Consider the following 54,385-nt stretch of genomic DNA (forward strand, 5'->3'; position numbering starts at 1 on the left):
CATGTGGAAGCCGCCCACCCGGATCACCGGGGCTTCGAGGGACAGGAACGCCCGTTCGCTGACGCGGGCCGCAATTTCGCCGCCGATGCCGCCGAATGTCGGTGCCTCATGGGCCACGATGAGCCGGCCCGTCTTCTTGACGGAGTCCGTGACGGTGTCGAAATCGATCGGCGAGATGGATCGCAGGTCGATCACCTCTACGCTGCGGCCGTCCTCGGCGGCGGCGCTGGCAGCGGCCAGGGCAACCGGCACCAGCGGGCCGTAAGCCACCACGGTGGCGTCTGTGCCTTCGCGCAGGACATGGGCCTTGAACGGGTCACCCGAGGGGCCGGGCGATTCGGTATCGACCCCGCCTTTGAGCCAATAGCGCCGCTTCGGTTCGAAGACGATCACGGGGTCCTGGCAGTCGACGGCCTGCTGGATCATCCAGTAGGCGTCGTGCGGGTTGGACGGGGTGATGATGCGCAGTCCGGCGGTGTGGGCGAACAGCGCTTCCGGGGACTCCGAGTGGTGTTCGATGGAACCTATGCCGCCGCCGTACGGGATACGGATGACAACGGGCACCGTGAGGTTGCCGTTGCTGCGCGAGTGCATCTTGGCCAGCTGGGTGGTGATCTGGTTGAAGCCCGGGAAAACGAAGCCGTCGAACTGGATTTCGCAGACCGGCAGGTAGCCGCTGAGGGCAAGTCCGATCGCTGTGCCGATGATCCCGGACTCTGCCAGCGGAGTGTCCACCACGCGGTCGGGGCCGAATTCGCCGATCAGTCCGTCGGTGACCCGGTAGACACCGCCGAGCGGACCGATGTCCTCCCCCATGAGCAGCGTACGGGGGTTGTTGTTCAGCGTTGCGCGGAGGCCTTCATTGATGGCCTTGGCGATGGTCATGGTGGTCATCGGTTGGCTGCCCCGTCTGTCTTTGCCTCGGCGGCGTTTGCCTCTACTGTCTCTGATTCGTCAGCAAATCCTGCACTGTATTCCTCAAACCAGGCCAGTTCTTCGGCCACCAGCGGGTGGGCCTCGGCATAGGTATTGGCGAACGCCGTGCGGATGTCCGGGGTTTCGAGGTCGTGGGTGGTCTTGCGGACATACGCGGCGAGCTCATCGCCGTCGGCCTTGACCTTGGCGAAGAAGGCGTCGTCAGCCAGTCCCTCGGCCCGGAGGTACTTCTCGAGACGTTCGAGGGGGTCCTTCGCCCGCCACTGCGCCTCTTCTTCGGAGCCGCGGTATTTCGTGGGATCGTCGGCGGTGGTGTGGGCACCCACCCGGTACGTGAAGGCCTCGATCAGCACCGGGCTCTTTCCTTCACGGGCGCGTTCCAGGGCCCACTCCGTCACGGCGTGGACCGCTATGACGTCGTTGCCGTCCACGCGGATGCCCGGGAAGCCGTAGCCCTTGGCGCGGTCGGCCAGCGGGACGCGGGTTTGCACGGTGCTGGGCACTGAGATGGCCCAGTGGTTGTTCTGGCAGAAGAAGACCACCGGCGCGTTGTATGACGAGGCGAACACCATGGACTCGTGAACGTCGCCTTCGGAGCTGGCGCCGTCGCCGAAGTAAACCATGACGGCGGCCTTCGCCTCCTGCGGCTGGCCCGGGGTGGCGTTGGCGGCCGCAAGCTTCTGGTCCCGCTGGATGCCCATGGCGTAGCCGACGGCATGCGGGGTCTGCGCCGCCAGGACCAGGGTATACAAATGGAAGTTGGTGTCCTTCGGATTCCAGCCACCGTTGGAGACACCGCGGAACTGGCGCAGCAACTCGGCCAGGTCAACGTTGCGCGTCAGGGCGACACCGTGCTCGCGGTAGGTGGGGAAAATGTAGTCCTGCGGCTGGCTGGCCCGTCCCGAACCGATCTGGGCCGCCTCTTGGCCGGTCAGGGGAACCCACAGGGCCAGCTGGCCCTGCCTCTGGAGCGCGGTCGCCTCCTGGTCAAACCGCCGGATGGCGGCCATGTCCGCGTAGAAGCCCCGCAGCTTTTCGGCGTCGAGCCGCCGGGCGTAGGGCGAGAAAACCGGGTCCTCGCCCAGGGCGCCGTCCGGCCCCAGAAGCTGGACCATCCGGGCGGGAGGTTCACCCAGTGCGGCCTCGGCTTCCGCCTCGAGCTGATCGTCTACCCCGGTTCCGTCGAACTCGGTAGCGGGCAGATGTGTGGCGCCCATACCGTCTCCTTGCTTGCCGCTCATCAATAGCGTCGCAATCTCGCTGGGATATATGCCGAATCGGGAATACATTCCTGATCCGGCATATATTTTGGCTTACTGTCCCTTACTTTATCCGCAGTAGGCGGAGGCCGGGGGTTATGTTAAGCGCTAGGAACGCCGTGGCGGCTTTGTATAGTCCGCACAGAGCTCGAGGAAACGGGTGTTCGCTTCCGCCTCGCCGATGCTCACCCGGACGCCCTCATTGCCGAATGCCCTCACGGACAGGGCGCGTTCTCCCGCCAACGCTGCGAATTCCGCACTGTTTTCGCCCAGATCGAGCCACACGAAGTTGCCTTGGGCGACCGGAACGAACCAGCCGAGGTCGCGCAGTCCGGCCGTGACGCGGTCGCGCTCATCCACCAGGCTTTGTACCCTTTCTACAACCTGGCTGAAGTTCTGCAGGGAAGTGACAGCTGCCCGCTCGGCGATCTGGGATACGGCGAAAGGCGTGGCAGCTACTCGTAGATGCTGCGTGAGGTCCGGGTTGGAGACGCTGTAGCCAACGCGAAGGCCGGCCAGCCCGTGGGCCTTCGAGAACGTGCGCAGAACCACCACGTTCGGATATTTCCGGTACATCTCGATCCCGTCCACGGCGTGCGGGGCGCGCACGAACTCCTGGTAGGCCTCATCAATGACGATGACGACATCCGAGGGGACGGACCGGATGAACCGTTCGGTTTCTTCGGATTCCAGGATGGGTCCGGTGGGATTGTTGGGCGTGCACAGCAGGATGACTTTGGTCCGCGCGGTTACGGCCGCTGCCATGGCATCAAGATCGTGGCGGCCGTCGGCTGTAAGCGGGATCCTGACACTCTCGGCTCCGGTGAGCCCTACGCAGATGGGGTAGGCCTCAAAAGAACGCCAGGCGTAGATGACTTCGTCGGCCTTGCCGTCGTCATTCTGTCCGGCGAAGGTCACAAGCAGTTGGTTCAGTGCCCCCAGGCTGCCCGCACCGGTGACGATGTCTTCGGCCGGAACCTGCAGGAAATCGGAGAGCGCCCCCCGGAGCTTGCTGCTCAGGGGATCGGGGTAGCGGTTGAAGTCCGTCTGGTCCGCGATGGCCTGCAACACTGCAGGGATGGGCGGAAGCGGGTTCTCGTTGGATGACAGCTTGTAACTGGCAAGGCCCTCGACTGCAGCGGGAGGCTTGCCGGCAGCATAGCGCGGAAGCCTGTCCACGACCGGGCGGGGCCTGATTCCCCCGGCGGGGTTCTCTGGTGAAGTCATGCCAACTAGCCTACTTCTCCGCTCCTGCCGCTTTCCTTTCCCGTGTGAAAGCATGGGGCCATGTTTTCTTTCATCGTGCGGGTTCTCATCAACGGACTTGCTCTCTGGATTGCCAGCTGGATCCTGCCCGGCCTGGACATCTCCACTACCGCGACGACGGAAGCCGTTGCCCAGGGCGGCGTTACGCAGGGAACCGATCCGCTGGGCATAGTTCTTGCCTACCTGTTCATTGGCCTGATCTTCGGCCTGGTCAATGCCCTGGTGCGGCCAATCGTTAGCCTGCTGTCCCTGCCAATCACCATCCTGACGCTTGGGCTGTTCACCATCGTCATCAATGCGGCGATGCTGTACCTGACCTCGTGGCTGAGCAGCTACACCCCCGTCCACTTCACCATCGATTCCTTCTTCTGGACCGCGCTGCTTGCAGCCATCATCATCACGGTGGTTTCCCTTGTGGCCGGCAAGATTACCGGCGTCCGCCGGTAGGGCGGCTAGCGTGCAACCCAACGGGCCGCACCCGACGACGGCGAGCCCGGCTGACGGGCGGTCGTAACCTGCGGCTCACGGTGCACGGCGAAACGAGTGGCTGTCCCTGCACCGCCGGCACCCAGAACGCCCGCCAGGACTGCCGTATTCGCGACCAGTGAGGGGTCTACACTCGCCGACACGGCCCTGGCCCCCTCCTCGTAATTTTCCAGGTTGTGGCCGGGTCCGAGCCCGGGGTCTTTGCCGTCGGGCGTGACCACCCTGTCCGTTAAGGTGACGGTGACCCTGTCCCGGGTGTCCGCGTTCGGAATTCCGTCGCTGCCGGGGACCCAGTCCTGGCGGTGTTCGAGGTGGAGGGACGTGATTCCGGCTGCCGGGGTAATCCCGCCCACCGGTGAACCTGCTGTCAGTACATATTTCAAGTCGAATTCGGCGAGGAACGCCTTGTCGCTGCTGAGGTTCATCGCATGAGCGCCGCCCTGGCTGTAGCCCACGGCCACTACCTGGTCACCCTTGGAGGCCCCGGCCTGGTGCAAGGCCGAAGTTACAGCGGCATTGAGCTGCTCCGAGCCGTATCCCAATGCCTCGACAATTCCTGCCTTATCCAGCGGGTTCACTCCGCCGGGCGGATCCGTGGGCTGCGTGCCGGGGACAATGACGATGAATGCCTTGCGCCCGCCGTTCTCGACCTGAACCACTTCTATTGTTCCGTGCCCGGCCGCATCCAGCTCCCGGAGCCGGGCGAGCAGGCCCGCCGGGGAGGTGTCTACGTCGACGTCGCGCGTCAGTTCCTCCACCGCGGTGACCGGCCGGGGTTTCAACTGCGGGAGATAGTTCTCCGCCAACCGGCGAAGGACGGGACCCGCTGCTGACATGTACCGCCCTGCGGCCAGCTCTGCGGCCATGGCCCGGGCGAGGTCCTCCTTCGCAATCGTGGTCAGCAGCCCGATTGACACCGGCAGCGCGAGGGCCTCCGCTGCATCACGGCTGGGGTAATTTGCCTGGGTAAGATCCACGAACAACAAGGGCAGGAACGACCACCCGTCCTGCGGAAGCCGGAACCCCGCGGCCGAAAGGGCCTCCGCCCTTTCGTAGTCGCCGTGGCTTGCGCGGACCTGGTCGCTGAGGTGCTGGAGGTCTTCCCTGACGGCACGTACTGATTGGCCACCTTCACCCACCGCGATAAGTGCTGCTGTTCCGCTGGGGCGCGGATCGTACTGGTAGGGACAAAGCTCTTCCCAGATCCGCCACACTCCGATCTCGACGGCGGCAAGTTCGTCAGCCATGCCGTTCAGCTCGGCCACACCCGCCATGAGTTCCTCCAACTGGAAGCGGATTCCGCCCACACCGCCGCGGATCCGCATATTCCCGTCAGTTGCCAGTTCCAGCGGCCCCAGCTCGCCGCCGCCTCCGGACGGTGTGGCCTCGGCCATCAGTAGCCTCCGCCCGGCGTCCGCTGTGATGAGACGGGGACCTGCTGTGAATGGCGGAGCACCGCCTCGGAGGCCGCCATGAGCCGCTCCCGCGCGCGGCCCAGGGCAGCCGCCTGCAGGGAGACGGCAGTACGGTAGGCCTGCCCGGCAGGCGACTGCCACTCCGACAGCTCAACCCCGCGGAACCTGAGCATCGAGGCATCGAGGCGGTAGGCGAACTCTGCAACCCGCCAGGCCAACTGCTGCACCTCGAAGCTCCGCGAAGCGCACGCGTTGGCATCTGCCACAGTGAAACTGCCGCTCATTCGACTCTCCTGACTGTATTTGTCTGGGCCTGTTTGGTGATGACGACGCTACGTAGCGGGACTGCCTCTCCGGAACCGCCGCCGTCGGCTATGTGGACAACGAAAGGCCCCCCGGGAGCCTCCGGCCTGGTGAGGAAAAGTCACACGGACCCCGCGCTTAAGGGGCGGCGCGACTTCGTGAAAGAATCAGGGCATGCCTGAAACTGCCGCCACAGCTGACACCCGTACGCCTTCCGGACGCCTGGCGCTTGCCGCGTCGCCGGACAAGATTGCCCTCGGCCCGCTGGACGGCCGCTACCAGTCCGCCGTCGCTCCCCTGGTGGATTACCTGTCCGAAGCTGCCCTGAACCGTGACCGTGTGGCCGTGGAAGTTGAATGGCTCATCCACCTGACCAGCAACAGCGTGCTTCCGGGCGCCGGCCCGCTGACGCAGGATCAGCAGGACCAGCTCCGTGCGATTGTCACGGAATTCGACGCCGCATCGGTCACCGAGCTGGCCGACATCGAGGCCGTGACGGTGCACGACGTCAAAGCTGTGGAGTACTACATCGGCCGCAGGCTCCCGGCCATCGGCATTGAGCGGCTGACCGCCATGGTGCACTTCGGCTGCACCTCGGAAGACATCAACAACCTTTCCTACGCCCTGGGCGTCAAGGGTGCTGTGGAGGATGTGTGGCTGCCCGCCGCCCGCGCCCTGGTCGCCCAGATCAGCAAGATGGCCGACGACAACCGCAGTGTGCCCATGCTCTCCCGCACGCATGGCCAGCCCGCCACCCCCACCACGCTGGGCAAGGAACTGGCCGTCATCGCCCACCGCCTGACCCGCCAGCTGGACCGCATTGGCGCGACTGAATACCTGGGCAAGATCAACGGGGCCACCGGCACGTACGCCGCCCATGTGGCCTCTGTCCCGGGCGCTGACTGGCAGCAGGTCGCGAGGTCTTTCGTCGAAGGCCTGGGCCTGACCTGGAACCCGCTGACCACCCAGATCGAAAGCCACGACTGGCAGGCAGAGCTATACGCCGACGTCGCCCGATTCAACCGGATCCTGCACAACGTGTGCACGGACATCTGGAGCTACATCTCCATCGGCTACTTCGCGCAGATCCCGGTGGCGGGCGCCACGGGTTCCTCCACCATGCCGCACAAGGTCAACCCGATCCGCTTCGAGAACGCCGAGGCCAACCTGGAAATCTCCTCCGGCCTGCTGGACGTCCTCGGTTCCACGCTGGTGACCTCCCGCTGGCAGCGCGACCTCACCGACTCCTCCAGCCAGCGCAACATCGGCGTGGCGTTCGGCCACTCCCTCCTGGCCATCTCCAACGTGGCCAAAGGCCTGGAGCGCCTGGACGTGGCCGAGGACGTCCTGGCGGCCGACCTTGACACCAACTGGGAGGTTCTGGGCGAGGCCATCCAGATGGTGATGCGCGCCGAGGCGATTGCCGGCGTCGAAGGGATGGAAAACCCCTACGAGCGGCTCAAGGACCTGACGCGCGGACAGCGCGTTGATGCGGCCCGGATGCAGGAGTTCGTGCAAAGCCTCGGCCTCTCCGCGGAGGCCGAAGCCCGGCTGCTGGCCCTGACTCCGGGCAAGTACACGGGCATCGCGGACCAGCTGGTGGACCACCTCAAGTGAGGCTCCTGCTCATCCGCCATGGCCAGACCCCCGGCAACGTCCTGGGCCAGCTGGACACCGCGCACCCGGGGCCGGGACTGACGGAACTCGGCGAACACCAGGCGGAGGCACTGTCCCGCGCCCTGGCGAATGAGCGGATCCACACGCTTTACGCCTCCACCCTGGTCCGGACCCAGATCACCGCTGCGCCGCTTGCCCGGCTGCACGGGCTGGACACCGAGGTCATTCAAGGCATCCACGAGATCGAAGCCGGAGCGCTTGAAAAGCTGACAGACCACGAATCGCACAAACGATACTTGGGCACCATCTTTTCCTGGGCCGACGGCGACCTGGACCGGCGGATGCCTGCGGGCCCCAGTGGACGGGACTTCTTCGGCCGTTATGACGCCGCGATCGCCGCGGTGGCGGAACGGGCAAACGGAATCGGGGACTCCGGGGCGGTTGCCGTGGTCAGCCACGGTGCTGCGATCCGGGTGTGGGCAGGGCTGCGGGCAGTCAATATCGAACCGGACTTTGCCTCAAAGCACGTTCTGAACAACACCGGCATTGTGGCGCTGGAAGGCGATCCCGACGACGGCTGGAAGCTCATCCACTGGGACGACAGCCCGGTGGGCGGGCTGACCTTGGCCGACCCCACCGCCGGAGATCCCACGGGCAGGCCGGCCTAGCAGTAGCTGCCCGAGCGTGCGGCAACGCGCCGGCGAAGCGGATGTGGCCGCTGCAGCAGCATGGCGGCCTCAGCCGTGGCCTCCAGCGCCGTCGGGCGGTCGGCCGCGTGCATGGCCGTCATCGATGTCAGCAGCGATTCCCATGGCGCGCCGAGATGCCGGGGCACGGCAGCGCTCCGCTGAGTCCTTGCGATGAGGGACTCGATGGCAGTCCCGGGAAAAGCTTTGACTCCCGTAAGGCATTCGAGCAGCACCAGGCCCAGGGCATAGATGTCATCCGCCGGCCGGACCATCCCGCCGCCGGCCTGCTCCGGGCTCATGTACTGCACCGTGCCGGACGACGTCCCCGCCTCGGGCTTGGTCCCCGCGGGCGCGGCTATGCCGAAGTCGACAATCCGGACGGGACATTTGCGCAGATGGCTGAGCAGCAGGTTTCCAGGCTTGATGTCGCGGTGCACAATCCCGCGAGCATGGAGATGCCGCAACCCGGACAGGAGCCCCACCGCCCACGGCGCGACTTCATCTCCGGGGGTGGGACCCGAGCGAATCCTCTCCGCCAGGCTGCTTCCGTACACCAGTTCCTGTACGAGGAAGGCGCGGCCCGCCCACTGAGAGTCCCGTGCTGCAGTTCCCTGATCAATGAACCTCACGAGTGCCGGGTGCCGCACCCCCGCCATCAGAGCGGCTTCAGCAGCTAGCCGCTCCCGGTGCCGGTCATCCGCGAGTGCAGCCACTTTGATGGCGACGGGACGGCCATCCCGCCGGTCGGCACCACGGAACACCTCGGCAGTGGCGCCGATGCCGATACGCTCATTGAGGAGGTAGCGCGCGACCGAATGTTCATCCCATATTTCCCGGAACTGAGGCGCGTCCCTCCCCGTCACGATTGGCTGACATCGGCCAGCAGGCCGGCGGCGGGCACCACGTTGACCCAGGAGTCCAGCTGGAATCCGCAAAAGCACCGCCACACGTCGGGCAAGTCAACCAAGGCTTCGCCAGCATCGTAGGAATACGCGGCCATGGTCCGCGCGGCGGGCGTGGACCACTCCATGGCAACGCCGCAGTGTTCGGGCGGATAGCCCGCTGTGCCGGTCCCGTCGGAGAGAGGGCCGTACTCCAGCCGGGAACCGTAGGGCGCCACCGCCAGCCAGGTCCGCTGGTCCTGCCCGTCAATCCCGGTAACAGCCACCAAGTGAACGCAACTCCTTATGCCGACCATCGAAAGAATCCGAATAGTAAGCATACATATAACTAGACAATATAACTAGTCTGTCTAGCTACTTAGGGGAGGAGGCAGCTACTTAGGGGAGAGGGGTGCCGTTCGGCGGGGAATCGGGATGTGGCTCGATTGCCTCGCGCATGCGCTGGAGAAACGTGACGACGACGCCGGCTTCTTCGACCGTCAACTCCTCCGCGACCGCCATCATCCGGCGGTGCATGTCCCCCAGGGTTGCGCGCACTTCAGTATCGGATTCCACCGTGGGGACAACGATGAGCGATCGCCTATCCGTAGGGTGGGGCTCACGCCGAACGTGGCCGCTACCCACCAGACGGTCAATCAGCGAGGTAGTGGAGGCGCTGGTGATACCCAGGAACATACTGAGGTCCTTGGGAACGACGGACCGGTTCGCCGCCTTCGCACGCAACAGGTAGCGGAGTGCCAGGATGTCGGTCTCCCCCATGCCCATCGAGTCCCTGGCGGACCGCCGGGTTGCGACCTCGGCATGGCGGTATTCACGCAGGGCCTGCAGGACGGCGGCGCTATGGTCGAACTGTCCGTCGGCGCCGTACCAATAGCCGGACCCGGCACTGCTGTTCAAAGCCATTGAATTATCCTAGTCGATCTGATAGCTAGTCTGTCTTCCTACCTGATGCCACCTGCCGCTGGCCTGTTCTCCGGACGCTTACGCGCAGGAAACACCGCGGAAACGGCCCCCTCATAGGCTTGTTTTGCATAACCCTTCGGCGAATCGAGGCAGTGATGCAGACCAACCCCCGTCTCAACATCAGGCAAGTCACGTGGGCCAACCCTGTGGGCGCCGACCTCCGTGCAGCCCAGCAGGCGGAACTGGATGCCCGCTTCGGCACGAAAGACCATGAACCCGGACCACCGCCGTCGGAAGCGGACACCGCCGTTTTCCTGGTGGCTTACGAGAAGAGCTCGGGCCAGCCGGTGGGCTGCGGCGGCCTGCGGATGCTGGACTCGACAACGGCGGAGATCAAGCGACTGTACGTCCTCCCTTACACCCGCGGCTCGGGCGTCGCGAGCTCAATCCTCGCCGCGCTGGAGGCGCACGCCTACGGCATGGGCGTCACATCGATAACCGCGGAGGCAGGTTCGGCCCAGCCGGACGGCAGGAACTTCTACCAAAGCTGCGGCTTCGGCGAAGTGCCAAACTTCGGACCCTACATCGGGGTGGAGCACTCGTACTGCTACGCCAAGAAGATCGATTCGCACAGCGCTGCGCACACGGCAATGGCCTGAGGCGGCCGCCTGGAGTCCGGAAGTCGGGCCGCGACGGCAATCAGGACGGACGACGGCGGCAGGCACCTGCCGCCGTCGTCCGTCACAGTGCGGTGGCCGGGCCGCCGTGGGCTAATCTCGCACTATGGAATCGGCAGACATCACTTTCCGGACCCGCAAATGGGTGCGGCCTGAAGACCTCAACGCGAACGGCACCCTGTTCGGCGGAAGCCTGCTGAAGTGGATTGACGAGGAAGCGGCCATCTACGCCATCCTGCAGCTAGGCAATGGCCGGGCCGTCACCAAATACATTTCCGAAATCAATTTCGTCAGCTCGGCGGTGCAGGGCGACCTGATTGAGATGGGGCTGACTGCCACCCGGTTCGGCCGGACATCCCTGACCATGCGTGCCGAGGTGCGGAACATGATCACGCGGCAGAGCATCCTCACCATTGAGGAAATCGTGTTCGTGAACCTCAACCTGCACGGCAAGCCCGAACCCCATGGCTACACCGAGATCACGTACGACCGCGACCGCATCCCCACGCACCACCTGACGGAGACCCTGGAACAGGACTGAGAGCGCACTTCCGGGACTCCGGAAGTTCATCGCGCGTTAAAGCCGTGGGCCCACACCGTTAGGGCGCCCAGACCAGACTCGAACGCCGAGGCCAAGTAGTTTATCGAATCGATAGCTATAAAAGGCCCTAATCGGCATGAGCCGCTATAGGCTTGCCGGACCATGCTCCGGTTCCAGTTCAGAAATGAGTCTCAATCGTGCACAAGCTCAAAACTATGGTCGCCGCAGTCGTCGCCGTTACCCTCCTGGCCGGCTGCGGTGCCGGCTCCGCAACGCCCGAAACATCGGGAACTCCTTCCACCGGCGGGGCCTCCGGCGACACGCTGGTTGTGTACACCAACTCCAACGGTGAGGGCCGCGGCGAGTGGGTGACGAAGAAGGCAGCGGAAGCCGGCTTCAAGATTGAGATCGTGGGCGCCGGAGGTGCCGACGCAACCAACAAGCTCATCGCCGAGAAGAACAACCCGATTGCGGACGTCGCCTTCGGCCTCAACAACATGTACTTCGCGCAGGTCAAGGCAGCCGATGCCATCGAGGCGTATGAACCGGCCTGGGCCGGCGAAGTGGACGCCTCGCTCGCAGACAGCGGCGACGACAAGGCTTACTGGCCGCTGGTCAAGCAGGCCATCCTGCTCGGCTACAACTCGGACAAGATCACCCCGGAGCAGGCGCCAAAGGACTGGACGGACCTCTGGTCCAAGGACGAGTTCAAGACGCGCTATGAGCGGGTCACCGGGCTCGGGACAGCCACGGCGCAGCTGGTGTTCGCCGGCATCCTCTCCCGCTATAAGGACGAGTCCGGCGATCTGGGCATCTCCGACGAGGGCTGGCAGCAGGTGGAGCAGTATTTCAAGAACGGCAGCCCGGCCGTAGCGAAAACCGACCTCTTTGCCCGCATCGCGTCGGGGGAAGTGGACATGGGGCAGATGCCGTCGTCGATCGTGGCTGAACGCGAGAAGTCCTTCAAGGTGAACGTAGAAACGGTGGTTCCGTCAGTCGGCGTGCCCCTCGCGGTGGAACAGATCGCCCTCGTGAAGGGCACGGACAAGAAGGAACAGGCCCAAAAGTTCATCGATTGGTTCGGCAGTGCCGACGTCCAAGGTGAGTTTGCACTGCAGTTCAACTCCATGCCGGTGAACAAGAGCGCCGCCGCCAAGGCCAAACCGGAGGTGGTGGAGTTCTTCAACGGCCTCAAGCAGCAGGACATCGACTGGAACTTCGTCCAGGAAAACATGGGCTCGTGGGTGGAGAAGATCGAGCTCGAGTACATGACGTAGCCCTGCCCCTGCCCCAACAGTCCCACCAGACAGGTTTCCCATGATCCGCTTGGACAACATCGAAGTTTCCTTTGGCGATTTCATTGCCATCCCGCATCTGGACCTCCACGTCCAACCGGGTGAATTCTTCACGCTGCTGGGCCCGTCAGGGTGCGGCAAAACGACGGCGCTCCGGACGCTGGCCGGCTTCATCGAGCCGTCCGCGGGAACCGTCCATGTGGACGGCAAGAACGTCACGCGCCTTCCCAGCGATAAGCGCCAAGTGGGGATGGTCTTCCAGAACTACGCTTTGTTCCCCAGCATGAGCGTCCGGGAAAACATCGCCTTCGGCCTGCGCGTCCGGAAGGAGAAGTCCGCCGAGAGTGACCGCCTGGTGCGCGATATCGCGCGCCGGGTGGAACTCAGCGATGAACAGCTGGACAAGAACGTGGCGGAGCTTTCGGGCGGCCAGCAGCAGCGTGTGGCAGTTGCCCGCGCCCTGGTGCTGCGGCCCAAGATCCTGCTGCTCGACGAGCCGCTGTCAAACCTCGACGCCAAGCTGCGGCACCAGCTCCGGCAGCAGCTCAAGGACCTGCAGAGCGAGTTCGGCATCACCACCGTGTACGTGACGCATGACCAGGACGAAGCGCTGGCCATGAGTGACCGCGTGGCCGTGTTCAACAAGGGCGTGGTTGAGCAGGTGGGCACTCCACAGGATATCTATGACCACGCGGCCACCGAATTCGTGTGCAATTTCATTGGCGACAGTTCCACCCTGACCACGGAGTTCGTCAGTGAACTGAACCGGCTCTCCGACGCGGACCTCAGCACGGCGGCCAATTCCTACCTGCGGGTGGAAAAGGCATCACTGGCGCCACCCGCCGGCGGTCAAGCGGTTGGGGGCACCGCCGTCGGGCTTCCCGGAAAGGTGGCGTCCCGCACCTATCACGGCCTCCACAGCCGCTACGTGGTGGAGAGCCACGGCGCCGAAATCCGGCTTCTGGTCAAGGAAGACGGCGGGTTGCATCCCGAAGCGGGTGCGCAGACCACTGTGTATGTGCAGCCGGACCATGTGTTGCAGTACCACCCGGACACCGGCGCGTCCCTTGCCCCGCAGGGCCAGGGAACGGCGGGCCAGGGAGCGGCGGACCAGGCGGCGGCCCTGCGATGAGCGGCACCCCGGCCAGGAGCATGCTCCGTTCCCCGTTCATCCTCATCGCGGGAACAGTCCTGACATGGTTCATCGCAGCCTTCCTCGTCTGGCCCAACGCAAACGTGCTGATCGAAACGTTCTTCCCGGACGGAGCCTTTTCAGGCCGGGCGGCGGAGAAGCTCCTCTCTTCACAGCGCGCCATGAAGTCCCTGGGCAACAGCTTCCTGCTGGCGGTGGCACTGTCCATCACGGTGAACGTGGTGGGAATCTTCATCGTCCTGGTCACCCACTACTTCAAGATCCGCGGTTCCATGGTCCTGTTCCTGGGCTACGCCACCACCTTCATCTACGGCGGCATCGTGCTGGCGGCGGGCTACAAGTTCATCTACGGCGACAAGGGAATCGTCACGGTCTTCCTGCTGAACGTATTTCCAGGCATGGACCCCGGCTGGTTTTCGGGATTCTTCGCCGTGTTGGCGGTCATGACGTTCGCCACCACCACCAACCACATGCTCTTCGTTGCGAACGCCCTCAAAGGCGTGGACTACCAGACCATCGAAGCGGCCCGAAACCTCGGCGCGTCCACCTGGACCATCCTTCGCCGCATCGTGCTGCCCATGCTCAAGCCCACGCTCTTTGCCGTCACCATCCTGTCCTTCCTGACCGGGCTGGGGGCGCTCAGCGCGCCCCAGGTCCTTGGCGGACGCGACTTCCAGACCATCACCCCGATGATCCTCACGTTCACCAACAGCCCCACCTCCCGGGATCTGGCGGCGCTGCTGGCCGTCATTCTGGGCGTAGCCACCATCCTGATGCTCGCAGTGATGTCGCGGTTGGAAAAGGGCGGGACCTACTTTTCGGTATCCAAGGTTTCCTCCGCGCTGCAGAAGCAGAAGATCACCAACCCGGCAGCCAACGTTGCCGTCCACGCGGCCGCGTACCTGCTGTTCGCGGTGTACACCCTGCCGGTGGTCCTGATTGTGCTGTTTTCATTCGCCGACGGCGCCGCCATCCAGACCGGTCAGCTTTCGCTGGGCAGCCTCACCGTGGACAACTATGTGCGTGTGCTGACCCAGCCCTCGGGCCTGAGGCCTTTTGTCATCAGCATCATCTACAGCGCACTTGCTGCGGTCATCGCCGTCGGCGGCCTGCTCTTCGTGGCGCGGATCCTGCAGAAACACAAAAACTGGGTGACCGCCGTGTTCGAGTACCTGCTGCACATCCCCTGGATCCTGCCGTCGGCGTTGCTGGCACTGGGGCTGATCATCAGCTACGACCACCCGAACCCGCTGGTGGGCGGCGCCGTCCTGACCGGGACCACTGTCATCCTCCTGATCGCGTTTGTCACGGTGAAGATCCCGTTCACGCTCAGGATGCTCAAGGCATCGTTTGCTTCGGTCAACTCCTCCCTGGAGGAGGCGGCAACCATCATGGGAGCGAGGACAATCTATGTGTTCCGGCGCATCCTGCTCCCCCTGGTCCTGCCCGCCGCTGCGGCCATCGCAGCGCTTAACTTCAACAGCATGCTTGACGACTACGACACCGCCATTTTCCTGGCGCACCCGCTGGTCCAGCCGCTGGGCCTCGTCATCAAGGCCAACACGGACGGCGCAGAAGGCGTTGACGGCGTTTCCAACACCTTCGTTTACACGGTGCTGCTGATGGTCATCACCGGGCTCACGATGTACCTCGTGTACGGGAGGTCCGGCGGGCGCCGGGGCTCGAAGGGCGGGAAGCGCGTCGGACCTGCTGCTGAAAGCGCGGCTGTCCCCACGGCTTCGCCTGCGGTGGCAGCGGATACCAAGGCGTCCGCACCCAGTCCGGTGCCTTAGGCCGGACCCGGGAACCGCATCCGGCGACGGCGGGAGCTAGGCAGTCCGGCTGAACCGCCCGGCCAGGCCGAGAATCCCGTCCCGGAGCGGCTGGGTGGATTCGGCGAGCACCAGCCGGGTCATGGCGGACGAAGCTACGCGTAGGGCCTGGCTGCGCAGCAGGCGGCGTTTGTTGTACGCCGCAAGCGCCTGCGGAAGCGGCCGTGAATTGAGCAGTTGCGCGAGAGTCGCGGAGTCGACCAGAGCCTCGCACGCGCCGCGTCCGAGGTTGGGTGTCATACCGTGCGCGGCGTCTCCCACAAGGACGGCGCCAGCGCGCGCGTCGCTTCCGAGGGCCGGGACCGTCCAGATCCGCTGGGCGAGGGTCCCGTCCGGTGTGGCCCCGGCCAGAACGCGGCTGATTCCGGGCGCCTTTCCCGAAAAACGCCGGCGGGTGAGTTCCAGAGCCGCCGCACTATCGATGCCGCCCGGCCCCAGGTCCGACCGGTAGGAGGCATACCAGTAGGTCCGCTGCCGGGAGGCCGGAGCGATGCCGAACAATTCGCCGCGGCCCCAGTATTCGCCGCCCGTGTCCTCAGGGACAGGTTCATTGATAATCCCGCGCAGGGCGAGGTAGGGGCTGAGCCGCTCCGCGGAACGCGAGCCCCAGCGTGACCGGCGGACCGTGCTGTGCACTCCGTCGGCGCCCACCAGGAGCCCTGAGCCAGGGAGCGAGGTCACAGCCCCAAACACCCGGGTAACGGACTCCGGCACGGCGGAGTCCAGGAGGCGAAGCAGGTCAGCGCGTGAAACGCCGATCACGCCTGCAACCTCGGCCCGAAGCCACGCTTTCCCGGACACGTCCCGCAGTGCCATGGCTTCGAATCCGGATCCCGCCGCACGGATTGCCGGCAGGATCCCCACGGTGTGGAGCGCCTTTTGGGCCTCCGGCCACATGGCCAGGGACGTTTCCACTGCCGGCAGCGTGCTCCGCCGCTCGTGCACAGTGACGTGGAAGCGGCCCGGGTCAAGCGTCGCGGCAAGGGCCAGCCCGGCAATGCCCCCGCCCACGATGGTTATGGCGTCCATGCCCCGAGTCTACGGCCGGGCCTGCTGTCCCCGGCCTGCCTAATGGGCTCCGGGCCAGCCGGTGTAGGCCTCGGCCAGGTACGCCTTGCCGTGGCGGGAGGAAACAACGGAATTGAGCTCGGCCAGCTGGCGTGCGCGGGAAAAGTCGTCCGGATCCACGGGCGTGTGGAGCATGGATGTCATCCAGTAGGAGAACTGCTGGGCCTTCCAGACGCGCTCCAGTGCGCGGTCGCTGTAGGCGTCCAGCAGCACGGTGGAACCGCCCTTGTAGTAGCTTTCCAGCCCTTCGAACAGGACCTTGACGTCGTGGATGGCCAGGTTGAGGCCCTTCGCGCCGGTGGGTGGCACGGTGTGGGCCGCGTCGCCGGCCAGGAAAAGCTTGCCGTGGCGCATGGGGGCGTGGACGAAGCTGCGGAATTTCAGCACCATCTTGTCGATCACCGGCCCCTCTTTGAGCTCGAAGCCGTTGCCGTTGACCCGGCTGCGGAACGCGTCCCAGATGCGGTCCTCGCTCCAGTTGTTCACGTCTTCGTTGGGATCGCACTGGAAGTACATGCGCTGGACGGTCTCAGTGCGCTGGCTGATGAGCGCAAAGCCGTTCTCCGAGTTGGCGTAGATCAGTTCATCGGAGCTGCGGGGCGCCTCGGCCAGAATGCCGAACCAGGCGAAGGGGTATTCGTGGAAGTACCACTTGCGGTGGGCCTCGGGGATCTGGAAGCGGCAGTGGCTGCGGGAACCATCGGCGCCGGTGATGAAATCGGCCTGGAGCTCGTACTCCACGCCGTCAGCGTCCGTGAACCAGACCTTCGGCGAGCCTTCGATGTCGTGGATGGTGGTGTCCGTGACGCTGTAGCGGACGTCCCCGCCGTCGGCCTCGCGGCGTGCTGCCAGATCCATGAACACATCGGTCTGCGGGTACAGCCACACCGATTCCCCCACCAGGTCCTTGAAGTCGATCCGGTGGCTTTCGCCATTGAAGCGCAGCTCGATGCCGTCGTGCCGGTCACCGTCCCGCAGGACCCGGTCCGAGACACCGCTGTCCACCAGCATGTTCACGGTGCCGTGCTCCAGGATGCCGGCGCGGACCGTCTCCTGGATCTCCTGCCGGCTGCGGATTTCGATGACGGTGGATTCGATGCCGGATTTGGCCAGCAGATGCGAGAGCATCAGCCCTGCCGGGCCGGCGCCCAGGATGGCCACTTGGGTGGTGATGATTTTGCGCGCTGCCATGGTGTTCCTCGCTTCGTTGCGGGGCCCGGCGGGAGTGTCCGGGACCTGTTGGATCGTCTGGCTACAGTGTGCTCCCGGATGAGTGATCCGCGTTACAGCGCTTCCGTTGAATGGAATTTGCGGGTTGGTCCGCTTTTCTAGTCCCGCCACTCTGCGGGGTTTTGCGATTCAGCGAGCCGGCGCCCGATCCCCCGGGCGGCCGTCTGCAGCGCCGGCACCAGCGCCTGAAGGCGCACCTCCCGCAGGGGAACCACGACGCCGATCGCGGCCACCGTCCGCTTCTTACGGTTCATCACCGGAACGGCAATGCCCCAGGTGTCCGGATCCACGACGCCGGCCAGCTGGGCGTACCCCTGGTGTGCAGCTTCGCCAAGCTGGATGCGGAGCTCGTCCGCCGTCAGCCTGCCGGCAGGATCCGTGAAGCCCCCGAGGTATTCCGCCTGGACGGCATGGGGCTGGTTGGCCATCAAGACCAGTCCGGCGGAGGAGACATGCACCGGCATGCGGCCGGCCACCTGCGCCCGGTTGGCCACAGAGCCGCGCCGGGACAGCCGCTCCACAAAAAGGACCTCCCAGCCGTCCAGCACGGCAAGGTTCACGTTCTGGTTGAGTACCTGCTGGATGTCCTCCATGAACGGCATGGCGGCCCGGCGCAGTTCCAAAGTGGGCGAATTGCGGTTCACCAGCTCCCACAGCCGCAACCCGAGCTGCACCGAGCCGCCGGCCCCGAGGTCCAAGAGGCCGTGCCCTGCCAATTGCCGGACCAGCCGGTGTGCCGTGGTGAGCGGCAGCCCGGCCCGGGCTGCGAGTTCGGAGAGCGGCAGGACGTTGACGCCCTCCGGAAAGGCGGCGATAACGCGAACCACGCGGTCCACCACTGAGTCCCCGGAGCCGGAGTTGGCCACGCTTCCCCTTCCATTGAATGGTTTGTAGTGTCCCACATAACACGCCCCAGTGGTACAAATCTCAAGAAAGGGAGCGTTCGGTCCCGGCCGGTTTCGCGCAGAAACAGACCCACAAAGAATCAATTCTGAGGTAGCAATGTCAACGACGTCGTTGGAAAACAAATCACGCTGGCCCGTCTGGCTTTGCTGGCTGGCTATGGTCCTGGACGGCTTTGACCTGGTGGTGCTCGGTACCGTCATCCCCACCCTCATCAAGACCCACGACCTTGGGTTCGATGCCGTGGGTGCCACGTTCGCCGCAACGATTTCACTGGTGGGCGTTGGCCTGGGGGCGCTGTTCATTGCGCCGCTGTCGGACCGTTTCGGCCGACGGAACCTGCTGGTTGCCTGCGTCACGTGGTTCTCCATCTTCACGATTGCCGTCGTCTTTGCCCCCAATGTCGCTGTCTTCAGCATCTTCAGGCTGCTGGCAGGCCTGGGGCTGGGTGCCTGCCTACCGGCCGCCCTGGCGTACATGAACGACTATGCCCCCGCCGGATCGGCCGGCAAGTCCACTACCCGGACCATGACCGGCTACCACGCCGGAGCCGTGGCCACCGCCTTCCTGGCATTGATGGTCATTCCGGACTGGCGCATCATGTTCGTGGTAGGCGGCGTTGCCGGCTTCGCGCTGGTTCCGTTCCTGTGGTTCAAGCTTCCGGAAACGCTGCCGGCCGTCATTTCCCTCCCGGCCCCCGGCAAGGCCGCCCCGACGGAAACCGTGCCCGCCGTTGAAGAACGTGCCAGCTTCAAAGACCTCGGCCGGAAACCGTATCCCCTCGTTGCCGCGGGCGTCGCCGTCGCCTCGTTCATGGGCCTGCTGCTGGTATACGGGCTGAACACCTGGCTGCCGCAACTCATGTCCTCCGCCGGCTACACGCTCAGCGCAGGGCTCTCCCTCCTGCTCGTCCTGAACGTTGGCGCCGTGGCCGGGCTGGTGGTGGCCGGCGTCCTGGCCGACAAGCATGGAACCAAGAAGATCGTGCTGCTCTGGTTCGCGCTCTCTGCCATCTTCCTTGCAGCACTTAGCGTCAAGATCCAGAACGAACTGCTCCTGAATGCAGCCGTCTTCGTGACCGGCGTCTTCGTCTTCAGCTCCCAGGTGCTGGTGTACGCCTGGGTGAGCCAGCTGTTCCCGGCCCGGCTGCGCGGCACCGCACTGGGCTTCGCGGCCGGGGTCGGACGCCTGGGCGCCATCCTCGGCCCGGCCGTGACCGGTACCTTGGTGGCCGCCGGAATCGCCTACCCCTGGGGCTTCTACGTCTTCGCCGCCGCGGCCGTCCTCGCCGTGGCAGCCCTGGTCCTGGTGCCGCAGGCGGTCACCGCAGCGGCCGGTAAGCGGACCGCCGTCGGGCCTTCCTGAACTTGGCGTCCCGGCGGGTTATCAAGGAGGCATGACGGGAGTAGCCTTTGCAGGAAGTAAGCCTACTTATTTCCCTGAGGTGAGCTCATGGTCGACCGTATTGCCGACATCTGGGGCGCCCGCGCGCCCTACGCCCGTGGAGGGCAGTGGCCAGGCCGCGTCGACATGGCACTGCAGGCAGGAGTCGACGCCGGCGACGTCGACGAGTGGGTCCAGTCCGCCTGCGTCCTGTGCAGCAACGGCTGCGGCTGCGATATTGCAGTCAAGGACGGCAGGATGGTGGGCGTTCGCGGACGGGCAACGGACAGGGTCAACCACGGCAGGCTGGGTCCCAAGGGCCTGTTTGGCAGCTGGCAGGGGGTCCAGCACCAGGACCGGCTGACCCGGCCGCTGGTTCGCGAGAATGGCCGACTGGTCGAAACCGACTGGGACACGGCAATGGGACGCATCGTGGCGCGGAGCAAGGAACTGCTTGCCTCGAAGGGGCCACTGAGCCACGGGTTCTACACCAGTGGCCAGCTGTTCCTGGAGGAGTACTACGCTCTGGGGATCATCGGAAAAGCGGGCATCGGCACGCCGCACATGGACGGCAACACGCGCTTGTGCACTGCAACCGCGGCCGCATCGCTGAAAGAAAGCTTCGGGGCGGACGGGCAGCCCGGCAGCTACACGGACATTGACGAATGCGATGCAGTGTTCCTCTACGGACACAACATGGCGGAAACGCAGACTGTCCTCTGGTCCCGCATCCTGGACCGCCTGTCCGGACCAAACCCGCCGCGGCTCGTCTGCGTGGACCCCCGCGACACGGAGGTTGCCCGGGCAGCGGATGTCCACCTTGCCCTCAGGCCGGGCACCAACCTGGCCCTTATGAACGGCCTGATCCGGGAACTGTTCGTCAACGGCTGGATTGACCGGGAGTACATCGACGCACACACCCTGAACAGCGTGGAGCTCCGCAGGATGGTGGAGAAGTGGACGCCTGAGCTGGTCGCCGAAGTCTGCGGCGTGGAAGCATCCGACGTCCGACGGGCCGCGGCGATCTTCGGCACCAGTGATCGGGTGTTGTCCACGGTCCTGCAGGGTTTCTATCAGTCCGCCCACGCCACGGCCTCCGCCTGCCAAGTGAACAACCTCCACCTGCTCCGCGGCCGGCTGGGCAGGCCCGGATGCGGAATCCTGCAAATGAACGGACAGCCCACCGCCCAGAACAACCGGGAATGCGGGGCCGACGGCGACCTCCCGGGCTTCCGGAACTGGGAGAATCCGGAGCACGTGAAGGAACTCGCGCGCATCTGGAACGTCGATCCGGCCATCATCCCGGATTGGTCACCGCCCACGCATGCGATGCAGATCTTCCGCTACGTAGAGCAGGGGTCAATCGGCTTCCTGTGGATATCGGCCACCAATCCGGCTGTTTCCATGCCCCAGCTTTCCAGGATCCGGGACATACTCCGAAAGGAGAGCCTGTTCCTGGTGGTGCAGGACATCTACCTCTCCGAGACTGCGCAATATGCCGACGTCGTTCTTCCGTGCGCAGGCTGGGGAGAGAAAACCGGAACCTTCACGAACGTGGACCGCACGGTCCACCTCTCCGAAAAGGCGGTTGAACCTCCCGGCGAGGCACGCAGCGATTTGGACGTCTTCCTGGACTATGCCCGCCGGATGGACTTCAGGGACAAGGACGGCGGGCCGCTGCTGGACTGGAACGCTCCGGAGGATGGCTTCGAGGCGTGGAAGAGGTGCACGCGGGGCCGCCCCTGCGATTACACGGGCCTGAGCTACGACAAGCTCCGTGGCGGCAGCGGCCTCCAATGGCCGTGCAATGACGAACACCCGGACGGCACCGAGCGGCTGTACAGTGACCGCGACTTCCCCACTGATGCCGCCTACTGCGAATCATTCGGCCATGATCTGCTGACAGGAGCCACTGTAGGGTCCATCGGCTACAAAGCAAGCGTCGAGGCGGGCAAAGCCTGGTTCAAGGCGCTGGACTACACACCCCCGCACGAAGAACCTGATGAGGACTACCCGTTCAGGTACACCACGGGCCGTACGGTTTACCACTTCCACACCAGGACAAAGACCGGACGCACCAGGCCGTTGAACGATGCCGCCCCCGAACCCTGGCTGGAAGTCTCCGCCGAAGATGCGGAAAAGCTGGGGGTTTCGGAAGGGGACATGGTCCGTGTCGCGTCGCGACGGGGCAGGCTGGAACTGCCAGTACGGGTGGGGAACATCAGGCCGGGGTCCGTTTTCGCGCCGTTCCATTACGGGTATTGGGATGTAGCCGGCCCCGACGACGGCGGACGGCCGCGGGCGGCCAATGAACTCACACTGACGGAGTGGGACCCTGTGTCCAAACAGCCCGTGTTTAAGAACGCAGCCGTGAGTATCGAGAAGCGCCCCGGGAAGGAGCCGGCATGAAACTTCCCGTCTACCTTGGGTTGCTGGATGAAGCTGAAGACACCCTCGCGAAATCCTTCCGGGTGGTGGCGCACGGGCACGGCGAGGAGCCCGACGTGCACTTCCTGCTCGAAACTCTCGCTAAGCAGTGCGACGACCACCGCCGGGCCCTCAGGCCGGTGATCGAACGGTACGGCGAGGAAACCGAAGGGGAAGAGGAGCACCGGCTCACGGCGAACGGAATCCAGGAGGTGCGTTCCGGCCCCTTGGCGCTGCTCCTGGACCTTCAGGACCTGTACGTGCTGGTGAACCACCTGGACGTCACCTGGATGATGGCCGGGCAGGCCGCGAAGGGCAGCCGCGACGGGCAGCTCCTGGACGTCGTAACGCAGTGCGAAGGGGACGCGGACCTCCAGCTCCGCTGGCTAAGGACCCGCATGAAGCAGGCTGCACCGCAGGCCCTGCTGGTCGCCGAATAGATCCTCCTACGCAGCAAGGCGCGGCGCGTTGACCCGAGCGCGCATCCGCCGCCACACCGCCGGGGCAATCACAACGGCAATGCCGACGGCGGCGCCGATCACCGTCTCCACGATCCTGTCCCGGAGCAGCACGTCGGGAGCAGTGGGCGCCGCCAGCAACGTTGCACTCAGAGCCAGCGGCGTCACGAATATCTGCGCCAGGACGTATTGGCGTGCGATGAACATCTCGGCGCCGAACTGGCACGCGGCGATCACCAGGACAATCTGCCACGGTGCAGGATTCAGCAGGAGCACACCGGCAAGCACGAACAGGCCCAGCACGGTGCCAATGACTCTCTGGATGCCCCGTGCCACGCGGTGACGGGTGGTGCGGCCCACCAACGGAACGACGGCAGCCACCATGGCCCAGTAGTTGTGGCCGAACCCAAGCCACTGGCCCGCCACGGTGGCCAAGGTCCCCGCGAGGCCCGCAGCTACGAGGTAGCCCACGGCTTCGAGCCGCGCAGCCCGCTTCTCATCCGGCGTCAGCCTTGCGGGTTCGGGCATGGCCCACGGTGTTCGCCGGCTCCGCACCAGGCGGGAGGAAATGCCGATCAGGAGGCAGAACACGGTGGTCAGGATGGCGACAAGCATGCACTGCCATAGCGGAGGCTGGTTCGGAATCGAAGCAATGGCCGCGAACGCGAAGATGTGGAACAGCGAACCTGCCGGCCGGTGCCGCCACCTTGCAATAACCAGCGAACAGGCCCCAGCAACCATTGTGGTGGCTGCCACCTGCGCCCAGGTGCTCGCGGCGTCCGACAATTCAAGGGACTGGCCCGCCCGGGCGGACAGGGTGGCCAGGAGTATGACCAGCAGCATGAGGGATCCGGCCCGCAGCTGGATGAAGAGCCGCTTCCGGTGCATCTCGCCGCGGCCGTAGATCCCGGTAAAGGCACCGAAGGAGGCAAAAATCGCCAGGTCCACCCGGTCCATCAGAACCAGGATGATCAGCGGAACAAACACGCCCACGGCACAGCGGACCGCGACGTGATGGTCCTTGTTGCCGGGGGCAATAGTGAACATCTCGGCGAACAGCTTCACGGGGGTCACGCCTTTCCATACGGTGCCAGTCTGATGGCGGCAGCGTTGGCGTCCATTTCAAATCCTACGCCCGGGCCCGCCTGCACCACCCTCCGTGGGACCCCGGACTGGTAGTGTCTATCGGTTAAATCACCGACTTAAAACGCATACCGGAGGACCCCCATGCTCAAAGGATTTAAAGATTTCATCCTTCGCGGCAACGTGATCGAACTGTCCATCGCCGTCGTCGTCGGCACGGCGTTCACGGCACTGGTCAGCGCATTCACCACGAATATCGTGAACCCGATCATTGCAGCCGCCGGCGGGGTCCAGACCGAAGGGCTTGGCTTCCACATCTGGCCCGGCAACGACAAGACGTTCGTCAATATCGGCGGTGTCATCACCGCGTTCGTGACCTTCCTCATCACTGCCGCGGTGGTCTATTTCATCTTCGTGGCGCCCATGAACAAGATCAACTCGCTGGTGAAGAGCCGGCTGGCGACGGCGGAGCCTGAGGAGGAGCCCCTGCCGGCGGACACCGCGCTGCTGGCCGAGATCCGTGACCTGCTGGCCCGGCTCGCGGGCAACGACAGGGAACTCACCACTGCCGGAACGTCAGCGAAAGATTCCGAAGGCCCGCGCTGACGACGACGTGGTCAGGCGCTGGCGGCGTCCGCACGCCGGAAACCGCCGCTCCACTTGCCGCGCCGCACGGTGACGGGTATCCCGGCCGCCGCGAGTCGGACGGAGCGAAGCACCCTTGACTGCTCACCGGGGGTCAACTGGTGGTACACCGGCAGGACCACCAGCCGGTCCGCCAACCGTTCGGTGACCGACAGGTCCGCTTCGCCGGTATCGCGGTTCCAGTACGCCGGCTGCCGATGGACGGCCGTAAGCCCGGCGCCAGCGGAAATGCCGTCGCGCGACAGTCGTTCCAGAAGCTCATCGCGGGCCAGGGCGAACGAAGGCAGCACTTCAAGCCAGAAGGACTGGAAATTGCTGGTGCCGTAGTCCGGCTCCCTGAGGAACCGCACCCCCCCGATCCGCGAGAGGGCAAGCTGGTAGCTGGCCACAATTTCCCTGCGGTGGGCAACGGCTTCCTGCAGCCGCCCGAGCTGGACCAGCCCGATGGCAGCCTGCAGGTCGGTCATGCCGTGTTCTGCTCCGGAACCGCTACCGGTTTCTTCACGAAATTGCCTGGCCAGGCCTGCCCAGGCATCATTCCGGGTGGTCAGCATCCCGCCGTCGCCGGTGGTCAGCACCTCGCATGAATCGAAGGACCACACGGCCAGGTCGGCTCCGGCTCCCACGGGCTGCCCACGGTAGGTGGACCCCACGCCGCAGGCCGCGTCTTCGATGACGGTGATGCCCAGCGGGTCGCACAGGTCCCGGATCGGGGCCAGGTCAACAGGCACACCCCCCTGGTCCACCACGATCACCGCCCGGGTGGCCGGCGTCAGGGACTCCTCGATGGTGTCGCGTGATACATTGCCGGTTTCCGCCTCGACATCGGCAAAGACCGGCCGGGCGCCCAGGCTGCTGACGGCGTCGGCGGTCGCTGTCGGGCAGAACGAGGGCATAACGACGTCGTCCTGCGGTTGAATCCCGGCCACTCTGAGCGCCAGATGAAGTGCCGCCGCGCCGCTTGAAACTGCGACGGCGTGCGGCGCCTGCTGTGCCGCGCCGAACGCCTCTTCAAACTGTCCCACGCGCGGGCCGCGGGCCATCCGGCCCGAAGCAAGCACTTGCACGACGGCATCCGCTTCCTCCTGCCCGAGCCACGGCCTCATAACACCGATGTGGCTAACCGCACGGTCCTCGCTGATGGTCACCGGGTCCTCCCGCTCGTCGAAACGGCAATGGATATGCCCTTCCATTCAACGCGCCATTTGTCGCTGCAGTCACGAGAGTCACGTACGCGCCTTTTCCCGCAGGACACCGCTGTTACAGCGCGGAATACCCGCTTGGAGAACGCCACGCTGCCCGCCCAATACTTGGATTGTTTGCCGCTGGGCACCCCGCTGTCACCTGCTCGGGGCCTGGCTCAGGTCCGCTGTTCCCTGTCCGGAACCGGGACCCTAAAGGAGCCGCCCAGCAAGCTGAGATCATCGTGGGACCGTGGATCACCGGATGCTTCCATGCCGCGCTCCGTGCCGGAACCCGGCCGTGGGACCTCGGGGGCCTCCATTTCGGGCCCGCCGGCGTGCTTTGCGGGTTTGTCCTTGATCCGCCGCCGGGCGGCGGCCAGCTCCAGGGAACGGGCGATGGAGACTGCTCCAAAGACCAGCACAGCCCCGGCAACGGCTACGATGATCAGGGTCCGGAGCCGGCTCGAGAAGATCTCCTCCGCCTGGCCCGGGCCATCGACCGGAAGAGCGGAAAAGAGATAGCTTTCGTCCGCACCGTTGATCTTTTGCACGTCACGCAGGGTGCTGGTGAGCCGGTTGCCCAACGCGACTGCCGTGTCCACCGCCTGTTCCGGCGACGTGCCGGAAGCGGAGAGTTCAAGAAGCATGCCGGAGCCGAAGCTGCTGGCCTGGGCCACCGTGTATTCAGTCCCCAGGCCCTGGTCCTGCAGGCTTTCGAGTGTCTCCTGCGCGCCCAGTTTGGTGATAAGGACTTGGGACAGCAGGGTGCTGTCCGGGCTTCTCAAGTACGGATTGTCTCCGTTGACCTTCGCTAGCTGCGGGCTGGCTTCCAGCTCCACCGCAGTGGGCACCTTCGGAGTGATCAGGGCATAGGTCATGCTTGCCTGGTAGCTCCTTTGAGCGAAAAACATGACGTAGACACAGGCAGCTATCGTCAGCAGAACGACTGGCATGGCCACCCACTTGTGCCGCCAGAGGGTCTTTATCACCGAAATTGGATCCATGGTTTCTTCCTACCCCCAGGGGACCTTGCCGGGTTCTGCCCAGAGTGGGACAGTGTTCCGAGCCGGGTCCTGTTGATTTCTTACCATCAGCCAGGTGGCACCTGACAGACCTATGAAAAATGGACAGATCAAAGCAAAAACCGGGAATGACATCGAGTCGAAAGTCCCCGATGCCACGGTGGCAATCAGGCCCGCCGCTGCAGAAGATGCGGCCAGCAACTTCAGCTCTGTTCCGACCGCATTCCGCGCCGCAGCCAACGCTGCCAGCGGAGGGACAACAAGGTAAGCGATCAGTGCTATCAGCCCTATAACGCCCATCGTCACAGCCACCAGCAGGTACTCGTTATCGAAGATGTCCAACGCCTGCGTTGGAATCCACGTGCCGGGCCCGGTTCCGAGCCACGGGCGTTCCTCGACCAGACGCAGGGCCAAAGGGTAATCCTCTGTGCGGTAGGTAATGGATGCGTCGGAGGTGCCTGCCGTGGCGGAATTGAACAGAGTTGAGATCAGGCCCGGCACTCCGACGAACAGTGCGGCCGCACCCGTTGGCACTATGACTGCAGCCCATTGTTTGGCAAGCTTTGGCAGGAAAGGCACCGTGACCACCACGGCGATGACGAGACTCAGCAGCCCCGACCGCGAAACAGTCATGGTGTTCGCCAGCACGAAGAGGCCCACCGCAATCCAGTGGAATTTCTTCCTTCCCTTTGTGTCGTACAGCGCCCGCCAGACCGCCAGCGGGAGAAGCATGGCCGTGACTACTCCGAGTTCGATGGGGTGCAGCGTGGTACCGGCTACCCTCAACAGTGCACCGCGAGCCTGGAAGGCGTCGAAGTCTCCATTTTCGGAGAATCCGACCATGAGCACTTTGAACCACTCCATCGGGTTCGTGTGGGTGGTGAATTGGATGATGGCGACGATGCAGCATGCAGCGCCACCGGCCAGGACGCTCCGGACAACGGCCATCGCGTCCTTGAGGTTCCGGACGGATTCGGTGGTCACAAAAGCGATACCGGCCGCTGCGAAGATGAGGAGCATCCAGCGGTCCGCGGCGGCACGGCCCTCGACGGTGCTGGCCCCGCTGAGGCCGGCAAAGAGATGGGCATAGCTAAGGCAGGACGCCAGGAGCAGCAGCAGGACGGCGGCCCGTCCCGGATGCCGGAAGATCACCGGATCATGCAGCGCGAGCACCGACGAGGCGGCCCAGAGCCCGAAAAGACCCAATGCCAGTATCTGCGGCACGCTTCCGCTGGCCCCGACCGGTGCCAGCACCATGTACGGGGGGAAGAGCATGACCGATAACATGGTTGCCTTGAGCAGCCACGGTGGCCCGGTGTTCGTCGTGCCCTCTGCCGTCGGGAGTTCGGTGTTGTTCATCAGCCCGCTGTTCCTTGCCCCGCCGACGCGCGGCTGCTGTCATCCCGTTCCCACGTCCCCGATCGCGCCGTCCCCTGCCTGCCTGCAACCGCGAAGCCCAAATACACCGCGGCGTGAACGGCGGAGAGGGGGCCGCGAACAGAGCGCAATACTTCCGCAAGAGTCTGCCGGGCGGTACTGTGCTGGCCGTCGTCGCCATTCTGCTCGGCGTTGCCCCGGTATACGCGGTGCAGGACTGCCACCTGATCCCTAGGGGTCCGGGGCGGCCGGATTATTACGGGATCGACGTCGAGGACAGCTTTTTCCGATGGTTCGAAAAGCCGATCGACGAAGAGATCGTCCGCTGTCAGGTCCGGGAATTCCTTGAAGCGCCTGCGCCCCTGTTCCGACAGGCCATAGACCCCTCCGGCCCACAGCCGGCTTCGGGCTGAGGGCAGCCGCAGCCGCGTGCGGTAGTAGGAGTGGATCAGCGGATGCGCGTCCTGAAGATCGAACTGGACAGCCGGGCGAGCGGCCAGCGGTCCGCCGGGTTCGAGCGCCCTCAACACATCCCGCATTGCACGCTGGCTGATCTGCACATCCGCGTCCAGATAAATCCTGGGCCACTTCGTGGCGGCGGCATCGCCGGCGTTGAGGGCGGCCGGCTTGGATGGCCGCCCGATTTCCAGAACCGTCACACCCTCGAAACCCCGGGCGATCGCGGCCGTGTCATCCGAGCAGCCGTTGCAGACCACAATCACTTCGATCTGCCCGGCCGCAGCGAGCGGGGCAAGAGGGCCCAGCGTGCGGGCGATCACGCTGGCCTCGTTGTGCGCCGGGATAACCACCGAACCAGCCGGAAAGAATACGGGATCGGGGTCCCTGGTGGCGCCCGGCAAAGCGCTCCAGCTGACTTCGTCCAAGACCGTCCGCAACACCCCCCGACGGTCCGGCTTCCAGCACCGGAGCAGCTCGGAAAGTACCACGGTCCCGTGGAACACCTTGGCGTAGGCGGAGGAATGGTACTTGCGGATGTACCGCACGCGGTTGACGGCCAACAGGGCATTGAGTTTCGGCGACGTGCCCGATCCGGCACCGGCATGGGTCATGACTGCCGCCGGCTCGTACCAAATGGTTTCGCCCATCGTGCGCAGGCCGCGGAAGAAATCGACCTCCTCCGAATAAAGGAAGTAGGACTCGTCCCACGCCAAAGAGTCGGCGAGGCTGCGGCGAACCATCAGCGCAGCCCCGGTGGCCCAGTGCACGGTGTGCGGGTGGGCGTAGCTCTCCGGGCTGTAGTCGGTGCCGGCAAGCCAGCCGGGCCGGTCCGGGAACCGCCGTCCCATCAGTGCGTCTCCCACCGCGGTGGCCAGGCTCGGCTCGCGGTAAATGGAGGGGCTCGTGGCGCCGCTTTCGTCCAGGAGGCGCGGAACGACGGCCCCGGCGCGGGAGGAACGCAGCCGGTGCATCATGGTTTTCAGGCTTCCGCGTTCTACGGTGACATCGGGGTTGAGAATCACCACGGCGGCGCTGTCACCGGCCCGTCGCATGGCGGCATTGATGCCGCCGGAATATCCCAGGTTGCCTCCGGTGGCGAAGGCGAAGACGTCCGGATGGTCGCCGCGCACCAGTGCCAGGGTGCCGTCGCTGGACGAATTGTCCGCCACCAGGACGCGCAGCGTGAGATCCGCCGTCTCCTCCCGCAGGCTCTGCAACAGCGGCCCGACGCCGTTGGCGCTGTTGTAGGTTACGACGACGACGACGGCATCCGCTGCGCCGGCGGGTCCGGTGAAGCGGCCGGGGGTCCGCGGAGCGGGAGCAGCCGACGGCGCTGGCTCCGACCGGTGGTGGGGCACTGTGCACGATGCGGTTCGCAGCTTGATGTAGGCCGGCGGCCCGTCGACCAGGTAGCGGCTGGCGAGCCGTTTGGGTTCCAGGGCCAGCCGGTAGCCCCATTCCAGCCCGTGATCGCTGGCCCATTGGGGGGCGCGCTGCACCCTTCCGGCCAGGAAGTCCACCGCTGCGCCGAAGGCCAGCAGCACGGCGGCACCGGTCAGGGCGGCGTAGTGGTCGATCCAGAGCTCCTGCCGTGGCTTGCCAAGTCCCACGTAGAGGATCTGGGTGCCCGCGGCTGCAATGTCTACCGCGATCCGCTCGGAGTCGCACGCGGAGGCCAGTTCTTCCCGGCCGGGGGACCACATTCCCGCGACCTGGAGGCCTGGATGCTCCGCGGCGATCTTTTGGGCCAGAAGCTGCTGGTTCTCCTTGGAACCGCCGAGGAAACCAACCCGGAGTCCCAGTTGCTCGGCCCGGTCCAAGAGCGGCGAGGCCAGGTCGCTTCCTGCCAGCCGCGGCCAGCGATGCCCGGTGAGCCGTTGGGATTGCGACACCAGCGGTGCGCCGTCGAGGAGGTAGAGCCAGTCGACAGTACTGGCCGGGTCGGCGTGCAGCGTGCCCTCCCAGCGGCCGCCGGCACCGAAGTGGTGCAGGTGGTCCAGGTTGACGGAGGCAACACCGAGGGGCGGCAGCCCCCGCTGACCGGCGCGGGCCAGGATGAGTTCCAGGGCAGGCTCAGGATCCATCAGGTCAACGGGAGTGCCGCCCAGGATGACTTTGTCGGCGTCCAGGTTTTCCACGTCGCCTCCTTAACACTCGTCGGCGGGCACGAGCTGCCCTTTGGTTTCGAAATAGCGGCGCCCGGTGACGGGGCAAAGCCAGCTGCCGCCGTCGTCCTGCTTGAGCGGATGGCCCGCCTCACCCACCCAGCCCATTTGCCGCGCCGGCACCCCGGCCACCACCGCAAAGGCCGGAACATCCCGGGTCACGACGGCGCCGGCCGCCACGGTGGCCCACTCACCGATAGTGAGGGGGGCGATGCACACGGCCCGTGCACCGACGGAGGCGCCCTTGCCGATGGTCACACCGACGGCGACCCAGTCCTCGGATCCCTTGAGGGTTCCGTCAGGGGTGATGGCGCGCGGGTGCAGGTCGTTGGTAAGCACGGCCGCGGGTCCAATGAAGACGCCGTCGGACAAACGCGCCGGTTCGTAGACCAGGGCGTAGTTCTGGACTTTGCAGTTGTCGCCCAACTGGACGGCCGGCCCTACATAGGCTCCCCGGCCGATGTTGCAATTACTGCCCAGAATGGCGTCTTCCCTGATCTGGGCCAAATGCCAGATCCTGGAGCCTTCTCCAATGCAGGCGGAGTCTTCCACGTCAGCCGTGGCGGCGATGGTGATCATGTCGTTCCTCCCGGGGACGGTGGTGCCGGAAGCCGGCGTTGTTATTGGTGCCCTGTGCCGGCGCCGCACCCAAACGACTGCAAGCGCACCGAGCAGCGCGCCCAGCGTGTTGGTGGCGATGTCCCGCAGGCCCGCCTGCCGCTCGTCGAGAGCGAGGAATTGGACCGACTCAATGGCACCGGAACCCAGCAGCCCTGCCACCGCGGCAAGCCACCAGCGGCGGGCGGGCAGCAGGCTGGCAATCAGTAACCCGAGCGGCACGAACAGCAGCACATTGGCGGCCAGCTCCAGATGCCCGGACCGGATTGCCGCCGTCAATGGCTGCTCCTGCAGGACCTGCAGGAAACTCCGCAGGAGACCGGAAACTGGACGTTCCACGGGAGTGGGCCAGAAGCCCACGCACGCCAGGACGGCAAGGTACAGCGCAAGCAGCAGCGAAACCGTTCTGCGCCCGGCGTCGGTCCTCATCGTCTGGCCTCCGCCCTCAGGGCATCCAACACGTGCCGTGTGACTTCCTCGCCGGTGACGGAGTTGGACTGGATGTGGACCGCGATGTCAGTGGGGCCGAAGTCAGCGATGAACTGTCCGGCCCGGGCCTCAGTCAGCGGCACCGGGTCCCAGTAGCTGTGGCACAGCGTGGTGGGTTCAGTGAAGGAGCGCTGCCGCTCCGTAGCGAAGTGCCGCACGAAGGTGCCGTACAGAATGCACTCGGAGAAATGAAGCTCCGAAGTAATGGTCCTGAACCACGGGGCGGCGGCCACTTCTTCGACTCTTTGCAGGCAAGCAGCTACCAGTGCGGGATCCCAGGTGGTAATTCCCGCAATATGGTCAGGATGAGCGTCCCCCTCGGGAGCCGGAAGCCCCAGCAAACGGTGTGCCGCCCTTGTCCACTGCACGTGGCGGTCCATTCCGCAGGTGACGGCCTGCGGTTTCGAATAGAAGCGCACAATGTCATCGCGAATGAACAGATCAGCGGTCATACGGCGCAGGATCACGACGTCGGAGTCGATGATGACGGCAGCATCGGCATCCAAGCGTGTGCTGACAGCCAGCTTCATCAGCTGCTGCATGATCCAGCCACGCACCGGGGGCCAAGGCCGGCGCAGGTTAACAGCCGAAAATGCCGCCCTGTCCGGCAGAAAGGCGACCCGGCGGACATGTGCCGCCCAAGCGTCCGTCGCCACGAATCCGGCAGGAAGCAGATCGTCCACGATCCAGATCTTCAGCCGCGATGACTTCAGTGTCCGGAACATTTCCCGATCAGCACGGGGAACGATCACGTGGTGCACAACAGAGTCATCCGTGAATTCCAGTACCGATCGGTGAAGCCGGGCGAACCCCTCGAAATCGGGACGGTACGAAGGCGTGAGTACGGCGATGGTGTTCATGCTTGGTCCTCCCCGGACAGTCCGGCAGTTACAGCGGCACCAGGCCCCGCGCGGTGGTGCCCAGCGCGGTCAAGGAAATGCTGAAAGTCAACGGCCCGTGCCGCCCACGTATGTCCGGCGGCGAATTGCTTCCTCAGCCGCTCGTGCTCCCCGTCATTCCGTTGTGCCAGGGCAGCTTTGACGGCTAGCGCAAATTCCTGCGGGTTTGAGCGCAACGAGATCAGACCCGTGTTCAGCCAGCGGGCAGAAGGAATGTCCGTTGAAACCACCCCGAGCCCCGCCGACAGATACTCGAGCGTTTTCAGCGGAAAGCTTGCGCGATTGAAAGAGGAGTCGGCATACGGAGTCATGCCAGCCCCGAACCTCGCCAACTGGCCACCCAACTCCGCCGCGGAAAGCTCGCCCATCCAGTGGACGTTCTCAGCAGCGAGGAAGGCATCCAGCCGGCGCCCATATGCGGGATTGCGGTCGGTACGGGGTCCGATGACTGTCATCGCGATTCCGGCAGCCTGGACGGCTTCCAGCACATCAAGGTCCAGCCTTTCGTTGAGCTGACCGACCAGGCAGGCGGCAGGCTCGCGTGGCGCGGCGGGCATGCCGGCCGGAGGCTCCGGGCAGCCATTGGGAATCACGGCGTGGGCAGGCCGACAGCCAGCCCCTGGCGACGTCAAAGCAGCGGTGGCAGTCCCCGCGGGGGCATCTGCCGGGCGGAAACCACCGAGCCGGATCAGCAGCTCCTCAGAAACTGCAGCAATGCCGTCGGCCCGTGACAGATTCGATTCCAGCACGCGCCGGACGGCCGCCCGTGACAAGCCCATCAGGCGGGAGCCTTCGAGCCAGTCGTCGGTCAGGAACACAATTTTGAGCCCGGCGGTTTTGCGCGGGAAGCGGGCCAGCGGCATGGCTGAGACAACAGCCGCGGGTTCCCACCCGATCCGGGCCACCGCAGCCCGGATGGCGCGCTCCAGCCACCATGCCGTGATCCGCCGGATGAACGGCCGTGTCACTCCGGGCGGCGCCGACACTTTCAGCCGCAGCAGGGAATCGCCTACCTGTTCCAGTCGCGGTGCGCTGCCTGCCCCGTGGCCTGCAGTCCCGGCAGTCCTTATTCCACTTCGAAGAGGCTTCCGAACAGGGACAGGCGGGTCCACCCACATCACCGGCCGGGTCTTGGCAAGGGCCCTGACCAGGCACTTGTCGGTCCCCGCAACAGCATCCCAGTTGGTGCCGGCCATCCAGACAACGGGGCCCCCGGCGGTCATGTGGCACGTCCCGCGGGAAATGTCTGCAGCGACGGCGCTGCCGCGACCGGGCGGGCGTTGAAATCGTCAGCCGTGCCCCGTCCGGCCAGGCGCGCCTGCAGCCGGCGGGCCTTGTAGCGGAGGAAGAGGCCGGCCGCCTCGACGTCGCCGATGTAGGCAACGCGGCCGCTGGACCGTGTTTCCAGGGCCGCGCTGTAAATGTCCAGCTGGGCCTCTGCAGCATGCCCCAACGAGAAGCGGTGCTCAACAACGCGCCTGCCGAAGGCGCCAAGCTCGGCCCGGAGCCGTTCGGCCGGCAGGATGTCGCAAAGTATCTGGCGGAGGGCGGAAGCACCGCCTGACTGCCCGCCGCCCACGCCGTACCATCCCTGCCACAGAAAGTTCTCGAGCGAGGACGGCGTAAGAAGCTCCCAGAAACCTGCTTCTCCTTGCACTACCAGCGGTTTTCCGAAGGCCAACGCCCGCAGAGCTGATCCGCCCATGCCAAGGCAGACGTCTGCCATATCGTAGGCTGCCCGGGGGTCGGCGAGTTCGCCGGTCAGGACAACCGTCCGCCGTCCGGTACGGATGTTGATCTGGTCCGCCCGCTCCGAAACTTCCGCTCCGGCAGGGCCGTCCCCGGCGATAAGCAGGCAAACCCGCATTGCGGCGGGGAGGGACGCAACGGCATCCATAGCGCTGAGGATGCCCTCCAGCTTGAGCTCCCGGGCCAGCCGGGAAACGACCGCCACTACATAAGCTCCGTCCGCGACACCCCAGATCTTCCTGAGCTCCTCCTGGGCAAGCTCGAGGCCGGGGCGGTTCGCGTCAAGGTCGACGGGGGGCTCCAGCACGGTAACGGCCGAGCGGCCGAGGGCAACTTCCGTTTCGGCGATTTGATGGGTCCCCACTGTCAGGGGAACGTGCTTGGGGATGAACGGGGCGATTGCCATGGACATGACGGTGGAAACCGCAGACACCCCGGGCAGCCGCCGTGCAGCCAGGTAGCACTCCAGCGATGGCGGCCATTCATAGCCGTGCAGAACATCGATTCTCCGGCGTTCGGCCAGCTCGCCCAGCGCCCGGGTAGCTGCCATCGAGGGCCGCCTGCCCATCTTCGGCGCAGCCACAAATTCCAGCCCCAGCCCGCGGATTTTTTCAACAAGCGGGCCCGGACGTCCGAACACGATTGTCTCGTGGCCCATCCTGTGAACAGCTCCGGCAAGCTCGATGGCATTGATCTGGCTTCCGCCGATGCCAAGGTCGTGGGGGTAGACAAGAATCCTCATCGGACCAGCTCCGCGACGTCCGGGCGCGCCTCGCGACGACCCACGTTCCTCAGCAGTTTCACATCGTCCCGACGCCAGTAGAGCAATCCCGCAGCTGTGGAAGCTGCCAGGGCCGCGCCTATGGGGAGTTCCAGCCAAGGCGTGGGGAGCCAGCCGGCCAGGCCAAACGATGACGCACCGACGACGATGGAAGCCAGTGCAGGTACCCACACCACTGAACAAAGGGCCCGCAGGGAAACGCCTGTTCGGGAGACGTGCCACAGGTAGAGAGGCAACAGAACGCAACCTGAGACGAGTGCCTGCGCAAAGGCCAGGCCGGGCAGCCCATTCAGCGCCGCGCCCGCTGCCAGGGCCGGCACCAGCACCAGCAGGCTGCCCGCCTGAATGACGAATACCGTGCCGGACCTGCCCTGGACAACCATGAAGTCGTAGGCCAGGTCCGAGAAGATCCTGCTGACGGCGGCCGCTACCAGCCAAGAAAGTGCGGCAGCCGCGGGCAGCCAGTCCCTACCGTAGACAAGATCAACAAGGGGCACCGCACTGCCTGCCACGAACATCACGGGCGGCAGCGTTGCCGCGGCCAGGACAGCCACCACAGAAACAAACGTCGAATTCAAGGCCCCCTTGTCCTGCTGGAGTGCCGAAAACGCGGCAGGTGCCACCCGGCGGAGGGGCTGGGCCAGGATACTGACGGGCCAGTTAGAGAGGTTGAACGCGAGGACGTAGAAGGCAAGCGCCGCCGGTCCCAGCATGCTCCCGGCAGTCAGCTGGTCGGCGTAGCCAACCGCGAAGAAAATTATGCTGGTCCCGGCCAACGGCAGCCCGAACCTGAGCAGCGGGACGAATTGGCCGCGGTCCAGTCCGAAGCGGTATGGCAGGGGCGAGGCTGCGAGGAACATGGCACCGGAAACCAGGCTTCCGGCCACCCTGCCCACCGCAAGTGCCATGGCGCCCATGCCCGCCAACGCCAGGACAACGGACAGGACCGCACCTGTCCAGACGTTGACCTGGTCGATTCCCAGACGCGTCTTTTCCTTAAAATCGCGCTGCAGCAGGGCCGCGGGAGAGGCCACTACACCGTTGACGAAGACGCTGAGGATGAGGACGCGAACCACGTCCGTGGCCTCCGGATCGCCCATGGCCGCCGTAAACGCGGGTGCCGCGAAGACGGCTCCTGCGCAGAAGATGCCGCTGCCTGCCACGGATATTGTGTTGACGGTGGGCACTATCTTTGCGGGGTCGCCGGGCCACCGGACGATCGCCAGGGAAACGCCAAGTTCATTGAAGCTAAGCACGGCCATTAGTGCCACCAGGGCCACTGCAAAGGTGCCGAAGGACTCCGGTCCCAACACCCGCGCCAGCACGATTCCAATGCCGAGCGTGCCCACCCTGGAGATCAGGGTGTTCAGAAGGCTCCATGCGAACGCGTTTGAGGCCCCGGGTGCACTTTTTGCTTGTCTCATGGCCGCTCCATGGCGGCGAGCAACTGGCTGATGACGTACTCCTGCTGCTGTGCCGTGATGTGCGGGTAAATCGGCAGGGAGAGCATGGTTGCCGCGGCTTCTTCGGTGACGGGAAACGCGCCGCGGGTGAGCCCTAGGTACCGGTAGGCACGGCTGAGGTGCATCGGCACGGGGTAGTGGATGCCGGCACCGATCCCCGCCTCATTCAGCGCGGTGAGCAGGCGGTCCCGGTCCAGGACCCGGATCACGTAAAGGTGCCAAACGTCAACGTTCCCGTCGGCCGTGCGCGGCAGCACAATGCCCGGGATGCCCCTGAGCATCTCCGAATAACGGGCGGCGGCCTCCCGCCGTCGTTCGTTCCAGGCCGTAAGGCGCCGCAGTTTGGAGTTGAGCACCACTGCCTGGATCGTGTCCAGGCGGGAATTCATGCCGATCTCGTCATGCTCGTACTTGACCGAGCTCCCATGGGCGCCCAGAAGGCGGACCCGGGCCGCAATCTCGTCGTCATCTGTCAGGACGGCTCCGGCGTCACCGGCCGCCCCAAGGTTCTTGCCGGGGTAGAAGCTGGTCCCTGCAACGCTTCCCAGAGTGCCGGCAGACCGGCCATGACGGGATGCGCCTTGGGCCTGTGCCGCATCTTCGACAATAGCGGCCCCGCACCTGGCAGCAGCGGCCCTTAGCCTTTCAACAAAAGCAGTCTGCCCGAACAGGTGTACGGCCACGACAGCCTGGGTTGCCTCAGTTACTGCCTCACTGACCCGCGCCGGATCGATAAGCAGGTAGTCCGGGTCCACGTCCACAGGTACCGGGACCGCGCCGATCCGGCTTACGGCCTCGGCTGTGGCAATGAAGGTGTTGGCTGGCAGGATGACCTCGCCTCCGGCCCTGACCCCGACAGCACGGAGCCCCAGCTCCAACGCATCGGTGCCGTTGGCGACGCCGACGCAATGCCGGGCCCTGACAAATCCGGCGTAGGCCTGCTCGAACTCTGCAACTTCCGGGCCGCCGATGAAAGAGGTCCGTGCGAAGACCTGCCTGATGCCGCTCTCCACTTCATCGGCGATTTCGCGCTGTTGCGCACCGAGGTCCACGAGGGGCACGGACAGGGGAAAAGTTGGTGAGATAGTCATCGTCCGCCTCCTGGAGCAGCAGCCGTTTGCATGGTTCGTTCAATGGCCCGCGCGGGAACACCGGCCCAGGTCTCACCTGCCGGAACGTCGGCCAGGACCGCAGCCCCCATCCCCACGGTGGCACCCGTGCCGACTGTGGTCCGTTCGCGCACGCAGGAGTTCATGCCCAAATACGCCCCGCGCCCCACACGGACTCCTCCGCCCAGGGATACGCCGGCGGCAAACGTGGCAAAATCCTCCACCACGTCGTCGTGCGTGAGGGTCACCGCGGGCATGATCACCACATGGTTGCCAATGGTGACGTCGGCTGTCAGGGTGACGTGGCCCAGCAGGATGTTGCCGTGGCCGATCCGGCACCCCTCCGGGAGGCGCGTCGAGGCGTCAACCACTGTGGCATAGCGGCGGTCCGGGAACCCGAGCCCGGCAAGCCTCGCTACGATCCCGGCCCGGGTGCTGCCTGCGCCCACGCAGATCACCGCCTTCGCGTCCGGATAATTGAGTGCGTGGCTGACCGGTCCCAGGATGTGCGATCCGTCCATGGTGGTACCTGCCCTGCCGGCGTCGTCGTCGAGAATCCCCACAACGTCAAACTGGCCGCTGTCGCGGACCGTGGCCAGGACTTCGCGGGCGAGCCCGCTGGCAGCGATGAGAATAAGGTCAGCCACGGGTTCCCTCACCGCCCGCCAGCAGGATGGACCCCAGGACCCGGGACTGCTCGTCCGGCGTCAGTTGGTGGTACACCGGAAGGATCAGGGTGTTGTCCGTAAGCCGTTCGGTGACGGTCAGGTCCGCGTCTCCGGTGTCCCGCCCCGAGTAAGCAGGCTGTCGGTGCGCGGCCATGATCCCCCGGCGGGCCGAGATGCCGTCGAGTGCCAGCCGCTCCAAAAGCTCCTCACGGTTGAGGGGGAACGAGGGCAGGACCTCCACCCAGAAGGACTGGAAATTGCTGGTGCCGTACGCCGGATCACGGACGAACCGCAGGCCCCCGACGCTGTCCAGTCCCGACTGGTAGCCGGCAACGATCTCGCGACGGCGGGCTACGGCCTCCCCCAGCCGCCCCAGCTGCACCAGCCCCACCGCCGCCTGCATGTCGGTCATCCGGAAGTTGAACCCGGCTTCCAGGTACTCTTCCGCCGGGGCCAGGAGCGCGGCGTGGCGGTCATTGGCGGAAACGCTCATGGCGTGTTCCCGCAGCCTTCGCGCACGGCCGGCCCACTCTGCGTTCAGCGTGGTCAGCATCCCGCCCTCGCCGGTGGTTAGGATCTTGCGCGGGTGGAAGGACCACGCGGCCACGTCCGCGCCGGCTCCCACGGGCCGGCCGCGGTACGTGGAGCCCGCCCCGCAGGCTGAATCTTCGACGACGGTGATGCCCAGGGGGTCGCACAGGGTCCGGATGGGATCGAGGTCCACCGGCATTCCGCCCTGATCCACCACGATCACTGCCCGGGTGGCCGGGGTCAGCGCAGCGGCGATGGTCCGGGCGGACACGTTGCCGGTCTCCTCTTCAACATCGCAGAACACCGTCCTCGCACCTACGTAGCCGGCGGCGTTGGCGGTGGCAATAAAGGAGAACGATGGCACCACCACGTCGTCGCCCGGCCCGATGCCCGCCACCTTGAGCGCCAGGTGCAGCGCCGTGGTGCAGTTGGAAACGGCAACGGCGTGCACCGCATCCTGGGCGGCGGCAAAGGCTTCCTCGAACTGCGCCACCCGGGGACCCTGGGCCACCCAGCCGGACGCGATCACCTCCGCGACAGCCTCCGCTTCTTCGATTCCGAGCCACGGCTTCATGACATTGATCCGGCTCACCGCCTGATCCTGGCTGATGGTCACCGCACGCCACCCACCCGGGCGGCGGCAATCTCGCCGCGCAGCGGACGCCACCAGTCAACGAGTTCCCGGAGACCGTCCTCAAGCCCGGTCTCGGCCGCGAAGCCCAGGTCCAGCCGGGCGGCCGAGGTATCCGCGAGGCGGCGGACCACACCGTTGATGGCGCGGTCCGGGCCGTGCTCCACCTGCAGGTCGGAGTCCATGGCCCGCAGCAGTGCCTCGGCGAGTTCAAGGAGGCTGGTTTCTTCCCCGCTGGCCACGTTGTAGACACCCTCGCAGGCGCCGCTGCCCGCCGCCAGGATGTTGGCGCGGGCCACGTCCCGGGTGTGGATGAAATCCATGGTCTGCCGTCCGTCGCCGAAGATCAGCGGCGGCTGACCGTCCGCGATGCGCTCCATCCAGCGGACCAGCACCTCCGTGTAGAGGCCGTGCACGTCCATCCGGGGTCCGTAGACGTTGAAGTAGCGCAGCAGGACATAGTCCAGTCCGGTCATGGCCCGGAAGCTGCGGGCCATTCCCTCGTTGAAGGACTTCGCGGCACCGTAGAACGTGTCGTTGTTGTGGTGGTGGTGACGTTCCGTGGTGGGGAATTCCTCCGCCATCCCGTACACCGAGGCGCTGGAGGCCGCCACCAGCTTGCCCACTCCGTGCTCCGCGGCTGCCTCGAATACATTGAAGGTGCCGTCCACCAGGACTTCCAGGGCGAGCCGCGGCTCCTCCGCGCACTGGGTGATCCTGATGGCGGCCTGATGGAAGACGATGTCCTTGCCGCGGGTAAGGTCGTGGACAAGATCCCGGTCGCGCAGGTCCCCTTCGACCAGTTCAACCCTGCCGGTGGCAACGGCGTCATCGAGGTTGGCGCGGCGGCCGCGGACCAGATTGTCCAGGACGGTTATCCGCTCAACGCCGGCGGTGATGAGGTGGTCAACAATCGTGGATCCGATGGTGCCGGCTCCGCCGGTGACCAGGACCCGGGCGCCTTGCAGCGTGCTCATCGCCGTCCCTCCAACTGGGTTTCATTTCCGGCGACGGCAACCGACTGTCCGTCGCCACTGAGGCTGCGGCTGACCGCCTCCAGCACCGACAGCACCCTTAAGCCGGATGTCCCGCTCGTCCGCGCAGGCCGTTGATGCCAGATGCTGCTGGCGAACTCCGCCACCATCTGGCCGAGGGCCTCGTGTTCCGGCAGTGCGGGGGACCAGGTGTCGCCCAGCCTGTACGAAATGGCGAATGCCTTCTTTTCAGCGGCCGAGCGGTATTTCCGGTCCAGGCTGACGCCGCGGTCGTACACGCTCAGCCGTTGCTGCGGATTCAGGTCATCCCAGACGAGGGTCCGCTGGGAACCGCCCACCACCATCTGGCGTATTTTGGTGGGACTGAGCCAGTTCACGTGCACGTGGGCCATGGCATCATTCGGCAGCGCAAAGGTGAGGTGCCCTACGCAGTCCCGCCCTGTGCCCAGGGGGTCCGCGCCGTGGGCCGCCACTTCAGCAGGACGGAGGCCACCGGGGAGGATGAAATCAATGATCGCCAGGTCATGCGGAGCGAGGTCCCAGAACACGTCCACATCCGGCTGCACCAGCCCCAGGTTGATCCGGACCGAGTCGATGAACAGGATCTCGCCCAGGGATCCGTCCGCAATCAGTTCCCGGATCTTCAGGACGGCGGGGGTGTAGCAGTACGTGTGATCTGCCATCAGGACCAGCCCGCGGCTCTCCGCTTCTGCAACCATCTCCACGCCTTTGGCCCGGCTGTCGGCCAGGGGCTTTTCCACCAGCACATGCTTTCCCGCGCGCAATGCTGTCAGGGCGATGCCGTGGTGGGTGTGCGCCGGAGTGGCAATGGCCACTGCATCGACGTCGACCGTATCCAGCAGCTCATCGATGGATTCGCAGACCGGCACGCCCCCGTGCGATGCCGCGAGCTTCGCCGCGCGGTCCCGGTCCATGTCCACGATCGCGGCCAATTGCCAGTCCGGGCTGGCCTTGAAGTTCCGGGCAAGGTTTGGCCCCCAGTAGCCGGCGCCAATAACGGCCGCCCGCAGCGGCGCCGCTGATGCCATAAGATCAAGGTCCCGGCGGTAGGACTCCTGTGACGATTCCATATCTGTCCCCTCCACTTAATACGCGCCCGCAGGCATGCACATTGCTTTGAAGGTCCGCCACATGATGATGACGTCCCCCATGATCGACCAGTTTTCGACGTAGTAGAGATCGAGGCGGACGGCCTCGTCCCAGGGCAGGTCCGAGCGGCCGTTGACCTGCCAGAGGCCGGTGATGCCCGGTTTGATCAGCATCCTGCGGTGGGTGTGCCGTTCGTAGGCCTCCACTTCGCGCTGCAGCGGAGGGCGCGGTCCCACCAGGCTCATTTCACCGGTGAGGACATTCCAGAACTGCGGCAGTTCGTCAAGGGAGTAGCGGCGCATCCAGCGTCCGCAGCTGGTCACGCGCGGGTCGTCCTGCATTTTGAACAGCACGCCGGCACCCTGGTTGCTTGCCATGAGGGCACCGAGCGATGCTTCGGCGTCCGTGACCATGGACCGGAACTTGATCATCCTGAAGGGCTGGCCGGCCTTGCCGACGCGCTCCTGCTTGAAGAACACCGGTCCCGGACCGTTCCGCTTCACGACGACGGCGAGCGCCAGGAACAGCGGCGACAGCAGGACCAGGGCCACGGAGGCGCCCGCCATGTCCAGGAGCCGCTTGAGCACATGTTTTCCGCCGCTGTACTGCGGGACGTCCACATGCATCAGCGGCAGCCCCTCCACGGGCCGCCAGTGAATCCGTGGTCCGGCAACGTTGGTCAGAGTGGATGCCAGAACGAGTTCTGCGCGGTGCTCTTCCAGCCGCCATCCCAGCTCCCGGATGTACTGGTTGCCTCCGGGCACCGGTCCCGCCACGATGACTGCCTCGGCACCGTACTTTCCCACGGTCCGGACAACGTCGTCGGTGGAGGACAGCACCGGAACCCGGCGACCGTCGACGTCGAGCATCATGCCCCTGCGGGCACCCGGCAGGGACACCCCCAGGATCTCGTAGGCCGCGCCGGTCTTCTTGGCGATCCGGCCGAGCACGTAGCGGACATCCTCCGGCTGGCCAATGACTATGGCCTTCACCAGGAACTGGCCGTCGGCCTGCTTCCGGTTGTACCACCGGCGTGCGAGCCACCGGTTACCCACCAGCACCAAAAGCCCCAAGGGGAATGAGGCCACATAGAATGCCCACGCCGGTTCCAGCCGGAATACCACCAGGAACACCGCCAGCAGGCCAAAAACCCGGGTAGTGGCAACAGCCACACGCTTGTATTCGCTGGAACCGACGCCCAGGACCTTCGGGTCCCGCGTCCGGTAGAAGTGAAGGGCGCCGATCCATGACACCGCGAGGCCGGCAGCCAGGACGGCGCCCAGGGCGTTGTCGCGGCTTTCCGCAAAGGAGTGCCCGCCGTCGAACCGGATCACGTACCCGATAAGCACCGAAAGAAGTACCAGCAGGGAGTCGGTCAGGTGGAGGACCCGGGCCAGGTAGCGGGCCCATTCGCGGCCGGAGGGCCTGCGTGCGGCCGGCTGCCCTTCCGGGCCTCCGGGGGAACTCCCGACGGCGGATCCCCCGGCAGCGCGCACCGGGCTGGCGACGGTCCCGGAACCTCCTCCGGACCCGAGCAACTTCATGACGAACGGGCTGGTTTTCCCCAGTTGGCTCATTCCGGCCCCCGCACACTCACGGAGGATGAACGCGATATGCCGGCAGGCGACGTCGCCATTGACTATCCCCCCGACCCTTGGTAGGCGGCACCTGTTGGTGCCTCCCCCTATACAAGCCGTGGGCCTGCCAGCGCGTCACGAGGGCCACCTACCCGGCTTTGTCTTCAGGGTGTTGGGGCGACGGACGGGGAGTACCCGGAAGGGTAGCGGAGCCCTAGGTGGTCACACCGTAAACTACGTGCACGCCTGCTAACTCTGGACACCCGGGTCTACGTGGAGACGTCCGCGACCAAGGCTGTTGCGGGGCACTACTGGCTTGCGCTTCCAGACGGAGCAAGTACTCCGAAATCCCCGCCGTTGCAGGGATGTTGGCGTTCGTGACGCGGCCGCAACGCCCCTGAAACAGCGCCCGGACATGATGTGAGTATGAAGCGCAAGGCACAGTCCCCCGAACCGGCCGAGTTGAGCTGCGAAGTTTGCGGCCAGATGCCGGAGCCCACCAAAACGCGGCTGACGTTGGCGAACATCGCCGTCATGCTGCCCATTGAGCTCCTGGTGCACGCCGCCGTGGTGGAGACGCACCTCCCCTACGTGGCCAAAGTTCTGGTTCTCACCTTGACCGCCACAGTGCTGGTGATCTGGGTGGCCGAACCTTCTGCTGCGCGGATGCTGAGGACCTGGCTGCACGCCCCGGCCCTGCGTCACCGCAAACGGCTGACCACTGCCCCGGCCCTGTGGCGCGCGCGCACAGTGGTGCACGACCAGCCAGGGTCGCTCCAGAAAATCACGCAGGCGCTTGCCCGGCTGGACACCAACATCCTCAGCATCCACCTTCATCCGGTGGCGGGCGGCGTGCTCGACGAGTTCGTCCTGTCAGCTCCCGGAAACCTCGGCGAACGTGAACTGACGGATGCCCTGCGCGACGGCGGCGGGAGGCACCCCCATGTCTGGCCCACCACGGCCCTGGCAATGGCGGACGGGCAGACTAAGGCGCTCAGCCTTGCAGCACGGATTGCGGGCAACCCTGATGAGCTCCCGCTGGCCGTTGCGGAGCTGTTGTCGGCAAGGATTGTCCCCGAGGCCGTTGAGGGCCGCCAGGAAGCTCCCGCCTCGGCCGACGCCGGAACGGTGCTCAAGATCCCGACCGCGTGGCACGGCCCCATCACCTTCTACCGGCCGGGCGAACCGTTCACGCCCGCGGAATCGGCGCGGGCACACCGGCTGGCGGAACTCGCGGAGATCCTGGCTCACACACCAGAGCCCGGCAGTCACAATCGGTAAATAGGCGTCCGGGCGGGCGCCGCCCGGAAAATCCTTGACAGTGGCGGGGTCACTCCTATCTTTGATTTTGGGATCCCAAAACGGGATCCCAAAAGTGATCATCCTCCTGGATGCTGGCGCCACCATTGGCGTATCCCAGAGCCAGCCCGGGAGAGCAAGGCCTCCGCCTGACCAGGCCGCGGCCGGCCCCAGCCCCAGAGTCTTATCCCTGCCCGCAATCTTCCCCGTGAAGGAGAAGCTGTGTCTCTTCCAAGCACCGAAACATCATCCACCGGACCCGCCAAAACCGAATCAACAGATCTTCAGTCCCCCAAAGACCAAAAGGACGGCGTGCAACGGCGCACCAACGTCCGCTGGAAGCTGTTCCTCCTGCTTCTTGTCCTGGTGGCCGTCAACTACATTGACCGGGGCTCCATCTCGGTGGCGCTCCCCATTATCCAAAAAGAATTCAACCTGGCGCCGGAGCTCGTGGGCCTCCTGCTCTCCGCCTTCTTCTGGACCTACGCTCTGATGCAGATCCCCGTCGGCTGGCTGATCGACAAGTACGGCCCGCGCAAGGTCATGACCGCCTCCTGCGTCGGCTGGGGAGCGGCAACTGCCGCCTCCGGACTGGCCGGCGGCTTCCTGAGCATGTTCATCGCCCGCCTCGGCATCGGCGTCACCGAAGCCGGCGTCATGCCCGCCGGCGGCAAACTCAACGCCATCTGGATGCACAAATCGGAACGCGGCCGCGGCGCCACCATCCTTGACGCCGGCGCCCCCTTGGGTGCCGGGCTCGGCGGTATCCTCATCGCCGCCTTGATCGCCTCCACCGGCAGCTGGCGCACGGCGTTCATCATCGCCGGTGCCGCCACCGTGCTCATGGGCCTCGCAGTCTGGTGGTACGTGCGGGACAACCCGCGCCAGCACCGCGGCGTCAACGCTGCCGAGGTCGACTACATTGAAGCCTCCCACGCAGCTGAGGACGCGGAGGCCGAACTGGACGGCAGCAAAGGCAAGCGAGCCCTGCTCCCGTACCTGAAGTTCCGTTCCTTCTGGGCCATGTGCTTCGGCTGGCTGGGCTTCAACGGCGTGTTCTACGGCCTGCTCACCTGGGGCCCGCTCTACCTCGCCCAGGCCAAGGGCTTCGACCTGAAAACCATCGGCTGGTCCACCTTCGTGATCTTCGGCGCCGGCTTCGTCGGTGAGATCCTGGGCGGCACCATCGCCGACAAATGGCGGGCAGCCGGCGCCTCGGCCAACCGCGTCATGCGCACACTGCTGGGAATTTCCAGCGTCGTGGTGGTGGGCGGCCTCGTCGGGGTGACCGTCGTGGCAGACCCGACCACCGCCGTCGTACTTCTATCCGTGGTGATGTTCTTCCTCCGCTGGGTGGGCCTCTTCTGGAGCATTCCCTCCATCCTGGGCGGCCGGACCAACGCCGGCGTCCTCGGCGGGGCGATGAACTTCAGCGGCAACATCTCCGGCTTCGTCACCCCCATCGCCGTCGGCCTGATCGTGGGCGCCACCGGCTCCTACACCTGGGCACTGCTGTACTTCGTGGGATCCGCGATCATCATGGGCGTGTCCGTCCTGCTGCTGGATTACAACAAGCGCCTGCCCGTCTAGCCCGGCGGCCCTAAGCTAGGCACCGCAGCACCTCCTCCCGGCGCCGGGAGCGCACCACCCCTCAAGAACCCGAATGGAGCACCATGCTTGCCGCAGAAGAAACCCAGGACAAGGAACGCCCCCTCCGCGAGACTGTCCGGGACACACTCCGCACCAGGATCTTTGAAGGGCACTACGCTCCCGGCACCCGGCTGGTGGAAAGAGACCTGGCAGCAGAATTCAATGTCTCCCGGCTTCCCGTCCGGGAGGCGCTCAGGATGCTGCGCCAGGAAGGACTCCTGAGCGACCGGGGCGCCCGCGGCGCGGAAGTCAGCACGCTCAGCCCCAAGGACGTGGAGGATCTCTTCGATGTCCGCCAGTCACTGGAGGTGCTGGCCTGCCGGCTCGCCGCCGTCCGGGCAACCGAGGAGGACCTCGGCTACCTTGACGGGCTGCTGGACGACGCGGAACGCTGCCTCGCGAAGGGCGCCGTCATGGAGGCCCACCGGGCCAACAGCGAATTCCACGACGCGATCACCCGGATCGCGGACAACGGCTTCCTGCGGTCCGCACTGGAGCCGCTGCAGGGCCGCATGCACTGGCTGTTCCGCCACGTGAGCGACCTGCCCGAACTGATCCAGGAGCACCGCGAACTCTATGCGGCCATCGCCAGCGGTGATCCGGACCGCGCCGCGGCCCAGTCGGCGTCGCACATCGGCAAGTACCGCAAACAGTTCCCGGACGACTTCCAGAAAACAGAACCCTCCCTTCACCGGAAGAAAAAATGAAACTCCTCGTCATCAACCCCAATATCAGCGACGACGTCACGGCGCTGATTGAATCGGAAGCCCTGCGCTCCGCTTCGCCGGGCACCGAACTGGTGGTCCGCACCGCCGGGCACGGCGTCGAATACATCGAAACCCGCTTTGAGTCCCTGATCGCCGCCGGAGCGGTGGCGGAGGTCATCGCTGAATACACCGCGGAAACGTCCGACGGCGGCGTTGCCGGACGCATCGACGGCGTCGTTGTGGCGGCCTTCGGGGATCCGGGCATGCCGGCCCTGAAGGAACTCACGGACGTTCCCGTCATCGGCATCACCGAGGCCGCGCTGTGCGCTGCCGCCCTGCAGGGGCACCGCTTCTCCATCATCGCCATCTCCGACCGGATCCGGCCCTGGTACCTGGACTGCGTGGAGCGCTTCGGCCTCGGCGGCCGGCTGGCCTCCATCCGCTCCATCAATGAGTCGCTCAACGGGATCGGTTCCGTGCAGCAGGACTTCAAGGAGACGCTGCTGGCGCTCAGCCGGCAGGCCGTCGTCGGGCTTCAATCCGGACCGCACCGCGCCGGCGCCTTTGCGCCGCCGCCGTCAAAGGCCCGCAAGGGACTCTCCGAAAACCTCGACGCCGCCCTGGCCGCCGCACAGACAGCACACACCGCTTCAACGAGCGCCGCTTCAACGAACTAGGAGGACAACGATGTCCCGCATTCCCGATCTCGTCATCGCCCACGGCACCGTGGTCAACAGCTCCGGCCGCCGGAACGCCCACGTGGTGGTCCGCGACGGCCGCATCGAACAGCTCATCGACGCTGCCGAACCGGTCCCCGCCGCTGCCCGCACCATCGACGCCGCCGGCCGGCTGGTAATTCCCGGCGGCGTGGACGGCCACTGCCACGTGGCCCAGGTGACCGGACGCTTCCGCACCCTGGACGATTACCGCACCACCTCCACCGCCGCGCTCTGGGGCGGCACCACCACCATCATCGACTTCGGAATTCCCCGCGACGCGCAGGAAACCCCGCTGGCGGCCGTCCTGCACAAGAAGGAGCTGGCGCTGGAGTCCCGCTGCGACGTCGCCCTCCATGGCTCCGTGGTCAGCTGGGACGAGACCGTGCCCTGGCAGCTGGAGCAGCTCGCCGCCGAAGGTGTGCGCTCCGTGAAGATGTACACCACCAACCGCGGCACCACCATGGCGGACGGCGACACCATCCTGAAAGTGATGCGCGAGATGGTCCGGCTGGACGGCCTGACCTACATCCACGCCGAACATGACCCCATCATCACCGACTGCACTCAGCAGCACGCCGACGACGGCAGGATCGGCATAGAACACCTGCACCGGACCCGCCCCGAACTGGCCGAGGAAATCTCGGTCAAGGAAACCCTGGCCATGGCCGAATACACCAAGGCACCGGTGTACTTCGTGCACCAGTCCACGCCCGGTGCCGTCGACCTGGTCACCGAAGCCCGGGCCCGCGGCCAGGAAGCCTACTCCGAGACCTGCCCGCACTACCTCACGCTCGATGACACGGTGTACGGCTCCGTTTTCCCCGAGTGGTACGCCTGCTGCCCGCCCATGCGCAGCCCCGAAACCGTCGCTGCGCTGAAGGAACGGCTGGCCGACGGTGCCATCCACACTGTTTCCTCGGACCACTCCTGCTACGACCTGTCACAGAAGCGCGAGCGCACGGACGACATCCGCGCCATGCCGCACGGCCTGCCCGGCGTGGAAACCCGGATGCCGGTCACCTTTACGGCCATGGCGTCCGCCGGCAGTTCGGTGGAGGACTTCGTGGAGGTCTTCGCCGCCGGGCCGGCCCGCATCAACGCGGTTCCCGGCAAGGGGGCCGTTGCCGAAGGCTTCGACGCCGACCTGGTGGTCTTCGACCCCGCCGAGGAACGGGTGGTGGACGGCGGCTCACTGCACATGGGCACTGACTTCTCGCCCTTCGACGGCCGGGCACTCACCGGCTGGCCCGCCGTCGTGGTTTCCGCCGGGCGGGTGGTGCTCGACGGCGGCGGCTTCCACGATCCCGGCGCCGTGGGACGCTTCGTGGCCCGGAACGGCTTCCGCGAACATCTTTCGTCCGCCACGGCTTCCGCCGCAGCCACCCTCTCCGCAGCAAAGTAGGAGCAGCCATGCCTTCCGCAGTACGCAAAACCCGCATCGGCATGATCGTGCCGTCCTCCAACACCTGCCTGGAGCCGCAGAGCTACCGTATCCTGGGCGACCGGGACGACGTCACCATCCACTTCACCCGGATCCCGGTCACACGGATCGCCCTGGACGATTCCTCGGACAGGCAGTTCGACCCCGCTGTCATGAGGGCCGCCGCCGAGCTCCTGGCGACGGCGGACGTGGACGTCATTGCGTGGAACGGGACGTCGGGCTCCTGGCTCGGCGCCCACCACGACCGCGAACTGGTCGGCGAGATCGTTGACGCGACGGGCATCCCGGCCACCACGTCCACGCTCGCCTATCTGGCGGCTTTCGAGTCCTTCGGCATGGAACGGATCGGGCTGTTCACGCCCTACACGGCGGACGTCAACCACGCAATCATGGCCTCCTACGAGCGGGACGGCATCAAGACCATCGGCCACCGGGCCCTGGGGCTGAGCGACAACGAGTCGTTCGCGCGGGTCACGGACGACGAAATGCGGCCGGGGTCGCTGGAGCTCGCGGCAGCCCGCCCGGATGCACTGATCTACCTGTGCACCAACCTGTACGGCGCCAGCATCGCAGCGGAAGTGGAGGAGGAAACCGGCGTACCGGTGCTGGACTCCGTGGCCGTGACGCTGTGGCACTGCCTCAAACTTGCCGGGTCTCCATTGCTTGCGCCGAGGTGGGGCAGGCTGCTGGCCGGGTAGGCCGCCCAGCCTCCGGCGGGACCGTCAGGCGGCACCGTCAGGCGGCCGGCGCGTTCATCCTGACGGTGAGCGCGCCGGGGCGCATGGTCATCCTGACATGCCTGCTGTCGCCTTCGTGATCGCCGTCGAGCTGGTAGTCATCCGCGTGCTCAAGGGTGATCTCCACCTCTTTGCCCTGGAAGTACTCCACCGACGTGTCCTTGCCTTTTCCCTTGCCGATCATGCCCGCAACAACCGAGAACCAGCCGAGCTTGCCCCGGGGTGCCAGCACCACCACGTCCAGGAGGCCGTCATCCACCTTCGCGTCGGGGAAGATCTCCAGGCCGCCCTGGACCTTCCCGCAGTTCCCCACCATGACGCTGCGGACCCGGCGGTGGATCACTGACTTGCCGTCGATGACGATCCTCGCCTTCACCGGCTTGCCCGGCAGGTTCCTGATGCCCGCATCGACGTAGGCCAGCCAGCCCACCTTGTCCTTCAGGTCCTCGTTGGTGTCCGCCATGATGGTGGCGTCGTAACCCACACCGGCCATCACCAGGAAGTGCTGCTCCTTGTCGGGATCGCTCCGGACCGCACGGACGACGTCGATCTTGCGCTCCTCGCCCGTCAGGGCCCCCGCCATGGCGCCTTCAATATCGGTGACATCCATGCCGAGGTTGCGGGCCAGGAGGTTTCCCGTGCCCAGCGGCAGGAGCCCCATGGGCGTGGAGGTGCCGGAAAGGACCTCAGCTACGCACCGTACGGTGCCGTCGCCGCCGGCGGCAATAACGATGTCGGCCCCGCGGCTCAGTGCTTCCTTCGCCTGTCCGACGCCGGGGTCTTCCTTGGTGGTTTCGATCCACATCGGCTCATCCCAGCCCGCATCTGCACAGTGCTTGGCCATCAGGCCGCGAACGTCGAAGTCCACTGGCTTGGCAGGATTGATGATGACGGCGGCGCGCTTGGTGTTCTGGGTCATGGCATCCTTCACGGGCAAGTGGTCGGGGGTTCCCCCAAAGTGAAGCGTAACTGAAATCAGGGTCTTACTGCCTTGCCGCAACGCGGACGGGACGCCTAGGCTCAGCACCATGAACACCTCTGGGCCGGGGCCGGAAACATCAGAACTCACCGTCCGTGAATGCTGGCAGCACCTTCGCTCCGCCTCGGTGGGACGGCTGGCGCTCATCAGCCATGGCAAGCCGGAAATCTTTCCGGTGAACTACCTGCCGGATGAAGGAACGGTGATCTTCCGGACCGGACCGGGAACCAAACTGGACGCGGTGCTCTCCGGGGAGCCGGTGGTTCTTGAAGCCGACGGGCTGAACGTCTACGGAACCATCGCGTGGAGTGTGGTGGTCAAGGGGACGGCTGAGGCGGTGCAGCCCGGCGAGGACGCCCCTGCCGAGACGCCCTCGCCCTGGCAGGAGGGGGCCAAGGACATCCTGGTCCGGATCACTCCCACGGAAGTGAGCGGGCGCCGGTTTGTCATCGGTCCGCCCACCAAATGGTGGCCGCCCGTGGAACCGATCACTCTTCACGGGAAGCAGGACTGAGCCGGGCGCTCAGTCCTTGGCTGTGGCGCTGTGCTTTGCCGGGCGCTCAGTGCTTGGCTGAGAGGTCGGCGGAAATCAGCCGGGCCGTCTCCACTGTTTCCTTCCGGACCATTTCAAGGTAGGCCTTGGGGTCCGGCTTAGTGGCCACAGCCTGGGCCTGCAACGACACGTTGATGGCCGCCACCACCTTCGCAGGGCCGTGGTACACCGGCGCCGCGATGGACATCAGGCCAAGTTCAAGCTCCTGGTCCAGCAGGCACCACCCCTGCGCACGGACCACGTCCAGAGCGGCAACCAGGTCTTTCTGCGTACTTAGGGCCCGGGGGGTGAGCGGCTTGATCTCAGCCTCGGCGAGGTACTGCTGCAGCGCGGCCGGCGGAAGCGCAGCGAGCAGCACGCGGCCCATGGAGGTGGCGTAGGCCGGGAACCGCGTCCCCACCGTGATGCCGATGTTCATGATCCGGCGGGTGGTGACGCGCGCGATGTAGGCAATATCCTTCCCGTCCAGGACAGCGGCCGACGTCGATTCGCCCAGCCGCAGCGACAGCTCCTCAAGGTGCGGCTGCGCGAGCTGGGGCAGGGACAGGCCGGAAAGGTACGCGTAGCCGAGTTGCAGCACCTGGGCTGTGAGGGCGAAGGTTTTCCCGTCAGTGCGGACATAGCCCAGCTCCACGAGGGTGTGCAGGAAGCGGCGGGCGGTGGCGCGGGTGAGGTCGGTGCGTGCAGCCACCTCGGTGAGGGTCATCACCGGATGGTCGGTATCGAATGCCCGGATCACGGCCAGCCCCCGGGCCAGGGACTGCACGTACTGGTCACTGGCTTGGGGCGCAGAGGAGGGCGTGGGCGCGGTCTCTGCTGCTGCGTCGGTCATGGTTACTAATCCTATTAGCCCACCCGGCGCGAACGGACACTTCCGGCCCTGCGGGTGAGCGCGAACGGACACTTCCGGCCCCGCGTGTGAGCGCGAACGGACACTTCCGGCCCTCGGCGTGGGGCTCAAGTGTCCGTTCGCGCTGTGGGCTGGCGGTTAGCGTTCGACGGCGGGGGCTGCTGTGAGGGGGACCGGCACCAGGGCCTGGAGTTCCTCGAGGGTGCAGCCGAAGGTCTCGCGCACCTGGACGCCGTCGGGGCCCGTGAGGAACACCGCCTTGTCCGTGTACACGCGGGTCACGCAGCCGACGCCGGTGAGCGGGTAGGTGCAGGCCTCCACGATCTTGGACGCACCGTCGCGGGTCAGGAGCGTCATCATCACGAAGACGTCCTTCGCCCCGGTGGCCAAGTCCATCGCGCCACCCACGGCAGGGATGGCGTCCGGCGCCCCGGTGTGCCAGTTGGCCAGGTCACCGGTGGCCGAGACCTGGAACGCGCCGAGCACGCAGATGTCCAGGTGCCCGCCGCGCATGATCGCGAACGAGTCGGCGTGGTGGAAGTACGACGCCCCCGGCAGTTCGGTCACGGGGATCTTGCCGGCGTTGATGAGGTCCTCATCGATCTCGTCGCCCTTGGCTTCCGGGCCCATGCCCAGCATCCCGTTCTCGGTGTGGAGCGTGATGTTCTGCTCCGGCTCGAGGTAGTTGGACACCAGGGTGGGCTGGCCGATGCCAAGGTTCACGAACGAACCGGGCTTGATGTCCTTCGCCACGAGCCGGGCCAGGTCGTCGCGGCCCAGGGGCGTCTCGCTGGTCTGGATCGAGCCGGTCTCGCTGCTTGTCTGTGCGCTCATGTCAGGCCACCTTCACTGAGTTGACGCGAACAATGCTGTTCACGTAGATGCCGGGGGTCACGACGTTCTCGGGGTCGAGTTCGCCGGTGGGGACAATCTCGGAGACCTGGACGATGGTGTGCTTCGCCGCGGCCGCCATGATGGGGCCGAAGTTCCGGGCGGTCTTGCGGTACACCAGGTTGCCTACGCCGTCCGCCTTGAGTGCCTTGATGAGCGCGACGTCGGCGTGGATGGGGGTTTCGAACACCTGGCCGCGGCCGTCCAGGATGCGGGTTTCCTTGCCCTCGGCCAGCATGGTGCCGTAGCCGGTGGGGGTGAAGAAGCCGCCGATGCCCGCGCCTGCGGCACGGATCCGCTCGGCCAGGTTGCCCTGCGGGACGAGTTCCAGTTCAATCTCTCCGGCCTTGTATTTGGCGTCGAAGTGCCAGGAGTCGGACTGCCGCGGGAAGGAGCAGATCATCTTCTTCACCCGGCCTTCCTTGATCAGCAGCGCCAGGCCCTGGTCGCCCTGGCCGGCGTTGTTGTTCACCACGGTGAGCTCGCGGGCGCCGCAGTCCAGCAGCGCGTCGATCAGTTCGAACGGCTGGCCGGCGTTGCCGAAGCCCCCGATCATCACGGTGGAACCGTCCTTGATGCCGGCGACGGCCTCGCCGACGGTGTCAATGAAATTCAGCATTGCTTACGCCTTTCCTGTGCTGGTTCCGGCAACGGTCATGTTTTCGAGGACGACGGCGAGGCCCTGGCCGACGCCGATGCAGATCGCGGCGACGCCCCAGCGTTCACCGGAGGCCTGCAGGGAGCGGGCCAGCGTGCCCAGGATCCGGCCGCCGGAGGCACCGAGCGGGTGGCCCATCGCGATCGCGCCGCCGTGCCGGTTCACGATCGAGGGGTCGATCCCCCAGGCGTTGATGCAGGCCAGGGACTGCGCGGCGAACGCTTCGTTAAGTTCGACGGCGCCCACCTGCTCCCAGCTGATGCCCGCCTTCGCGAGGGCCTTGTTCGCAGCCTCCACCGGGGCGTACCCGAAGTACTGCGGATCGTTCGCGTGCGCACCGCGTCCGGCGATCCGGGCCAGCGGTTCCATCCCGAGGATCCCGGCGGCGTTCCCGGACCCGATCCAGGCCGCGGACGCCCCGTCGGAGAGCGGGGACGCGTTCCCGGCCGTAACCGTGCCGTTCTCGGTCCGGAACACCGTCTTCAACCCCGCGAGCTTCTCCGCCGAGGACCCGGCCCGGATACCTTCGTCGCGGACCAGGTCCGTGCCCGGCACCGGAGCCACCAGGTTGTCATAGAACCCCTCGTCCCACGCCGCGGCGGA

At 65.7% G+C, this 54,385-nt stretch carries 51 protein-coding genes and 1 pseudogene (1 of these 52 running past the window's edge); 19 read left to right on the forward strand and 33 right to left on the reverse strand.

Features of this window, described 5'->3' with window-relative positions; genetic code table 11:
• The 3 genes from WMN78_RS05225 to WMN78_RS05235 form a co-directional block, all read right to left on the reverse strand.
• Positions 1–894: the 5' portion of an alpha-ketoacid dehydrogenase subunit beta gene (locus tag WMN78_RS05225; protein ID WP_340532450.1), read on the reverse strand. The gene continues 87 nt to the left of window position 1, outside the view; only the first 894 of its 981 coding nucleotides appear in the window; it begins with the start codon at positions 892–894; the stop codon falls past the left edge of the window.
• Positions 891–2,153, reverse strand: coding sequence for a pyruvate dehydrogenase (acetyl-transferring) E1 component subunit alpha (gene pdhA / locus WMN78_RS05230; RefSeq protein WP_340532451.1), 1,263 nt, complete (start codon positions 2,151–2,153; stop codon positions 891–893). The genes WMN78_RS05225 and pdhA overlap by 4 nt, the downstream gene beginning before the upstream one ends.
• Before the next feature lie 150 nt (positions 2,154–2,303).
• Positions 2,304–3,422, reverse strand: a complete 1,119-nt coding sequence (locus WMN78_RS05235) for a histidinol-phosphate transaminase (RefSeq protein ID WP_340532453.1) — start codon at positions 3,420–3,422, stop codon at positions 2,304–2,306.
• A 60-nt stretch (positions 3,423–3,482) separates the two neighbouring features.
• Between WMN78_RS05235 and WMN78_RS05240 the strand changes: the two genes are divergently transcribed.
• Positions 3,483–3,908 carry a phage holin family protein gene (locus WMN78_RS05240; RefSeq protein ID WP_340532454.1) on the forward strand — a complete coding sequence of 142 codons (426 nt, stop codon included), beginning with the start codon at positions 3,483–3,485 and terminating at the stop codon, positions 3,906–3,908.
• Positions 3,909–3,913: 5 nt separating this feature from the next.
• Here WMN78_RS05240 and WMN78_RS05245 read toward each other — a convergent pair whose 3' ends face one another.
• Both WMN78_RS05245 and WMN78_RS05250 read right to left on the reverse strand, forming a co-directional pair.
• On the reverse strand, positions 3,914–5,341 hold the full coding sequence (locus WMN78_RS05245) for a hypothetical protein (RefSeq protein ID WP_340532455.1): 1,428 nt from the start codon (positions 5,339–5,341) through the stop codon (positions 3,914–3,916).
• Positions 5,341–5,646, reverse strand: a complete 306-nt coding sequence (locus tag WMN78_RS05250; protein ID WP_340532456.1) for a hypothetical protein — start codon at positions 5,644–5,646, stop codon at positions 5,341–5,343. The genes WMN78_RS05245 and WMN78_RS05250 overlap by 1 nt, the downstream gene beginning before the upstream one ends.
• A 193-nt stretch (positions 5,647–5,839) precedes the next feature.
• On the opposite strand from WMN78_RS05250, the gene purB reads away from it, so the two are divergent.
• Both purB and WMN78_RS05260 read left to right on the forward strand, forming a co-directional pair.
• Positions 5,840–7,282 carry an adenylosuccinate lyase gene (gene purB / locus WMN78_RS05255; protein ID WP_340532457.1) on the forward strand — a complete coding sequence of 481 codons (1,443 nt, stop codon included), beginning with the start codon at positions 5,840–5,842 and terminating at the stop codon, positions 7,280–7,282.
• Positions 7,279–7,950 carry a histidine phosphatase family protein gene (locus tag WMN78_RS05260; protein ID WP_340532458.1) on the forward strand — a complete coding sequence of 224 codons (672 nt, stop codon included), beginning with the start codon at positions 7,279–7,281 and terminating at the stop codon, positions 7,948–7,950. The genes purB and WMN78_RS05260 overlap by 4 nt, the downstream gene beginning before the upstream one ends.
• On the opposite strand, the gene WMN78_RS05265 is transcribed toward WMN78_RS05260, so the two are convergent.
• The 3 genes from WMN78_RS05265 to WMN78_RS05275 form a co-directional block, all read right to left on the reverse strand.
• On the reverse strand, positions 7,947–8,834 hold the full coding sequence (locus tag WMN78_RS05265) for a serine/threonine-protein kinase (protein WP_340532459.1): 888 nt from the start codon (positions 8,832–8,834) through the stop codon (positions 7,947–7,949). The genes WMN78_RS05260 and WMN78_RS05265 overlap by 4 nt on opposite strands.
• Entirely contained in the window at positions 8,831–9,142 is a 312-nt protein-coding gene (locus WMN78_RS05270) for a hypothetical protein (protein ID WP_340532461.1), read from the reverse strand. The genes WMN78_RS05265 and WMN78_RS05270 overlap by 4 nt, the downstream gene beginning before the upstream one ends.
• 109 nt (positions 9,143–9,251) lie before the next feature.
• On the reverse strand, positions 9,252–9,776 hold the full coding sequence (locus tag WMN78_RS05275; protein ID WP_340532462.1) for a MarR family winged helix-turn-helix transcriptional regulator: 525 nt from the start codon (positions 9,774–9,776) through the stop codon (positions 9,252–9,254).
• Positions 9,777–9,931: 155 nt separating this feature from the next.
• Between WMN78_RS05275 and WMN78_RS05280 the strand changes: the two genes are divergently transcribed.
• From WMN78_RS05280 to WMN78_RS05300, 5 genes are all read left to right on the forward strand, one after another.
• Complete coding sequence (locus WMN78_RS05280; protein ID WP_340532463.1) at positions 9,932–10,435, forward strand: GNAT family N-acetyltransferase; 504 nt, start codon at positions 9,932–9,934, stop codon at positions 10,433–10,435.
• Positions 10,436–10,559: 124 nt separating this feature from the next.
• On the forward strand, positions 10,560–10,994 hold the full coding sequence (locus WMN78_RS05285) for an acyl-CoA thioesterase (protein WP_340532464.1): 435 nt from the start codon (positions 10,560–10,562) through the stop codon (positions 10,992–10,994).
• Between the two features lie 215 nt (positions 10,995–11,209).
• Positions 11,210–12,271: an extracellular solute-binding protein gene (locus WMN78_RS05290; protein WP_425341117.1), complete on the forward strand. Its 1,062-nt coding sequence runs from the start codon at positions 11,210–11,212 to the stop codon at positions 12,269–12,271.
• A 40-nt stretch (positions 12,272–12,311) separates the two neighbouring features.
• The gene (locus tag WMN78_RS05295; RefSeq protein ID WP_340532466.1) at positions 12,312–13,421 is read left to right on the forward strand and encodes an ABC transporter ATP-binding protein; all 1,110 of its coding nucleotides are present in this window, start codon (positions 12,312–12,314) and stop codon (positions 13,419–13,421) included.
• Positions 13,418–15,235, forward strand: coding sequence for an iron ABC transporter permease (locus WMN78_RS05300; protein ID WP_340532467.1), 1,818 nt, complete (start codon positions 13,418–13,420; stop codon positions 15,233–15,235). Before WMN78_RS05295 ends, WMN78_RS05300 begins: the two co-directional genes overlap by 4 nt.
• Positions 15,236–15,271: 36 nt before the next feature.
• Here WMN78_RS05300 and WMN78_RS05305 read toward each other — a convergent pair whose 3' ends face one another.
• From WMN78_RS05305 to WMN78_RS05315, 3 genes are all read right to left on the reverse strand, one after another.
• A complete protein-coding gene (locus WMN78_RS05305; RefSeq protein ID WP_340532468.1) occupies positions 15,272–16,303 on the reverse strand; it encodes an FAD-dependent monooxygenase in 1,032 nt (343 codons plus the stop codon).
• Positions 16,304–16,342: 39 nt separating this feature from the next.
• Positions 16,343–17,533: a 4-hydroxybenzoate 3-monooxygenase gene (locus tag WMN78_RS05310; RefSeq protein ID WP_340532469.1), complete on the reverse strand. Its 1,191-nt coding sequence runs from the start codon at positions 17,531–17,533 to the stop codon at positions 16,343–16,345.
• A gap of 137 nt (positions 17,534–17,670) precedes the next feature.
• Positions 17,671–18,438 (reverse strand): IclR family transcriptional regulator, encoded by a 768-nt coding sequence (locus WMN78_RS05315; RefSeq protein ID WP_340532470.1) that lies wholly within the window; start codon positions 18,436–18,438, stop codon positions 17,671–17,673.
• 136 nt (positions 18,439–18,574) lie between these two features.
• Here WMN78_RS05315 and WMN78_RS05320 point away from each other — a divergent pair, with 136 nt between their 5' ends.
• From WMN78_RS05320 to WMN78_RS05330, 3 genes are all read left to right on the forward strand, one after another.
• On the forward strand, positions 18,575–19,840 hold the full coding sequence (locus WMN78_RS05320; RefSeq protein ID WP_340532471.1) for an aromatic acid/H+ symport family MFS transporter: 1,266 nt from the start codon (positions 18,575–18,577) through the stop codon (positions 19,838–19,840).
• 87 nt (positions 19,841–19,927) lie between these two features.
• On the forward strand, positions 19,928–22,267 hold the full coding sequence (locus WMN78_RS05325) for a nitrate reductase (RefSeq protein ID WP_340532472.1): 2,340 nt from the start codon (positions 19,928–19,930) through the stop codon (positions 22,265–22,267).
• A complete protein-coding gene (locus WMN78_RS05330; protein ID WP_340532474.1) occupies positions 22,264–22,725 on the forward strand; it encodes a hypothetical protein in 462 nt (153 codons plus the stop codon). Before WMN78_RS05325 ends, WMN78_RS05330 begins: the two co-directional genes overlap by 4 nt.
• A 6-nt stretch (positions 22,726–22,731) precedes the next feature.
• Here the strand turns inward: WMN78_RS05330 and WMN78_RS05335 are convergent, their stop codons facing one another.
• Positions 22,732–23,808, reverse strand: a complete 1,077-nt coding sequence (locus WMN78_RS05335) for an FUSC family protein (protein ID WP_340532505.1) — start codon at positions 23,806–23,808, stop codon at positions 22,732–22,734.
• A 162-nt stretch (positions 23,809–23,970) separates the two neighbouring features.
• Here WMN78_RS05335 and mscL point away from each other — a divergent pair, with 162 nt between their 5' ends.
• Positions 23,971–24,432 (forward strand): large conductance mechanosensitive channel protein MscL, encoded by a 462-nt coding sequence (gene mscL, locus WMN78_RS05340; RefSeq protein WP_340532475.1) that lies wholly within the window; start codon positions 23,971–23,973, stop codon positions 24,430–24,432.
• 11 nt (positions 24,433–24,443) lie between these two features.
• Here the strand turns inward: mscL and WMN78_RS05345 are convergent, their stop codons facing one another.
• The 16 genes and pseudogenes from WMN78_RS05345 to WMN78_RS05420 all read right to left on the reverse strand — a co-directional run bounded on the left by WMN78_RS05345 (position 24,444) and on the right by WMN78_RS05420 (position 43,298).
• Entirely contained in the window at positions 24,444–25,664 is a 1,221-nt protein-coding gene (locus tag WMN78_RS05345; RefSeq protein ID WP_340532476.1) for a DegT/DnrJ/EryC1/StrS family aminotransferase, read from the reverse strand.
• Positions 25,665–25,831: 167 nt separating this feature from the next.
• Positions 25,832–26,659, reverse strand: coding sequence for a Wzz/FepE/Etk N-terminal domain-containing protein (locus WMN78_RS05350; RefSeq protein ID WP_340532477.1), 828 nt, complete (start codon positions 26,657–26,659; stop codon positions 25,832–25,834).
• A gap of 9 nt (positions 26,660–26,668) precedes the next feature.
• Positions 26,669–28,036, reverse strand: a complete 1,368-nt coding sequence (locus tag WMN78_RS05355; RefSeq protein ID WP_340532478.1) for an O-antigen ligase family protein — start codon at positions 28,034–28,036, stop codon at positions 26,669–26,671.
• Complete coding sequence (locus tag WMN78_RS05360; RefSeq protein ID WP_340532479.1) at positions 28,036–30,651, reverse strand: WecB/TagA/CpsF family glycosyltransferase; 2,616 nt, start codon at positions 30,649–30,651, stop codon at positions 28,036–28,038. Before WMN78_RS05360 ends, WMN78_RS05355 begins: the two co-directional genes overlap by 1 nt.
• 9 nt (positions 30,652–30,660) lie before the next feature.
• Complete coding sequence (locus tag WMN78_RS05365) at positions 30,661–31,257, reverse strand: acyltransferase (RefSeq protein ID WP_340532506.1); 597 nt, start codon at positions 31,255–31,257, stop codon at positions 30,661–30,663.
• Between the two features lie 81 nt (positions 31,258–31,338).
• Positions 31,339–31,725: pseudogene (locus WMN78_RS05370) on the reverse strand (VanZ family protein); the annotation flags it as partial.
• A complete protein-coding gene (locus WMN78_RS05375; protein ID WP_340532480.1) occupies positions 31,722–32,645 on the reverse strand; it encodes a DUF6492 family protein in 924 nt (307 codons plus the stop codon). The pseudogene WMN78_RS05370 and the gene WMN78_RS05375, both read right to left, overlap by 4 nt.
• Positions 32,642–33,547 (reverse strand): glycosyltransferase, encoded by a 906-nt coding sequence (locus WMN78_RS05380; protein ID WP_340532481.1) that lies wholly within the window; start codon positions 33,545–33,547, stop codon positions 32,642–32,644. Before WMN78_RS05380 ends, WMN78_RS05375 begins: the two co-directional genes overlap by 4 nt.
• 356 nt (positions 33,548–33,903) lie before the next feature.
• Positions 33,904–35,175 carry a glycosyltransferase gene (locus WMN78_RS05385; protein WP_340532483.1) on the reverse strand — a complete coding sequence of 424 codons (1,272 nt, stop codon included), beginning with the start codon at positions 35,173–35,175 and terminating at the stop codon, positions 33,904–33,906.
• On the reverse strand, positions 35,172–36,638 hold the full coding sequence (locus WMN78_RS05390; protein WP_340532484.1) for an oligosaccharide flippase family protein: 1,467 nt from the start codon (positions 36,636–36,638) through the stop codon (positions 35,172–35,174). The genes WMN78_RS05385 and WMN78_RS05390 overlap by 4 nt, the downstream gene beginning before the upstream one ends.
• Positions 36,635–37,768, reverse strand: a complete 1,134-nt coding sequence (locus tag WMN78_RS05395; RefSeq protein WP_340532485.1) for a DegT/DnrJ/EryC1/StrS family aminotransferase — start codon at positions 37,766–37,768, stop codon at positions 36,635–36,637. Before WMN78_RS05395 ends, WMN78_RS05390 begins: the two co-directional genes overlap by 4 nt.
• The gene (locus WMN78_RS05400; RefSeq protein ID WP_340532486.1) at positions 37,765–38,433 is read right to left on the reverse strand and encodes a NeuD/PglB/VioB family sugar acetyltransferase; all 669 of its coding nucleotides are present in this window, start codon (positions 38,431–38,433) and stop codon (positions 37,765–37,767) included. The genes WMN78_RS05395 and WMN78_RS05400 overlap by 4 nt, the downstream gene beginning before the upstream one ends.
• Complete coding sequence (locus WMN78_RS05405; protein ID WP_340532487.1) at positions 38,426–39,601, reverse strand: DegT/DnrJ/EryC1/StrS family aminotransferase; 1,176 nt, start codon at positions 39,599–39,601, stop codon at positions 38,426–38,428. The genes WMN78_RS05400 and WMN78_RS05405 overlap by 8 nt, the downstream gene beginning before the upstream one ends.
• Positions 39,598–40,593, reverse strand: coding sequence for an NAD-dependent epimerase/dehydratase family protein (locus WMN78_RS05410; RefSeq protein ID WP_340532488.1), 996 nt, complete (start codon positions 40,591–40,593; stop codon positions 39,598–39,600). Before WMN78_RS05410 ends, WMN78_RS05405 begins: the two co-directional genes overlap by 4 nt.
• The gene (locus WMN78_RS05415) at positions 40,590–41,702 is read right to left on the reverse strand and encodes a Gfo/Idh/MocA family oxidoreductase (protein WP_340532489.1); all 1,113 of its coding nucleotides are present in this window, start codon (positions 41,700–41,702) and stop codon (positions 40,590–40,592) included. The genes WMN78_RS05410 and WMN78_RS05415 overlap by 4 nt, the downstream gene beginning before the upstream one ends.
• A 15-nt stretch (positions 41,703–41,717) precedes the next feature.
• Positions 41,718–43,298 (reverse strand): sugar transferase, encoded by a 1,581-nt coding sequence (locus WMN78_RS05420; RefSeq protein WP_340532490.1) that lies wholly within the window; start codon positions 43,296–43,298, stop codon positions 41,718–41,720.
• A gap of 426 nt (positions 43,299–43,724) precedes the next feature.
• Between WMN78_RS05420 and WMN78_RS05425 the strand changes: the two genes are divergently transcribed.
• From WMN78_RS05425 to WMN78_RS05450, 6 genes are all read left to right on the forward strand, one after another.
• The gene (locus tag WMN78_RS05425; RefSeq protein WP_340532491.1) at positions 43,725–44,579 is read left to right on the forward strand and encodes an amino acid-binding protein; all 855 of its coding nucleotides are present in this window, start codon (positions 43,725–43,727) and stop codon (positions 44,577–44,579) included.
• A 240-nt stretch (positions 44,580–44,819) separates the two neighbouring features.
• Positions 44,820–46,187, forward strand: a complete 1,368-nt coding sequence (locus WMN78_RS05430) for an MFS transporter (RefSeq protein WP_340532492.1) — start codon at positions 44,820–44,822, stop codon at positions 46,185–46,187.
• Between the two features lie 83 nt (positions 46,188–46,270).
• A complete protein-coding gene (locus tag WMN78_RS05435; protein WP_340532493.1) occupies positions 46,271–46,954 on the forward strand; it encodes a GntR family transcriptional regulator in 684 nt (227 codons plus the stop codon).
• Entirely contained in the window at positions 46,951–47,631 is a 681-nt protein-coding gene (locus WMN78_RS05440) for an aspartate/glutamate racemase family protein (protein ID WP_340532494.1), read from the forward strand. The genes WMN78_RS05435 and WMN78_RS05440 overlap by 4 nt, the downstream gene beginning before the upstream one ends.
• Before the next feature lie 10 nt (positions 47,632–47,641).
• On the forward strand, positions 47,642–49,075 hold the full coding sequence (locus WMN78_RS05445; protein WP_340532495.1) for an amidohydrolase family protein: 1,434 nt from the start codon (positions 47,642–47,644) through the stop codon (positions 49,073–49,075).
• Between the two features lie 8 nt (positions 49,076–49,083).
• Positions 49,084–49,812: a maleate cis-trans isomerase family protein gene (locus tag WMN78_RS05450; protein ID WP_340532496.1), complete on the forward strand. Its 729-nt coding sequence runs from the start codon at positions 49,084–49,086 to the stop codon at positions 49,810–49,812.
• A 37-nt stretch (positions 49,813–49,849) separates the two neighbouring features.
• On the opposite strand, the gene WMN78_RS05455 is transcribed toward WMN78_RS05450, so the two are convergent.
• On the reverse strand, positions 49,850–50,770 hold the full coding sequence (locus WMN78_RS05455; RefSeq protein WP_340532497.1) for a diacylglycerol/lipid kinase family protein: 921 nt from the start codon (positions 50,768–50,770) through the stop codon (positions 49,850–49,852).
• A 109-nt stretch (positions 50,771–50,879) separates the two neighbouring features.
• Here WMN78_RS05455 and WMN78_RS05460 point away from each other — a divergent pair, with 109 nt between their 5' ends.
• Entirely contained in the window at positions 50,880–51,344 is a 465-nt protein-coding gene (locus WMN78_RS05460; protein ID WP_340532498.1) for a pyridoxamine 5'-phosphate oxidase family protein, read from the forward strand.
• 46 nt (positions 51,345–51,390) lie between these two features.
• On the opposite strand, the gene WMN78_RS05465 is transcribed toward WMN78_RS05460, so the two are convergent.
• The 4 genes from WMN78_RS05465 to WMN78_RS05480 all read right to left on the reverse strand — a co-directional run.
• Complete coding sequence (locus tag WMN78_RS05465) at positions 51,391–52,215, reverse strand: IclR family transcriptional regulator domain-containing protein (protein WP_340532499.1); 825 nt, start codon at positions 52,213–52,215, stop codon at positions 51,391–51,393.
• A 156-nt stretch (positions 52,216–52,371) separates the two neighbouring features.
• Positions 52,372–53,067 carry a 3-oxoacid CoA-transferase subunit B gene (locus tag WMN78_RS05470; RefSeq protein ID WP_340532500.1) on the reverse strand — a complete coding sequence of 232 codons (696 nt, stop codon included), beginning with the start codon at positions 53,065–53,067 and terminating at the stop codon, positions 52,372–52,374.
• A 1-nt stretch (position 53,068) separates the two neighbouring features.
• Entirely contained in the window at positions 53,069–53,743 is a 675-nt protein-coding gene (locus WMN78_RS05475) for a 3-oxoacid CoA-transferase subunit A (RefSeq protein ID WP_340532501.1), read from the reverse strand.
• A gap of 3 nt (positions 53,744–53,746) precedes the next feature.
• On the reverse strand, positions 53,747–54,385 hold a 639-nt coding region (locus WMN78_RS05480; protein WP_340532502.1), incomplete at its 5' end, for a thiolase family protein.

It is taken from the genome of Arthrobacter oryzae (assembly GCF_037911235.1).
In the GTDB taxonomy this organism is placed as follows: domain Bacteria; phylum Actinomycetota; class Actinomycetes; order Actinomycetales; family Micrococcaceae; genus Arthrobacter; species Arthrobacter oryzae_E.

Excerpts from the sequence above, each read along its gene's own strand:
- pdhA (WP_340532451.1), bottom strand. The coding sequence starts at position 2,153 with ATGGGCGCCACACATCTGCCCGCTACCGAGTTCGACGGAACCGGGGTA.
- WMN78_RS05235 (WP_340532453.1), bottom strand. The coding sequence starts at position 3,422 with ATGACTTCACCAGAGAACCCCGCCGGGGGAATCAGGCCCCGCCCGGTC.
- WMN78_RS05240 (WP_340532454.1), top strand. The coding sequence starts at position 3,483 with ATGTTTTCTTTCATCGTGCGGGTTCTCATCAACGGACTTGCTCTCTGG.
- WMN78_RS05245 (WP_340532455.1), bottom strand. The coding sequence starts at position 5,341 with ATGGCCGAGGCCACACCGTCCGGAGGCGGCGGCGAGCTGGGGCCGCTG.
- WMN78_RS05250 (WP_340532456.1), bottom strand. The coding sequence starts at position 5,646 with ATGAGCGGCAGTTTCACTGTGGCAGATGCCAACGCGTGCGCTTCGCGG.
- purB (WP_340532457.1), top strand. The coding sequence starts at position 5,840 with ATGCCTGAAACTGCCGCCACAGCTGACACCCGTACGCCTTCCGGACGC.
- WMN78_RS05275 (WP_340532462.1), bottom strand. The coding sequence starts at position 9,776 with ATGGCTTTGAACAGCAGTGCCGGGTCCGGCTATTGGTACGGCGCCGAC.
- WMN78_RS05280 (WP_340532463.1), top strand. The coding sequence starts at position 9,932 with ATGCAGACCAACCCCCGTCTCAACATCAGGCAAGTCACGTGGGCCAAC.
- WMN78_RS05285 (WP_340532464.1), top strand. The coding sequence starts at position 10,560 with ATGGAATCGGCAGACATCACTTTCCGGACCCGCAAATGGGTGCGGCCT.
- WMN78_RS05290 (WP_425341117.1), top strand. The coding sequence starts at position 11,210 with ATGGTCGCCGCAGTCGTCGCCGTTACCCTCCTGGCCGGCTGCGGTGCC.
- WMN78_RS05295 (WP_340532466.1), top strand. The coding sequence starts at position 12,312 with ATGATCCGCTTGGACAACATCGAAGTTTCCTTTGGCGATTTCATTGCC.
- WMN78_RS05300 (WP_340532467.1), top strand. The coding sequence starts at position 13,418 with ATGAGCGGCACCCCGGCCAGGAGCATGCTCCGTTCCCCGTTCATCCTC.
- WMN78_RS05305 (WP_340532468.1), bottom strand. The coding sequence starts at position 16,303 with ATGGACGCCATAACCATCGTGGGCGGGGGCATTGCCGGGCTGGCCCTT.
- WMN78_RS05310 (WP_340532469.1), bottom strand. The coding sequence starts at position 17,533 with ATGGCAGCGCGCAAAATCATCACCACCCAAGTGGCCATCCTGGGCGCC.
- WMN78_RS05320 (WP_340532471.1), top strand. The coding sequence starts at position 18,575 with ATGTCAACGACGTCGTTGGAAAACAAATCACGCTGGCCCGTCTGGCTT.
- WMN78_RS05325 (WP_340532472.1), top strand. The coding sequence starts at position 19,928 with ATGGTCGACCGTATTGCCGACATCTGGGGCGCCCGCGCGCCCTACGCC.
- WMN78_RS05330 (WP_340532474.1), top strand. The coding sequence starts at position 22,264 with ATGAAACTTCCCGTCTACCTTGGGTTGCTGGATGAAGCTGAAGACACC.
- mscL (WP_340532475.1), top strand. The coding sequence starts at position 23,971 with ATGCTCAAAGGATTTAAAGATTTCATCCTTCGCGGCAACGTGATCGAA.
- WMN78_RS05345 (WP_340532476.1), bottom strand. The coding sequence starts at position 25,664 with ATGGAAGGGCATATCCATTGCCGTTTCGACGAGCGGGAGGACCCGGTG.
- WMN78_RS05350 (WP_340532477.1), bottom strand. The coding sequence starts at position 26,659 with ATGGATCCAATTTCGGTGATAAAGACCCTCTGGCGGCACAAGTGGGTG.
- WMN78_RS05355 (WP_340532478.1), bottom strand. The coding sequence starts at position 28,036 with ATGAACAACACCGAACTCCCGACGGCAGAGGGCACGACGAACACCGGG.
- WMN78_RS05365 (WP_340532506.1), bottom strand. The coding sequence starts at position 31,257 with ATGATCACCATCGCCGCCACGGCTGACGTGGAAGACTCCGCCTGCATT.
- WMN78_RS05375 (WP_340532480.1), bottom strand. The coding sequence starts at position 32,645 with ATGAACACCATCGCCGTACTCACGCCTTCGTACCGTCCCGATTTCGAG.
- WMN78_RS05380 (WP_340532481.1), bottom strand. The coding sequence starts at position 33,547 with ATGCCGCTGGCCCGCTTCCCGCGCAAAACCGCCGGGCTCAAAATTGTG.
- WMN78_RS05385 (WP_340532483.1), bottom strand. The coding sequence starts at position 35,175 with ATGAGGATTCTTGTCTACCCCCACGACCTTGGCATCGGCGGAAGCCAG.
- WMN78_RS05390 (WP_340532484.1), bottom strand. The coding sequence starts at position 36,638 with ATGAGACAAGCAAAAAGTGCACCCGGGGCCTCAAACGCGTTCGCATGG.
- WMN78_RS05395 (WP_340532485.1), bottom strand. The coding sequence starts at position 37,768 with ATGACTATCTCACCAACTTTTCCCCTGTCCGTGCCCCTCGTGGACCTC.
- WMN78_RS05410 (WP_340532488.1), bottom strand. The coding sequence starts at position 40,593 with ATGAGCACGCTGCAAGGCGCCCGGGTCCTGGTCACCGGCGGAGCCGGC.
- WMN78_RS05415 (WP_340532489.1), bottom strand. The coding sequence starts at position 41,702 with ATGGAATCGTCACAGGAGTCCTACCGCCGGGACCTTGATCTTATGGCA.
- WMN78_RS05420 (WP_340532490.1), bottom strand. The coding sequence starts at position 43,298 with ATGAGCCAACTGGGGAAAACCAGCCCGTTCGTCATGAAGTTGCTCGGG.
- WMN78_RS05425 (WP_340532491.1), top strand. The coding sequence starts at position 43,725 with ATGAAGCGCAAGGCACAGTCCCCCGAACCGGCCGAGTTGAGCTGCGAA.
- WMN78_RS05435 (WP_340532493.1), top strand. The coding sequence starts at position 46,271 with ATGCTTGCCGCAGAAGAAACCCAGGACAAGGAACGCCCCCTCCGCGAG.
- WMN78_RS05440 (WP_340532494.1), top strand. The coding sequence starts at position 46,951 with ATGAAACTCCTCGTCATCAACCCCAATATCAGCGACGACGTCACGGCG.
- WMN78_RS05445 (WP_340532495.1), top strand. The coding sequence starts at position 47,642 with ATGTCCCGCATTCCCGATCTCGTCATCGCCCACGGCACCGTGGTCAAC.
- WMN78_RS05450 (WP_340532496.1), top strand. The coding sequence starts at position 49,084 with ATGCCTTCCGCAGTACGCAAAACCCGCATCGGCATGATCGTGCCGTCC.
- WMN78_RS05455 (WP_340532497.1), bottom strand. The coding sequence starts at position 50,770 with ATGACCCAGAACACCAAGCGCGCCGCCGTCATCATCAATCCTGCCAAG.
- WMN78_RS05460 (WP_340532498.1), top strand. The coding sequence starts at position 50,880 with ATGAACACCTCTGGGCCGGGGCCGGAAACATCAGAACTCACCGTCCGT.
- WMN78_RS05465 (WP_340532499.1), bottom strand. The coding sequence starts at position 52,215 with ATGACCGACGCAGCAGCAGAGACCGCGCCCACGCCCTCCTCTGCGCCC.
- WMN78_RS05470 (WP_340532500.1), bottom strand. The coding sequence starts at position 53,067 with ATGAGCGCACAGACAAGCAGCGAGACCGGCTCGATCCAGACCAGCGAG.
- WMN78_RS05475 (WP_340532501.1), bottom strand. The coding sequence starts at position 53,743 with ATGCTGAATTTCATTGACACCGTCGGCGAGGCCGTCGCCGGCATCAAG.